This window comes from Grimontia marina (assembly GCF_900060185.1).
Taxonomy (GTDB): Bacteria; Pseudomonadota; Gammaproteobacteria; order Enterobacterales; family Vibrionaceae; genus Enterovibrio; species Enterovibrio marinus.
Genome location: NZ_FIZY01000034.1, coordinates 1 through 57671, shown reverse-complemented (window position 1 = coordinate 57671; position 57671 = coordinate 1). Strand labels below are relative to the sequence as shown.

Genomic DNA, 57671 nt, shown 5'->3' with positions numbered 1-57671 from the left:
GCTTCGACAGAATCATTCACACCGCGGAGAAGCACACCTTGGTTTAAGAGAGTAACACCTGCTTGTTTTAGTTTAGCCATCGATGCATGGAGTTCGTCGTCAATCTCGTTAGCATGGTTGATATGCGTAACCAGCACCACACTAAGCCTTGATGACTCAAGCATGTGAGTAAGTGCTAACGTCACTCGGGATGGAATAACGACAGGTAAACGTGTGTGGATACGAAGACGTTTAATATGCGGTGCAGACTCTATGGCTTCAATCAGCCATTTCAGTTCGTGATCTTTTGCCATCAGTGGGTCGCCACCTGAAAGGATGACTTCATCCACTTCGGGATGCTGCTGTAAGTAAGTGATCGCTTCGCGCCAGACGTCTTTCCCACCTCTGTTGTCTTCATACGGGAAATGGCGACGGAAACAATAGCGGCAATTAATTGCGCAGCCACCCTTAACAATCATCAGTACGCGGTTTTTGTATTTGTGCAACAGGCCTGGAACCGTATTGTCCTGCTCTTCAAGTGGATCTGTGGTGAAACCACTGACTTCTTCGAACTCTTCAATCACTGGCAACACTTGACGCAGCAGAGGGTCGTGTGGGTTACCTTTTTCCATGCGATTGATGAAGCTTTGTGGCACGCGCTGGGAAAATAGTTCACGCGCGCTGAAGCCAGACATCCATGCGGAAGGCTCTATATCAAGCTGTTGCAAAAGCTTTTGAGGATCTGAGACAGCATTTGCCATTTCTTTGAGCCAGTTTTGCTCAACAGAAGGCGCATTTCGGGTTATTATGTCCGGCATTTATGACAACTTCGAAGATGTTAAGAGGATAGACATGGCGTCTTTTAGCACCAATGAATTCCGCGGCGGAATGAAAATTATGCTCGATAACGAGCCTTGTGTCATTATCGAAAACGAGTTCGTTAAGCCAGGTAAAGGCCAAGCGTTCAACCGCGTGAAAATCCGCAAATTGCTTTCTGGCAAAGTGCTGGAGAAGACTTTCAAGTCTGGCGACTCTGTTGAAGCTGCTGACGTTATCGATATGGAACTAGACTACCTGTACACTGACGGTGAGTTCTGGCATTTCATGAACGCAGAATCATTTGAGCAAATCGCGGCTGACGAGAAAGCAGTAAGCGAAAACATCAAATGGCTGAAAGAGAACGATCGTTGTACCCTGACTCTATGGAACGGCAACCCAATCGCAGTGACTCCACCAAACTTTGTTGAGCTGGAAGTGACTGAAACTGACCCAGGCCTGAAAGGCGATACTCAGGGTACCGGTGGTAAACCAGCAACTCTGATCACTGGCGCAGTTGTGCGTGTACCTCTGTTCATCCAAATCGGCGAAGTGATCAAAGTTGACACTCGCTCAGGTGAATACGTAAGCCGCGTGAAGTAATTCATTACTTCAATGCTGAAAAGCGTCCTTCGGGGCGCTTTTTGCGTATCAGAGCCACGTAAATTCCAAGTTATCTTCGCAAACCCCTCCTATCATTCCCTGCTGTTATGTTTCGTTAAAAACGAATAAATACGGTTAATGTTTCGAATATTCCTGTTATGAGTTTTTTGTTACATTTATTCCCGCTGGTGATGAGTAGTTATTCACTTTGGCCTAAAAGCCATACCGCTTTATTCATCAAGCAGCAAATAAGAAGGAAAAGGATATGGACACTAAAAATCTAGGACAGGATTTAAAAATGGAAGAAAGACGTCAGTTGGCTAGAACAGGTATCAAAGCAGCGATTATTGGTATACCGCTGCTCGGGTTGGGGCTGACAATTAATAGCTCAGTATTGATGACAGATGCAGGCTACACTTATGTTCACCAGAACAATATGACAGGTGAGCTGGATGTATTTACTGAGCCTGGTATTCACTTTCGGATGCCGTTTCTGTCGAAGATCACACAGTACGATCAAGTGATCACTGTGTCATTCGGTAACAATGCAGGTGAAGATTTCTACCAGCGTCTGGATCCGGTGCAGGTGCGTTTTGCGGATACTTACATTGGTCAAATTCCGGTGACTTACCACTTCAAGTTGAGCAACGATCCGGAAGCTGTGAAGAAAATGCACCGAGAATTTCGTAACAACAGCAACCTGATTGATGCTTTGTTGGTGAAAAACGCACGAAACGTCACGGTGATCACGGCAACCCAGTACACGGGAGAGGAGTTCTTCCAGGGCGGACTGAACCAATTCAAATCTAAGCTTGGCGATCAGCTTCGAGAGGGGATCTATTTAACCGAACGTCGTCAGGTCGAAGTGGAAGAGTTGGATTTGGCACCTGTTGGTTTGAATCAATCTGATGCCAATAAACTGCAACGCACCCAACAATTGGTCTGGAAAACCGTGCCGGTACGTGATGCAAGTGGTCAGCCAATCCGACAGGATAACCCGCTGCAGCAATATGGTATTCATGTCACTCAGGTTACCATCGGCGATCCGCAGCCGGAGAAGCAGTTAGACCAACTGTTGGCGGACAAGAAGCGATTGGTCGCGGATCGTATCCGTGCGATTCAGGAGCAGGAAACCTCTAAGGCGCAAGCGGAAACCGAGCAGCTTCGCAAAGAAATCCAGCGTACCCGTGAAGTTCAGGATGCGCAGCGTACTAAAGAACTGGCGGTGATTGCCCAACAAAAAGAAGTGGCGGTTGCGCAGCAAATTGCCAAGCGTGAGATTGTTGAGGTAGAAAAAACCAAGCAATTGGCGGAAGTGGAGAAATCTAAAGAACAGGCTAACGCGAAGGCTGCGGAGTTCGAAGCTCTAGCGATTCTGGCTAAAGGTGAAGCGGAGGCGGCCATATTGAAAGCTAAGTATGATGCGTATGGTGCAAACCGCGATGTGTATCTGGCAGAGCTTAACCGTGATATTTCTACGTCGCTTTATCACAACCTGAAAGACTTCAAAGTTGAAGTGCCAAAACATTACTTTGGTGGCGGTGATGGCGGCAAGATGACCACCAACCTTGATGTGATCACCGGGCTTGGCGCATTGGGAATGATGGAAAAAACCGAAGCCATGCAGAAAGTGCAGCAGTAAAGGCCTATCTCAATAGAGCCTGGGTAAACAAAAGGGAGCAAATGCTCCCTTTTTCTCGTTTTACTGGCTGTTAAATCATAAAAATGAAGATAACAGACAGGGCGCTGATCAGAAATGCCGTTGCGTAACAGGCGACTTTGCCTGCGGTGCCAGTGTGGAATTTTAGATCATGCATACCATGGTGCAGGCGGTGCATCGCATGCCACATTGGCAGAGACAGAGTACCGATGGTGAACAGTGCGCCGATGAAGCTGGTGACAAAACTTGTGACGCGCTCATAGCTCAATGCTTCTGCATCCAGCATGCCCATTGGTGCCATGATGCCCAGAACCAGAATGGTCACAGGGGTGATCATGGCAAACCATGAACCACCTGCACCAAACAGCCCCCACCATACCGGTTCGTCAGAACGTTTTGGATTCAAATCGACCACGTTAAATCTCCTCAGATGTCGGGGTTAAACTAGAAACAGAATCACAGCAGAAATCACCGCAACAGCAGCCCACTGCGTCAGGACGATCACTTTCTTATCCAGCAATTTTCCACCGATGCGGATAGGCATCACTTGCGGCATCATGCTGAAGAAAGTCTGTGCGTGGAAAAGGCTACCCGCGAGTGCCACGATGTTGATCGCGATAACGACGGGGTTTGCCATGAATGATAACCAACCATTCCATGCCGCTTCGCCAACGACCAGACTGCCCAAACCGAAAGTCAGGCACAGGGTGAAGAAAATCAGCGGAAGCACAGTGGCTTCACGCACCATGTATATGCGGTAGAAAGGATGGTCTTTCCACCAGGTACGCTTCATTTCACGAACGTAAGGTTTACGGTTAGACATCCTTAAGCCTCCACTTTCTTAGAGCCATCTGGCTTGAGCATTGCAATCACGAAGTCTTGTGACGATGCGATCTTGCCTTGGTTTACCGCGCCTGCCGGGTCAACGTTCTTAGGACATACCTCAGAGCAGTAGCCCACAAAGGTACAACCCCAAGCACCATTTTCACCGTTAATCAGCTTCATACGCTCAGCAGCACCGTTATCACGGCTGTCGAGGTTGTAGCGGTGTGCCAGTGTCAGCGCGGCAGGGCCAATGAACTCAGGGTTCAGACCAAACTGCGGACATGCCGCATAACACAGACCACAGTTGATGCAGCCAGCGAACTGTTTGTAGCGCGCCATTTGCTCAGGCGTCTGGTTGTTCGGGCCATCTTCCGGTGTGCGGTCATTACCAATGATGTAAGGCTTGATGGCTTCAAGACGCTCGGTGAACGGCGTCATGTCGACAATCAAATCTTTCTCGATTGGGAAGTTCGCCAGTGGCTCGATGGTTACGCCGTCTGGGTAATCACGCAGGAAGGCTTTACATGCCAGTTTTGGCACCTTGTTGACCATGATGCCGCAGGAACCACAGATCGCCATGCGGCAAGACCAGCGGTAAGACAGATCTTTGTCCAGGTGATCTTTGATGTAACCCAATGCGTCCAGTACAGAGATGGTTTCATCAAATGGCACGTCGAAGGTTTGCAGACGTGGTTCGTCATCTTTCGATGGGTCGTAGCGAAGAATGCTGACTTTCTGAATGCGGTTTGCTGACATTATGCCTGCTCCTTCTCTGCTTTTTCAGCCTTCTTCGCTGCTGCTTCAGCTTCTTCTGCAGCGGCGCCGTAAAGACGTGCTTTTGGCTGAGACTTGGTGATTTTCACGTCACTGTATTTAATCGTTGGTGCACCTTCTGGGTTATAGAATGCCAGCGAGTGCTTCAGGAAGTTCTGGTCATCACGTTCGGTGCAACCGTCGTCCAGACGTTGGTGCGCACCTCGGGATTCGCGGCGAAGCACGGCGGAGTGTGCCATGGCTTCAGCAACTTCCAGACCGTAGCCCACTTCAATCGCATACAGCAGGTCGGTGTTGAATACTTTGCCCTTGTCTTTGATGCTGATGCGCTTGTAGCGTTCTTTCAGCTCAGCCAGCTTGTTGATGGTCTCTTGCATCAGATCTTCGCGGCGGTAGATACCACAGCCCGCTTCCATGGTATGACCCATTTCAGTGCGGATTTCCGCCCAGTTCTCATCGCCTTCTTGCGACATCAGCACATCGATGCGAGCTTTCACTGCTTCCATCTGATTTGCGATTTCAGCTTCGTTCCAGCCTTTGAATTCAGCAGCACGGTCAGCGGCACCTTCACCGGCTACGCGGCCAAAGACCACCAGTTCTGCCAGTGAGTTTGAGCCCAAACGGTTCGCACCGTGCAAGCCGACAGAAGAACACTCACCCACCGCAAACAGACCTTTAATGCTGGTTTCAGTGCGGGAATCGGTTTCGATACCACCCATGGTGTAATGCACGGTTGGACGGATTGGGATTGGCTCTTTCGCTGGGTCGACATTCACGTATGCTTTTGCCAGTTCACAGATAAACGGCAGGCGTTCCTTGAGGTACTCTTCACCCAGATGGCGAAGGTCAAGGTGAACCACATCACCCAGTGGGTGTTTGATGGTGTTACCTTTTTGCTGCTCGTGCCAGAACGCTTGAGACACTTTGTCACGCGGGCCCAGCTCCATGTATTTGTTCTTTGGCTGGCCAACCGGCGTTTCCGGGCCCATGCCGTAATCTTGCAAGTAACGGTAGCCGTTCTTATTGACGATGATGCCGCCTTCACCGCGACAGCCTTCTGTCATCAGAATGCCGGTGCCTGGCAGGCTTGTTGGGTGATATTGAACGAACTCCATGTCGCGCAGTGCCACACCGTGACGGAAAGCCATCGCCATGCCGTCGCCAGTCACGATACCGCCGTTGGTGTTGCAGTTGTAAACACGGCCCGCACCACCAGTTGCCAGTACGACAGACTTTGCTTTAATGCAGACCAGTTCGCCTTCCGCCATGTGAATGGCAATAAGGCCTTGTACTTCATTGTCGACAACCAGCAGATCAACGACGAAATACTCGTCGAGACGTTTGATTTGTGGGTATTTGATCGATGTCTGGAACAGGGTGTGCAGCATGTGGAAGCCGGTTTTATCAGCGGCAAACCAGGTACGCTCAACCTTCATACCACCGAAGCGACGTACGTTTACGTCACCGTTTCCCTTGCGGCTCCATGGGCAACCCCATTGCTCCAACTGAACCATTTCGCGAGTCGCGTTTTCTACGAAATATTCAACAACGTCCTGTTCACATAGCCAGTCACCACCGCCAACGGTATCGTTGAAGTGGTTGTCGAGACTATCCTCATCCTTGATGACAGCGGCGGAGCCACCTTCTGCGGCCACCGTGTGGGAACGCATTGGGTAAACTTTGGAAACCAAAGCGATTTCCAGCTCTGGGTTTGCTTCTGCAGCAGCAATTGCAGTACGAAGACCTGCACCGCCCGCGCCAATAACAGCGATATCTGTGGTAATGGTTTTCACAGCTATCCTCCGGAGGATTGTTAAAAATTTAAAGATGCTAACCGTGCATCTAACTCAAAAACTTTCCCCATCTTATTAAAGTTAAATCCCGTAAATTTTGACCTGAAAGGGTATTTGTTCCGAGTTTCTGCCTTCTAAAAAGCCAGAGCAGTAGATTTGTGATCCAGGTCGTTAGACAGGAAGAAATCACCTTGTTAAACAGAGGTTGCGCGTCATTTTCTCTTGTTTCTGACACGTAAAATCTGTCATCGATGAATGCAATTTAACCCTCTCTTTTAAAAAGGAAAAATGGTGAAAATGAGAATGGTTATCGAAAGGAGTTGTGCGCTTTTATTGCGCTAATTCAGTCGCTTGAATGAAAGGGCAGAAAAGGCATTAATGATGTCAATGAAGCGGCGGGTTTCTATCATGGCTTTCGAAAGCTAAAATGCCGCCAGTCATAATGAGATTGAGTGATAGTAATGACCCTTGAATGGCGTCCCACCGCAGAAATTGAAACCCTGAAAGCCAGAGCCAAACTGGTGAACGATATTCGCGGCTTTTTTGCCGAGCGTGATGTACTGGAAGTTGACACGCCAGCCATGAGTCAGGCGACGGTGACGGATTTTCATCTGCATACCTTCAAGACGGAATTTGTCGGCCCAGGTTTCGCTAAGGGTATCCCGCTTTACATGATGACCAGCCCTGAGTTCCACATGAAACGCCTGCTGGCGGCGGGGAGTGGTGCTATCTACCAAATCAACAAAGCGTTTCGTAACGAAGAAGCGGGACGAAACCACAACCCTGAATTCACCATGCTGGAATGGTACCGTCCAGGTTTTGACCATCATGCATTGATGGATGAAATGGATGCCTTGCTGCAACTGATTCTAGGCGTTGACGGTGCAGAGCGAATGACTTATCAGGAAGCGTTCATCAAGGTGCTCGGTGTCTGCCCGTTGGAAGGCTCGATGGACGAGTTGAAGGCTGTAGCTGCACCACTTGGATTGTCTGATATCGCCGAGCCGGAAGAAGACCGCGATACCTTGCTGCAACTCTTATTCAGCGTTGGTGTTGAAGAGAAAATTGGCCAAACTGTTCCGGCTTTCGTTTACAACTTCCCGGCATCACAGGCGGCACTGGCGCGAGTGTGTGAAGACGATAATCGTGTGGCGGCGCGCTTTGAGGTCTACTTTAAAGGTATTGAGCTTGCGAACGGTTTCTATGAGCTGGACAACGCTGACGAGCAACTGGCCCGTTTTGAAGAAGATAACCGCAAGCGTGAAAAGATGGGGCTGAAAGCTCAGCCTATCGATCATCATTTGATTGAAGCGATTCGTTATGGCTTGCCGGATTGCGCAGGTGTTGCGTTGGGTATCGATCGTCTGATCATGCTGGCTTTAGGCAAAACCCACATCGATGAGGTGATTGCTTTTCCGGTCGGGCGAGCCTAATCCCGAGCCAATAAAAACGCCGCATCATGCGGCGTTTTTATTGGGAATCCTATCAGCTACTGGTAACGATAAGACCTGCGCCAATAACAGCGAGCGCCGCACCTAACCAAGCGCTTGGTGCAGGGCGCACGCGGGTAAATAGCCAAATCAATGGCAGGATCATTACCGGTGTCGTGGAAGACAGTAGCGCGACCATGCCTACTTCTCCCCATTTCAGCGCGTACATAATCAGGGTCATACCGACTGCCATTGCCAAAAAGCCGTTCACGACAAGCATACCGAAGATACGCCAGTTGATCGGGTTAACAGGTTGCGCGACACGTATCTGGAGGAAAATCAGTGTGCCGTGGGCAAGGAAAGCCGCGATCATCCGGATAGCGGAAGCGGCAATCGGATCGACACCTTGGGTTAAAACAGGCTTGGCAATGACCCCACCCAACGACTGACAAAGCGCTGCGGTCAAACCCAGCCCGACAGCCACCCAGATATTGCCTTTAGTTTCTTCCCATTGGTGCGCATTACCGCTTTGGCGGAAGAAGACCGCAATCATCACTCCGGAGAACACCAGAATGGCACCGAGCAGACGTATCCCTTCTAGTGTTTCACCAAACAACCAGATACCTAGCAGGGCAGAAAAGACCGCATGACAGGAATACAAGAGGCCAGAGCGTCGGGGTCCTATTCGGTTCATACAGCCAAACAGGGCGGTATCGCCAATAAATATTCCGATAAGACCAGACAGTGCCATTGGCCAGAGAATATCGGATGAGACGGTTGCCCAGCCACCTGTAAGCAAGGCCAGTATCGTCAGCATCACTGACACACATGCCATCCGCCAGCGGCTATAGGCAAAGCTGCCCAAGTGACGCGCAGGCGTGACCGAAATCAGGCTAGAAATACCCCATAGGAAGGCAGCGCCGAGCGCGAGCCATTCGTAACTCAAGATGACACCTTTAACATAAAAAACCGGAGGGAGCGCGAGTTTAGCTGCTGGAGCTTGGCGGTAAAAGTGGGTGTTTCACTTCCCCGCAATTAGATGTGATCAGTTTAGGACAAGTAGAGCGGCGTAGACAATCACAAGGCCAACCAGACCCAAGATAGTGCCGACTTTCGCTATATCTTTACTTTCAATGAGCCCTGTAGAGTAAGCCAGACTGTTTGGCGGTGTTGATAAAGGAAGTATCATCCCGAGAGATGCCGAGAAGGCAACGACGACAAGAAGCCCCTGAATGTTGCCGACAGAAACAAGGCTGTCCATCGACATTGCAACCGCTGCGGCAATTGGCATCAGGAGGTTTGCGGTGACAGTGTTGGACATGAAATTCGCCATTAGCCAGCAAATCATAGAGAGCGTTCGCACCACGGCGAGTGGTGATAAGGCATCGTAATCCACGGCATGAGACAGCGCAGCGTCAGCCCGGTCTTATCGATCGCCAAACCAATCGCGATACCGCCCGCTACCAGCCAAAGCACATCCCAGTTGATGAGTTTCAGCTCTTCCTTGCCCATGATGCCGCTCAGTACGAGCTAAAGGATACGTAGTGGCAGAGAAAATACTCTGTGTCTGGATAAACTTTGGGCACAAAAAAGGGCATAGCTGCCCTTTTCGTTACAAATCACAGCTTGTGTTACCAGTATGCTTATTCGGCGGTTTGCGCTTCGTTGCCTTCTGTCTGAGCCGATGCTTCAACACTGTTCCGGCGTGCGTAAACCTCACCCATGCGGGTTGATTTGCCAGGAATGACGGCGTCATCAAAGGTGATGGCGTCTTTCGGGAACAGGTTGATCACGGTTGAACCCAGCTTGAAGCGACCCATCTCTTCGCCTTTTTTCAGCGTGATGGCTTGCTCGCCTTCTGCTGGGTAATCCCAGCGGCGGATGCTTTGACCAGTAGGAGGTGTAACTGTGCCTGACCAAACCGTTTCAATGCTGCCGACAATGGTCGCGCCAACCAGAATGTGCGCCATTGGACCGAAAGCGGTATCGAAGATACATACCACGCGCTCATTACGTGCGAACAGGTTAGGGACATTTTCTGCGGTCAGCGGGTTGACGGAGAACAGGTCGCCCGGAACGTAAATCATCTGGCGCAGTGTGCCGTTACATGGCATGTGAACACGATGGTAATCACGTGGTGACAGGTACAGCGTAGCGAAGTCGCCATCAGCAAATTCTTCTGCCAGCTTGGCGTCGCCGCCCAGCAGCTCACAGGCATCAAAGGTATGGCCTTTCGCCTGAATCAGACGGCCTTTTTCAATTGGGCCAGCTTGGCTCACACATGCATCGGCAGGGTGGGCAATCACGTTTGCTTCGTCATTCAGAGGGCGTGCGCCGTCTTTTAATTCACGGACGAAGAAGTCATTAAAGGTTGGATAGCTTTTCGGATCTGAGTTCTTAGCTTCGTTCATTTCCACCTTGTACTGGCGGATAAACCACTTGATCACAGCCGTTGTCAGAAAGCCGGCTTTAGCTGCTGCCAGTTTGCCAACAAGTCGGGTCAGCAGGTGTTTTGGCATGCAGTACTGCAGGCCAATTTTTAAATCGTTAGACACGGTTATATTCCTAACTCGTATGCGCCCGAGAACGGGCCTGGAATTTAAAAAGCGGCCTAGTTTACAAAATTAACAGGCCGCTAACCAGTTGATGTGTAGTTGAGCGAAACGGATCAGTTTTCTTTGTTGCGTGAAAACTGACGGTTTGCCTTCATCTCAGACATGCTGTCGATGATTTTATGGTAGCTCTCGAAACGCTCTACACTGACTTTGCCATCTTCTACTGCTTCTCGCAGCAAGCAGCCTGGATCATCTTTGTGTTTGCAGTCGCGGAACTTACAGCCACCGAGGAATTTGCGGAATTCTTTAAAGCCTTGTGTCACCTGTTGAGGCTCTAAATGCCAAAGACCGAACTCTCGCACCCCTGGGCTATCAATCAGATCTCCACCATCAGGGAAGTGGTACAAACGCGCTGTCGTTGTGGTGTGTTGGCCAAGCCCTGAGTTTTCAGAAACTTCACCGATGTCGGCATTTACTTCAGGAAGCAGGGCATTCACTAGGCTGGATTTGCCTACGCCAGATTGACCCACGAAAATACTGGTGCCATCAGCTAAACGTGCCTTTAGCTCGTCAACGCCTTCACCGTTCTTCTGGCTAACCATCAACACTTCGTAGCCAATTTCGGCATATAAAGCGAGGATATTCTTAACCATTTCAAGGTCTTCATCGTCCAACAAATCAATCTTGTTGATCACGATAAGGGGTTTGAAACCAACCTGTTCGGTAGCGATAAGGTAACGGTCTATAATGTTCGTAGACAATTCGGGTAATATCGCGGAAACGATCACCACCTGATCAATATTAGCCGCGACTGGTTTGACGCCGTCATAGTAATCAGGACGGGTAAGCACTGAGTGGCGTTCATGAGCAGCTTCCACAACGCCAGCGATACCTTGCAGTGTTTCCACACCTGGACGCCAGATGACTTTGTCCCCGGTCACCAAGCTTTCGATAGAGCGGCGAAGGTTGCAACGGTGGATGATGCCAGTTTGAGTATCTTCGATGTCAGCGTGCTGACCGAAACGGGTGATCACCACCCCTTCACGGGCAGACTCAAGCAGAGATTCGTCCCATTGGACCTCTTCTTGCTGGCGATCGATGCGTTTTTTTTGATTTGTCCGTACTCGGCGTAACTGGCCTTTTGTGAGCTTTTTCTTTTTTGCCACGAGAATGTCGCTAGTTTAGTTGGCTTTCATGTCAGGCTAAGTATGATACATGGTTTACTTGCAAAATAGGCAATTTGGATGTCTTTCAGCGATAAGAATTTAATCTGGATTGATCTGGAAATGACAGGGCTTGACCCAGAAGTACATAAAGTCATTGAGATCGCTACCGTTGTAACAGATGCTGAGCTTAATGTATTAGCTGAAGGGCCTGTGCTCGCCATTCACCAGTCTGATGAAGAACTGGCGAAAATGGACGAGTGGTGCACCAATACTCACACTGGCAGCGGGCTGGTGGATCGTGTGAAAGCAAGCACCGTGAGTGAAACTGACGCGATCAAACAAACGATCGCTTTCCTGCAAGACTGGGTGCCTGCTGGTGTGTCGCCGATTTGTGGCAACAGTGTTGGTCAGGATCGCCGCTTCCTCTATAAGCATATGCCTGAACTGGAACGCTTTTTCCATTACCGTACCGTCGACGTCAGCACGATCAAAGAGTTGGTTCGTCGCTGGGAACCTGAAGTTCTGTCAGGAATCAAAAAACAAGGGACTCATTTGGCACTGGATGACATTCGGGAGTCAATTGAGGAACTTCGTTACTACCGGAGCAAGATCTTTACGATCTGACGGCAAAATAACCAATGCGAAGAAAAATCAAAAATTCTGGATTCAGAGTATTGCATCCGCGATTTTTCTTCGTATAATTCGCAGCCCTGACATAGACAAATGTCTTTGATAAAGCGACACTAGCTCAGCTGGTAGAGCGCAACCTTGCCAAGGTTGAGGTCACGAGTTCGAACCTCGTGTGTCGCTCCAAAAATTTGAATGATCCGATTGATCGTCGGATGATCTATGCGACACTAGCTCAGCTGGTAGAGCGCAACCTTGCCAAGGTTGAGGTCACGAGTTCGAACCTCGTGTGTCGCTCCAAAATTTGAAATGATTCCGATTGATTGTCGGATGAACGATGCGACACTAGCTCAGCTGGTAGAGCGCAACCTTGCCAAGGTTGAGGTCACGCCTAAGCCTTGAAGATCGGGAACCTCGTGTGCTGCTCCAAATTTTGATTTCCTTCGGGAAGCGCAGAACAGGCTAAGCCTAACCTGCTAAAAACAAAAAATAATCCAACACTGTTGGAACAAAAAGCGACACTAGCTCAGCTGGTAGAGCGCAACCTTGCCAAGGTTGAGGTCACGAGTTCGAACCTCGTGTGTCGCTCCAAACTTCCATTTGGAAGTGCGCTACAGCAGGTATCAAGCCAAGGTTGAGGTCACGTCTTTTACCTTGAGAGCCGGAACCTCATGTATCACTCCAAATTTCTTACAGAACATCATCTGTAAGCACCAACATTCCGCATTATATGTATCAGTTACTTATAGGATACGGCGGGTCGTTGTCTTTAATGCTGTGAAGCATTATCTCCGGGCAAGGTCTAGCCCAAATACAATCTGAATATGTTTTTAAAGTTAATGTGCCTGCACTGTGCTTTATGCAGCTTTTTATCGTATTTCTTAACAGAGTTATCCACAATGTTTAGCTTGTGGGTAAAGCCGTTGATGAATATCAGAAGATGTGATGCCACTCAGAGTTATTTGTGCGGATGTTGATCGGTGGAAAACTGATTCCTGTGAATTATTTTCATTATAAGGTTATGTTTTTAATAGCTTTAAGTTTTCGGTTTACACTGTTTTCAAACGATTATCCCCAGCTTCATCACCTTTCGTGATTTTCATCTGAGATTATTCACAGAGTGTGTTTAACTTTATAAGTGTGCACTGTTTTATAGCGTACTGAAAAGGTTTTCCACATTTCGCAGAAGAAGTGAATCTGTGTCTTGTTTTTGCATTAATTTTGAGCAGATAGGTGACTTTCCACTACAGTGTGATTGCGCTTAGGCATCTCTTGGTAAACCTTTCTGAACGATTCTGACCAGCCTCTTGGTTGAGGAAGGCAGAACGTCAATAAAATGTCCACTCCGGCGTTTCATCTGTTGTTCCAGCGCCCAATTAAGGTGCTGATCAAGCATAGCAGAGAATCCTCTGGCTGATTCCAAAAGTTCAATTATCTCTGGATCGTAAGGGGCATTCCCCATTGCCACAGAGAGGTTGCGGCGCCATTTTTCGTGACCTATACGGCGAATGGCAGAGCCTTCAGTTTCTTTCAAAAATGTCGCTTCATCCCAACTGAACAATGTTTTAAGAGGCTGTTGAATCAAGCTTTCCCGTCCATAAAAATCAGACTCATTGGTTAGGTCAGCTTCGCGGTTGTATGGGCAGACCAACTGGCAGTCATCACAGCCGTAGATACGGTTACCCATTGCTTCGCGAAACTCTTCCGGTATTTCACCATCGAGCTCAATCGTCAGGTAAGAGATGCAGCGCCTGGCGTCGACAATAGTGTCACCAACAATAGCCTCTGTTGGGCAAGAGGTGATACAGGCAACGCACTTGCCGCATTGATTTTCTGACGGTTCATCTACTGGCAATGGGAGATCGATAAGTAACTCCCCCAGGAAAAACCACGATCCTGTGTCTTTACTGAGTAGAAGAGAGTGCTTTCCTGTCCAGCCGAGGCCAGCTTTTTCGGCCAACGGGCGCTCTAAAACAGGGGCAGAATCGACAAAAGGACGATAGCCGAATTTTCCAACTTCTTCTTCAATGCACTGACCCAATTTTTTCAGTCGGTTGCGGATGAGTTTGTGATAGTCACGCCCAAGCGCATAACGACTGATATAGGCGAGGGAGGGGGTTTCCAATGTTTTGGCAAACCCAGCATCAGGTGGTAGGTAATTCATTCTGGCACTGATTACACGGACTGTTCCTTCAACGAGTTCCTGTGGACGGGCACGCATCATGCCGTGGCGCGCCATCCAATCCATTTCGCCGTGATAGCCGTTATCGAGCCAACGCTGCAGTTGTTCTTCATGCTGACGGAGATCAACATCAGTGATCCCTATATGCTGAAATCCTAGTTCGTGTCCCCATTGCCTGATATTTTCAGCAAGTTGGGTAAAATTGATCGACGATGAAGATCGGGATTCAGACATAAGATCAGCAAGGAAAAACAAAGATGAGCGCAAGTCTACCACACTCACTTTACCGATCGGATCAGGTCAGAGATGGAGAGCACAAGATTGCAGCAGATCTTGGCGTAGAAATGTACAGCTTGATGGAGCGTGCAGGCCTTGCTGTCTTTGAGACGGTGAAAGATCGTTGGCCTGATACAGAGTCGATCCTTGTATGCTGCGGCAATGGCAATAACGGCGGCGACGGCTATGTCATTGCAAGGCTGGCCCTTGAAGCCAATATGTCTGTGACGCTCTGGTCGGTAGCCGACCCCTCTAGTGTTAGCGGCGATGCATTGAAAGCACAACAGAAGTTTGTGGCTGCTGGTGGTTTGATTGTGCAAGGCACGTTTCCTGATGGTAAGTATGATCTGGTGGTTGATGCGGTTTTTGGCACCGGGCTCAGTCGTGATTTATCGGGTTTCTATCTTTCGGCTGTACAAGCGATTAATTCGCTCGATTGTCCAAAGATCGCTGTCGATCTACCGAGTGGCTTAGATGCAGATACTGGAAATGTCTGGGGTGAGGCAGTCATTGCTGATTGTACACTGAGCTTTGTGGGGTTAAAGCAAGGTCTCTTCACTGGCAAGGCGCGTGATTATTGTGGTGACATTCTCTATGACGGCTTGGGTATTGGTGAAGAGTTTGCAGCGAATGTTCCTGCTTCGTCTACACTGCTGATGCTTTACGAAGCAGCTAAGCTGGAACCCAAACGTAAAAGCAGCACACATAAGGGTCATGCAGGGCGTGTGATGTGCGTGGGTGGTCAGAAAGGGATGGGTGGTGCCATTATTCTGAGTGGTCAGGCAACACTTCGAAGCGGTGCTGGGCTCGTCGCGGTGCTCACCGATGAAAGTCATGTTCCCGCATTGTTGGCCCGTCAACCAGAGTTGATGGCACGATGGTGGCACGAAAATGAAAGTAATGAAGTGCTGAATAACATCTTCGCGTGGGCAAATGTTATTGCCATTGGTCCTGGTCTTGGAAAGAGTATGTGGGCGAGAAAGTTGTTTGAAGCAGCAGTTGCATGTGAGTGCCCCATGGTGGTTGATGCTGATGCACTCAACCTGCTGGCGGAGTCACCGAAATACAGGGATAACTGGATTTTGACGCCGCATCCTGGAGAAGCCGCAAATTTATTAAGAACCAGCACAATAGAAATTGAACGGGATCGTTTTTCTGCCGTCAAAGAGTTACATAAACGCTATGGTGGCGTAGTGGTGCTTAAAGGCGCAGGCACAATCGTTTATGATGGCAGCACTTTGAGCATCATCGATGCAGGCAACCCCGGAATGGCCAGTGGCGGCATGGGGGATGTTCTGACCGGTGTGATTGCCGGATGCGTAGCACAGATGTCTTCTCTGTCGAAATCAGCCAATTTTGGTGCCTACTTACATAGCTATGCAGCAGATATTGCTGCACAAGACGGTGAGCGTGGCCTGATCGCCAGTGATTTGCTCCCGCTTCTTGGCAACAACATAAAAACAGAATTGCGATAGGGTAGCGCCTTATCGTAGAAAAGCAGTGAGAAACATGACACAGACTTTTATGACTGAGCTTGCCGATGAGCAAGCAACAGTGGCATTTGGTGCAGCTGTCGCAGCCGCTTGCGTGCAGCAAACAACGATTTATCTTCACGGCGATCTTGGCGCAGGGAAAACCACCTTTTCCCGCGGTTTTATCCAGTCTCTTGGCCATTGTGGCAATGTAAAAAGCCCTACATATACTCTTGTAGAGCCTTATCAATTGGATAGCTGGCAGGTTTATCATTTTGATCTTTACAGGCTGGCTGATCCGGAAGAGCTTGAGTTCATGGGGATCAGGGATTACTTCACACCTGATGCACTTTGTCTGGTGGAATGGCCAGAAAAAGGTGAAGGTTTGTTGCCGCAACCGGATCTTGATATCACACTGAAATATAAAGACGAACAACGTTCAGTGCAGGTAATAGCCAACACGCCTGTTGGTGAAGCGTTATTGGCAAAACTGGAGTGGAAATAACGATATGCTTTGGCGGGGCGTGTTACTGGGATTGATCTGTTGGCTGGGAGCGCTTTCTCCTGCGCTGGCAAATTCATTAGAAAATGTGCGTGTCTGGCCAGCGCCGGATGAAACGCGCGTAGTGATGGATTTGGCTGGAGAGCCATCCTATAGCTATTTTACTCTGACAAAGCCAGACCGTCTTGTGGTGGACTTGAAGGACACTACTTTGGGTATGAAGCTGCCAAAAAACATCAGTGACAGTAAGATCCTTTCCAAAATCCGTAAAAGTAACCCACCGAGCAAGGGTACTTACCGTCTGGTTTTCGAACTGAAAGGCAAAAGCGTGCCCCGCCTATTTCCGCTAGCGCCTAGCGGTGAGTATGGCCACCGTTTGGTTATTGATATACCACACGGAAAGCCAACTGTTGTGGCGAAACCAGCCAAGCCAACTGCGCCAGCGGAAACCCAGACTGCGTTACCGTTTGGTACAGACGACATTATTATCGCCATTGACCCGGGTCATGGCGGCAACGATCCAGGTGCTGTAGGACCGAGGCGTAAATATGAAAAGCATGTGACGCTCTCTATTTCACGTCAGGTGGCTGCCAAAATTAATGCAGTGCCTGGGATGAAAGCGGTATTGACGCGCAATGGTGACTACTTCGTCGATCTTAACAAGCGCTCTGATATTGCGCGTCGTAAAGGCGCACATCTGCTGGTTTCAATCCATGCTGATGGTTTCCATAAACCTCAGCCTCGTGGAGCGTCAGTGTGGGTCTTATCCCGCCGCCGTGCCAACAGTGAAATCGGTCGTTGGATTGAGAAGCATGAAGAGCAGTCCAACCTCCTAGGTGGTGGCGCATTGCTTGATGATAACCAGGATGAATACCTTAGCCGTGCGGTATTGGACTTGCAGTTCAGTAACTCACAAAAAGAAGGTTATGACGTTGCAATTCGTGTTTTGAATGAAATGGGTAAGGTGACAAAGCTTCACAAATCCAGTCCAGAACACGCGAGTCTTGCAGTACTGAAATCGCCTGATATTCCATCACTTTTGGTCGAAGCTGGTTTTATCACTAATCCCCAGGAAGAAAAACTGCTGCACACTGAGAGTCACCAAAAGAAAATAGCCAACGCCGTTTATCGTGGCATCCTCACCTACTTTGAAGAGTTCCCGCCAGACGGAACCTTGATGGCGGCGCGTAAGAACGGCATCAAACACAAAGTCACTTCCGGCCAGTCTTTGTCTGTGATTGCGAAAAAATATGGCAGTTCGATATCGGCAATTAAAGCGGCAAATGGCTTGAAGTCTAACAGTTTAAGAGTGGGGCAAGTACTTACTGTTCCTGACGTCAATGTTGGTGCACTGGCGTCAGTTTCCAAGCCCTCGGTTAACCATTCAAAACCTACTGTCTCATCAGGTAAAACCCTGACTCACACTGTCAAGCGCGGTGAGTTTCTCGGTAAAATTGCGCAGGAATATGACGTGAGCGTTGCCAGTATTCGCAGTGCTAACCGCCTGCGCTCAGATGAATTGGCTATCGGGCAGAAACTGAAAATTGTAGGCATAAAGCCCAAGGATAAACAGCATAAAGTGAAACGTGGGGAGTATCTGGGTAAAATCGCCAGCAATTACGGAGTGACGGTCGACAGTATCCGTCGCGCTAATAAATTGCGTTCTGACGAGCTGGCCATTGGCCAGACTTTGATTATTCCCGGGAGCTAAGCATGGCAATTCAAATCCTACCTGCACGTCTGGCGAACCAGATAGCGGCAGGCGAAGTGGTTGAAAGGCCAGCTTCTGTCGTCAAAGAACTCGTCGAAAACAGTATTGATGCGGGCGCGACTCGTATCGATATCGATGTTGAAAAAGGCGGTAGCAAGCTTATCCGTATCCGTGATAATGGCTCAGGCATTGCCAAAGAAGAACTGGAATTGGCCCTCAGCCGTCACGCGACATCCAAAATCTCCTGCCTCGATGATCTTGAAGCCATAATCAGCCTCGGATTTCGTGGCGAGGCACTGGCGAGTATTAGCTCGGTATCCCGGCTATCCTTGACATCCCGAACTATCACCCAATCAGAAGCCTGGTCCGCTTATGCAGAAGGGCGGGATATGGCGGTACAGGTAAAACCTGCTGCTCACCCGGTTGGGACGACGGTTGAAGTGGTGGATTTATTCTTTAATACACCGGCCCGTCGCAAATTTCTCCGTACTGACAAAACTGAATTCGGTCACATTGATGAGCTGCTGAAACGCATTGCGCTGAGCCGCTTTGATGTTGCGATCACACTGCGCCACAACGGCGCTGTCATTCGCCAGTACCGCACGGCTTCGAATGATGTGCAGCGTGAAAAGCGACTAGCTGCGATTTGTGGCTCGCAATTTGTGAAAAGCTCAGTGGAAGTAAGCTTGGAACATCAGGGCTTAACCCTTCATGGCTGGATTTGTGCGCCAGAAGGTGCGCGTGCACAGAATGACATTCAACATTGCTTTGTGAACCTTCGAATGATGAAAGACAAACTCATCAATCACGCGATTCGACAGGGCTATGAAACATCATTGCGTCCCGATCAATTCGCCGCTTACGTTCTTTATATTGACATCGACCCGCACCAGGTGGATGTGAATGTTCATCCAGCCAAGCATGAAGTCCGTTTCCATCAGGCGCGTCTGGTACATGATTTTATTTATCAGGCCGTGGCAGATGCGTTGATGCAAGTCGCGGCGGAGCACGCTCCTGCGCTAGAGTTTGGACAGCCGTCGGTTAGTGACGTCAGCAATGGGCAAAATACTATCCTGCCTGAAGCTATTCCAGAGGTATCAGAACCTGAAACCCCCAATTCGGTAGAAGGTCAGGACTCTGTTGGTACTGCCTACTCTAATTACCCTGGCCAGGCTGAATACGCGGAATGGCGACCTCAGTCTTCAGGGCAGAGCCCACGTGCATCAGGTTTTAGCCAATCATCTTCGGGAGCTTTGTCTGGCAGCGGTGTACGCCCCGAGCAATATGGCGAAAGTACGCCTTCCAAGCGTGAGCAAAAAGTGTATGAAGCGCTAATGACAACGCCCGTCGTCCCATCGTCGGATACGCAGGTAGCCGAGGCTGCGCCAGTGTTTATCCCATCAACGGTGGCACAAACACCGGTTTCTGTTGGACATGCAGGAAAGGGCTTGGGTAAGGCGCTAGCTATAGTGTCTTCCAAATATTTAATGCTTCAACGTGAGGAGGGTATTGTACTGCTCGATTTAGATGCAGCAGCTTACCTGGTGATGCTTGGCCAGTTTCAGGCTGCGGCTGAGGGCGAAGGCTTGAAAGCGCAACCGCTATTGATCCCGCAGGCACTGCCTGTATCAGAGGAAGAATTAGCGTTGATTGCGAAACATGAAAGTCTACTTCAGCAATTTGGTATGCTTCTTCGTCAAAAGTCGTCAACTCAGTTGATGGTGATGGCGGTTTGCCAGCCGTTACGGAATTACAATCTACAGCAGTTTGTCCCTGCGTTGATGGCATTTATTGCCAGTGAGTCGGATGCTTTGTCTTCTGAATCACTGGCACATTGGTTGGCCGTACAGGCGACGCAAAAAACGGATGTTTACGGTCTATCACAAGCCGTTACACTGATCGCTGATTTAGAAAACTGCTGGCAGGAAAGGCTGGCAATGCATTTTTCAACGTTGTTGCGTCCGGTTGATGTGACAGCGGCAATAGAAGCTTTTAAACATGACTAAGCCATTGCCGAAGGCAATTTTTTTAATGGGGCCTACCGCATCAGGTAAAACTGATCTGGCCATTGGTCTGAGAAAACGGTTTCCTGTAGAGATCATCAGTGTCGACAGTGCATTGGTCTATCAAGAAATGGATATAGGCACTGCCAAGCCAACGGCAGAAGAGTTGGTATTGGCACCCCATCGATTGATCGACATCCTTGATCCGTCAGAAGCCTATTCGGCTGCGGACTTCCGTGCAGACGCATTGCGTGAAATGGAAGATATTGTCGCAAAAGGGAGAATTCCCCTTTTGGTTGGTGGTACCATGCTTTACTTCAAAGCATTATTGGACGGTCTGTCTCCTTTACCATCAGCGGATCCTGTGATCCGCGCTAAAATTGAACAGGAAGCGAAGGAAATGGGCTGGCAGGCACTGCATGACGAGTTGTGTAATATTGACCCTGTCGCAGGTGCGAGGATCCATCCGAATGATCCTCAACGATTGTCGAGAGCGCTGGAAGTTTTTCGTATTTCGGGTAAAACTCTCACTGAGTTGACCGAAACCAAAGGTGAACCATTGCCATATGAGGTTCACCAATTTGCTATAGCCCCTAAGGAAAGGGGAGAGCTGCATCGCCGTATAGAGCTGCGCTTCCAAAAAATGCTGGAAGCCGGTTTCGAAGCGGAGGTACGCAAACTTTATGATCGTGGCGATCTGAACTCGGATATGCCGTCGATTCGATGTGTTGGGTATCGACAGATGTGGGATTATTTGGCGGGTAGCTGTTCGCTTGACGATGCAGTTTATCGTGGTGTGTGTGCAACCCGTCAGTTAGCCAAACGTCAGATAACCTGGCTTCGCAGCTGGGAAGATTTGACATGGCTTGATAGCGACGATGCCGGGCTATCGTTACAAACAGTCACAAAGTGTCTGACCTGATCTGGGAAGAGACAGGTATACTTTGGGTTGTTGTTAAGCGGCGTTGTTGATTTTATTTGTTGCTAATACAACTACAAACCAATAAGGAAAATTAAAAATGGCTAAGGGGCAATCTCTACAAGACCCATTTCTGAACGCACTGCGTCGTGAACGTGTACCTGTTTCAATCTACTTGGTAAATGGTATTAAGCTTCAGGGCCAGATTGAATCTTTTGACCAGTTCGTGATCCTGCTGAAAAACACTGTAAACCAAATGGTTTACAAGCACGCGATTTCTACCGTGGTTCCAGCTCGCCCAGTGAACCACCATCACAACAACTCTGAGCGTTCGCCAAATGAACGTCCGCAAGAGAAGACTGAGGAGTAACAATCCTTTGGTAAGGAGTTGATCGCTTGTTTGACCGTTATGAAGCTGGTGAACAGGCTATTTTAGTTCATATCAACTTCACCCAAGAAGGCGAATGGGAAGATCTCAGCGAGTTTGAAATGCTGGTATCGTCAGCGGGGGTTAGTCGACTGCAAACCATTACGGGCAGTCGCCAGTCCCCGCATTCCAAATACTTCGTTGGTGAAGGTAAAGCCCTCGAGATCGCCGATGCTGTTCGATGGACAGGGGCCGACATTGTTATTTTCAACCATGCACTTTCTCCTGCTCAGGAACGAAACCTCGAGCGTCTGGTCAAATGCCGAGTGCTTGACCGCACCGGTCTGATCCTAGATATCTTTGCACAGCGTGCCCGCACTCACGAAGGTAAGTTGCAGGTAGAGCTGGCGCAGCTTCGCCACCTTTCCACCCGACTCGTACGGGGCTGGACGCACTTGGAGCGTCAGAAAGGGGGGATCGGTCTGCGTGGTCCTGGTGAAACCCAGCTCGAGACAGACCGCCGATTGCTGCGTGATCGCGTTAAGGCGATCCTGCGTAGACTTGAGAAAGTGTCTAAACAGCGCGAACAGGGCCGACGTGCCCGAAGCCGTGCTGAAGTACCAACCGTTTCGCTGGTGGGATACACCAACGCCGGCAAATCCACCCTCTTTAACCGCATCACCGAAGCGGGGGTCTACGCCGCGGATCAGCTTTTCGCAACGCTAGATCCGACGCTGCGTAAAATCGAGGTGGAAGATGTTGGCGATGTGATCCTGGCGGACACTGTCGGCTTTATCCGTCACCTGCCACATGATCTGGTAGCAGCGTTTAAAGCAACCTTGCAGGAAACACAGGAAGCAGCTTTGCTTCTGCATGTTATCGACGCCAGTGATGATCGCTTCCGCGAGAACATCGAAGCGGTTGACGTAGTACTTGAAGAAATCGATGCTCATGAAATCCCAACACTGTTGGTGATGAACAAAATTGACAACATGGAAGAGGCCTTGCCGCGCATTGAGCGTGATGAAGAAGGTTTACCCCGCGTTGTCTATGTATCTGCACTGGCAGATCAGGGCATAGATCTTCTTTTTGAGGCGCTGACCGATAGGCTGGCGGGGACTATGGTAAGCTATCGCTTACGTATTCCACCGGCAGCTATCGGCAGAATGCACAGTAAATTCTGTCAGTTGCGCTGTATTACGCATGAAGAATACGAGCAGGACGGACATTTGCTGGTCGATGTGCGGTTGCCTCAAACAGACTGGTTGAGGTTGAAAAAAAGGGAAGGCAGTGAGTTAGGCGACTTTATCGTCCACTGACAGCCTGTTACAGTATAAAAACTATCGTCATATCATACTGATGGAGTGTTCTAATGGCGTGGAATGAGCCAGGAAATAATGGCGGTCAGGACAAAGATCCGTGGGGGAACCGCGGTGGTCGTGACCAAGGGCCGCCTGACCTCGATGAGGTATTTGGCAAGTTAAGCCGCAAACTGAGTGGCTTGTTTGGCGGCAAAGGGCCGTCTTTTGGTGGCAGTAGTGCTGCTGGATTGGGCGTAATTGCCGTTGTGGGTGCAGTCATCTGGGGTGTCTCAGGCTTTTACACTATCGGTGAAGCAGAGCGTGGTGTTGTACTACGTTTCGGCGAATACGATCGCATCGTTCAGCCTGGTCTTAACTGGAAACCAACGTTTATCGATGAAGTAGAAACGGTAAACGTACAGGCTATCCGGTCTCTACGCGGGTCTGGTCAAATGTTAACCAAAGATGAAAACATGGTTAACGTTGATATGGACGTTCAATACCGTGTTGCTGATCCTGAGAAATACCTCTTCTCAGTGACAAATGCAGACGACAGTCTTCGCCAAGCGACAGACTCGGCGCTACGTGCAGTGATTGGTGATGCGGAAATGGACCAGATCCTGACTACGGGTCGCCAGCAAATCCGTGAGCGTACCGAGGTCGAAATCAACCGAATTATTGATCGCTACAACATGGGTATTCTTGTTGTGGACGTTAACTTGCAAGGTGCTCGTGCACCTGAGCAAGTGCAGGAAGCATTTGATGATGCGATCAAAGCTAGGGAAGACGAAGAGCGCTTCATCAAAGAAGCAGAGGCTTACCGCAATGACATTTTGCCAAAAGCAACAGGTCGTGCGGAGCGTCTGAAGAAAGAAGCGTTGGGTTACAAAGAGAAAACCGTTAATGAAGCGCAGGGTGACGTTGCACAGTTTGAAAAGCTGTTGCCTGAATATCAGGCGGCGCCTGAAGTGACACGTAACCGCTTGTATCTTGAGACCATGGAGAACGTGTTCGGTAATACCAGTAAGGTATTAATCGACTCTAAAGCAGGTAGCGGCAACTTGTTGTACTTACCATTAGATAAACTGATGAATCAGACTCCAGCCCAACGTAGCAGTTCTTCTAACGATGATAACGCGGCTGATTATGGTATTGAGCTTGAGCGTTCTTCTCAGTCGGTTGCGCCTAACTCGAATACTCGTCAGTCGACTACACGTGAGGGGAGATACTAATTATGCGTAAGTTATTAATTCCCCTTATTATCGTTTCGATCGTTGTTGGTCTGATGTCAGTCTTCGTCGTGAAAGAAGGCGAGCGTGGTATTGTGATTCGATTTGGACGAGTACTGAAAACCGATGACGATATGGCGCGTATCTACAGCCCTGGTCTTCAGTTCAAATTTCCGTTGTTTGATCGGGTTCAGTTACTTGATGCGCGTATTCAAACTATGGATGACCAGTCAGATCGCTTCGTGACGTCTGAGAAAAAAGACGTGATTATCGACTCTTACGTCAAGTGGCGAATCAAAGACTTTGGCCAATACTACCTGTCTACCGGTGGTGGTAACCGTCTGACCGCTGAAGCCCTACTTCAACGTAAAGTCGCGGATGGGTTGCGTGCGGAAATTGGTTCCAAAACCATCAAAGAGATTGTCTCTGAGAAGCGTGAGCAGGTGATGGAAGACGTACTGACTGAAGTTCAGGAAAGTGCGAATGATATCGGCATTGAAGTCATTGATATGCGTATCAAGAAGATCAACCTTCCAGAGAAGATCAGTGATTCGATATACGAGCGTATGCGTGCAGAGCGTGAAACCGTAGCTCGTCGTCACCGTTCACAAGGTCGTGAGAAAGCGGAAGTTATTCGTGCTCAGGCTGAATTGGAAGTAGCAACCGTGCTAGCAGAGGCTGAGAAAACGGCGCGAGTTACACGCGGTGAAGCTGATGCAGAAGTAGCAAATATCTACGCGAATACGTTCAACAAAGAGCCGGAGTTTTATAACTTCTTACGCTCGCTGCAAGCCTATGAGAAGAGCTTTAACAACAAGGGTGACATCATGGTTGTGGACCCTAACAGTGAGTTCTTCCAGTACATGAAAGAGCCAAACTTTAAGGCAAACTAATCGTTGCCAAACAGCAACACAGAAAAGACAAGGCGCCGCGCCTTGTCTTTTTTTTATCCAAATAGAAGAGAGTGAAAAATGGGGTCTGAGTTGTGGCTCGCAATGGGCTTAGTGCTGGTAGTTGAAGGGCTGGGGCCGATGTTGGTACCGAAAAAGTGGCGTCAAATGGTCAGTGAAATGAGTCTGTTACCTGATGCTAAGCTACGGCGTATTGGTGGCTGTTTAGTCGTTGCAGGAGCGGTGATCGCATATATGATGTGGCCGTCTAAGTAAATCGAAAGAGCAAAAAACTGTGACACCCAAATGACCATAAGCAGGACGGCGCTCAAAAAATGACTGCATCCTTTATACGATGGTGCTAGAATCCCGTTTTAATCATCAACTGACTGGAAAAGATGAGCAATAACGTAGTCGTTCTCGGCACCCAATGGGGTGACGAAGGTAAGGGTAAAATCGTTGATCTGTTGACTGAAGACGCTCAGTACGTCGTTCGCTATCAAGGCGGCCACAACGCAGGTCACACTCTTGTCATTGACGGTGAAAAAACCGTTCTTCACTTGATTCCTTCTGGCATTCTTCGCAATAACGTAAAATGCATCATCGGTAATGGTGTTGTGCTTTCTCCTGACGCCCTGATGAAAGAGATGAGCGGTTTGGAAGAGCGTGGCATTCCAGTTCGTGAGCGTCTTTTCTTGTCAGAAGCTTGTCCGCTAATTCTTCCTTATCACATCGCTCTTGATATGGCGCGTGAGAAAGCACGAGGTGCGAAAGCAATCGGTACTACCGGTCGCGGTATCGGTCCTGCTTACGAAGACAAAGTTGCACGTCGCGGTCTGCGTGTAGGCGACTTGTTCGATAAAGAAGCGTTTGCCGAGAAGCTTAAGGAAGTGATGGAACTGCACAACTTCCAGTTGGAGCATTTCTACAAAGCTGAGCCAGTAAGCTATGAAGAAACTCTCGCGAAGGTCATGGAGCAAGCTGACATACTGACCAGTATGGTTATCGACGTCACCCAAGAGCTGGACGACGCACGTCAGCGCGGCGACAAGATCATGTTCGAAGGCGCGCAAGGTACACTGCTGGATATCGACCACGGTACTTATCCATACGTGACTTCTTCTAACACAACCGCTGGTGGTGTTGCTGCAGGTTCTGGTTTTGGCCCGCGTCACCTAGGTTACATTCTGGGTATCGCGAAAGCATACTGCACGCGTGTAGGCTCTGGTCCTTTTCCGACTGAACTGTACGATGGCCAGGAGAAACAAGATCCAATCGGCAAGCATCTGGGTACTGTTGGCCATGAGTTTGGTGCGACTACCGGTCGTCTGCGCCGCACTGGTTGGTTTGACGCTGTAGCTATGCGTCGTGCAATCCAGATCAACTCTATCTCAGGCTTCTGTCTGACCAAGATGGATGTTCTGGATGGCTTGGAAGAAATTAAAATCTGTACGGGTTACCAGAAAGCTGACGGCACTGTGCTGAACGTTTCTCCTATGGCTGCTGACGAGTACGAAAACATCACACCGATTTACGAAACTGTTCCAGGTTGGAGCGAGAAGACCTTCGGTGCTAAGTCTATTGAAGAGCTGCCACAAGCGGCACTGGACTATATTAAACGTATCGAAGAGTTGACAGGTGTGCCTGTAGACATCATTTCTACTGGCCCAGACCGTAACGAGACCATCATCAAGGTTCATCCTTTCGCGTCTTAATCGGCTTCCGGTTACAAGAAAACCAGCCTCCATGGCTGGTTTTTTTTTGCCCGGTCAGTTCTATACTGTTGATATCAATGAGCGGAACTTTTTCGCCGTAAAAAGGGTAAAGTTCGGCAAATCCTTGCCGATATAAGTTAGGCAAGACACATCGTATCCATTACCAAAGAGCGGATGATTCGCCTGTTTGGTAGAACAGCACCTGTATAGTGGGAAGGCATGAAACTGCGTACCTTATTTATATCCATGATGTTAGCCAGCCCTTTCGCAAAAGCGGAAGTCGGCCCGGCTCTTCCTGTGTATGAAGAGTCGCAATTGATTCGTCTGTTTGAGTCGAACATGCACCTCAAGAAGGTGAAAGAAGACGATTGTCAGCTCCTGCAAGATATCGAAGCCCGTGCTATCCGGGTTGAATCTCCGGCTTACCAGTTTCTATATGGTGATATGTTGGCTTGGGGCGTCTGTGTAGACAGAGATGTCGAAACTGGCGTTTACTATATGCAGGTAGCAGCGCAGCAAGGCCTACCGGCGGCGCTTGAGCAACTTGGCCGTTACTACTCCAAAGGCACCCTGGTGCAGCAGGACAAAGAACGCGCGATTCCCTACCTCCGTGAAGCAGCATCTCTGGGGAATACCCGTGCAAGACTGCAATTGGCTGAGCTTCTGGTAGCTGATTATGGTAGCCCGTTGGATTACGAGGATGCCTATCGATGGCTTTACCACACCATCACGGCGGATACATCCACACACAACCGTATTGCCATGCTAAGACGCGCATTGGAAGACAAGATGCCACGCAACGTCATCGCCCGCGCGAAACGTCGTGATACCTATTGGTAATAACCAAAAAGAATTAAAAATGCCCGCAGTTGAAGTTGCGGGCATTTTGCTTTTAGGAGAGCCTTTAAATCACCCTATGTGGGCCAAAGCATTCGTAGAAAATACGGTCTTTGTTAATCCCTGCATCAACAAGTTGTGACGCGACAGCCTGCATAAAACCAACTGGACCACAGAGGTAGAAGTCACGGTTTGTATCTTCGGTTAATCCTTCGACTTTACTGATATCTATCAAGCCTTGGTGATCGAATTGCCCACCTGTCAAATCCGCTTTCGAGGGTTCACGAAACCATACATCTTGTCTGGCGTTATGGTGTTGCCCTAGTAAGTTGTTAATATGATTACCAAAGGCAAGGTGTGCACCATTTTCAGCTGCGTGCAGCCAGTGGATGGCTGCATCATGTTTGCCACTGAGTAACTCCAGCATCGACAACATAGGTGTGAGTCCGACACCGCCTGAAATCAAAGCTACCGGGGCGTTATTGTCTGAATGGAAGAAGAAGTCGCCGGTTGGTGGCGCCAGCTCAACTGTATCTCCGACTTTCAGGTGATCATGCAGGTAGTTAGATACCATTCCTTGCGTCTCACGTTTCACAGAGATACGGTAAATCTCACCATTCGGTGCCCCAGATAAGCTGTATTGGCGGATTTCCTGATTGGTAAACTGCTCAGGGGAAAGGTAAATACCGATGTATTGTCCCGGTACATAGTCCGCCACAGGCTGACCGTCGACAGGGGCGAAAATGAAACTGGTAATCACTTCACTTTCAGTTTTTTTGCTAACCAGCCTGAAAGTGCGTGTTCCACGCCAACCGCCGTTAGACATTTCGTTTTGCTGGTAGATTTCTTCTTCGCGGTTAATAAAAACCTGAGCCAGAACCTCATAGGCTTCAGCCCAGGCATCCAACACTTCCTGGCCTGGAGAGAAAAGCTCGTCAATAGTTGCCAACAGGTTTTCACCGACAATGGCGTACATTTCTGGCGTTATATTTAAACTTGCGTGTTTTTGCGCAATCTTTTCAACCACTGGCAGTAGGGCTGGCAGATTATCGATATTCGCTGCATAGCCATACACTGCGTTGAAGAGTGCTTCGCGTTGGGCACCCGTAGATTGGTTGCTCATGTTAAAAATATCATTGAGCTCTGGATGTCGGCTGAACATGCGATCGTAAAAATGCGCTGTCAGCTTTGGACCGGTTTCAGCAAGTAGTGGGGCTGTGGACTTAACAATTTCAATGGTTTTCTCGTTGAGCATGGAGGGCCTTTTTATTTTTAAAGTTTCATCTTAAATGCACCTTTAAAGTTGTATCTAAAATAAATGTTTAAATCAACAAAAATTGAGATAAAAGGTAAAGTGATTTCAAGTCGACCAGTTTGGTTGCTGAGAAGTAAAGAAAATCAGAGAGTGCGCGCTTTTTACTTTCCAAGTACACTGTGCGCAAGGAGAGTTGATAACGTGCAATTAACCAGTTTTACCGACTACGGCCTAAGGGCGCTAATTTATCTGGCTACGCTCCCGGAAGGTGAGTTGACCAGTATTACTGTCGTCACCGAAAAATACGGAGTGTCCCGTAATCATATGGTCAAAATCGTTCACCGTATGAGTAAGATAGGGCTTGTTGAAGCAGTTCGGGGTAAGAATGGTGGGATTCGTTTGGGTAAATCCGCAGACCGTATTGTTATCGGCGACGTGATCCGTGCTCTCGAGCCCTTGCAACTTGTCAATTGCGAGCAACAAAACTGCCATATTACGTCAGCTTGTCGTATAAAAGGTGCCCTAGCGAGAGCTTTGGATGCTTTTCTTGACGAGATGGATCGTTACACACTTCATGACATGGTGTCAGGCAATGATGACCTGCAGCACCTTCTTATCCCCACTCGCCCGCTCTGATTCTCATCGTTTGAGACGAACTGCCAGTTTTTGTCGGTAATTCTTGCGGGTGCCCAATTTCTTTTATTCAAAGCGATATACTGAGTAACACATGTCGCTAATGGGAATTTTATATGTCTCAGGACAAACACCTACACAGCAACGATCCTTTCCTGGGTCGTGAAGCAGAAAAATACGACAATCCTGTGCCAAGCCGTGAGCACCTTCTCGAGGTAATTAAAGGCTTTACCACACCGGTAAACCGCGACCAGTTGTTTGAGGTGCTGGGCCTGCGTAGCGACGAAGAATACGAAGGTTTGCGCCGACGCCTCCGAGCCATGGAGCGTGATGGCCAACTGATTTTTACACGTCGTCAGTGCTATGCATTGCCTGAGCGTCTGGACTTGGTTAAAGGTACCGTGATCGGGCACCGCGACGGTTTCGGCTTCCTACGTCCGGAGGGCAAAGGCAACCGCGAAGACTGGCTGTTGCCACATCACCAGATGAAACAGGTGATGCATGGTGATTTCATCCTTGTACAACCAGCAGGCACTGATAAGCGTGGTCGTAAAGAAGCCCGCGTGGTGCGTGTTTTGGAAGAACGAAAAGGCCAGATTGTTGGCCGCTACTTCGTCGAAAACGGTATGGGCTTTGTGGTGCCGGACGACTCCCGCCTCAGTCAGGACATCGTGATCCCACAGGATGAGCGTAAAGGTGCACGCATGGGTAACGTTGTGGTGGTGGAAATCTTCCAGCGACCAACCCGTCAACACAACCCGGTGGGTCGTGTGGTTGAAGTGCTGGGTGAGAACATGGCACCGGGTATGGAAATCGAAATTGCCGTCCGTACCCATGACATTCCTCATGAGTGGCCACAAGACGTCGAAAAACAAATCAAGAGTTTCACTGAGCAAGTGCCGGAAGAGGCGAAAAAGGGCCGCGTTGATCTACGTGACTTGCCTCTGGTCACCATTGACGGTGAAGATGCACGCGACTTCGATGACGCCGTATTCTGTGAAAAGAAAAAGTCAGGTGGCTGGCGCCTTTGGGTCGCGATTGCGGACGTGAGCTACTATGTCCGTCCGGACTCTGCGTTGGACAAAGAAGCGGTGAACCGCGGTAACTCAGTCTACTTCCCGTCTCAGGTTATTCCTATGCTGCCGGAAGTGCTATCCAATGGTCTTTGTTCACTGAACCCTCAGGTCGACCGCCTTTGCATGGTGTGCGAAATGACGATTTCGGAAGCCGGTAAGCTTTCCGGTTTTAAACATTACGAAGCGGTGATGAACTCCCACGCGCGCCTGACTTATACCAAAGTCGCTGCGATGTTGGACGGTGATCAAGAGCTCCGCGAGCGCTATGCGCCGCTGGTTCCACATCTCGAAGAGTTGAACTGCATGTACAAGGCGCTGAAAGCGTCACGTGAACAGCGTGGTGCAATTGAATTTGAAACCGTCGAAACCAAGTTTATTTTCAACGCTATGCGCAAGATTGAGCGCATAGTGCCGGTTGAGCGTAACGACGCCCACAAGATCATCGAAGAATGTATGATTTTGGCGAACATCGCGTCAGCGCGTTTTGTTGAGAAAGCCAAAGAGCCTGCACTTTATCGCGTGCACGAAGCGCCGGGTGAAGAGCGCCTGACGGGCTTTAAAGACTTCCTGAGCGAAATGGGTCTCACACTTGAAGGGGGCTTAGAGCCGTCTCCAACCGATTACGCCAAACTGGCACATTTAATTGCTGGCCGCCCTGATCAGGAACTCATCCAAACCATGCTGCTGCGCTCAATGAAGCAGGCGGTGTATCAGGCTGATAATTCAGGCCACTTTGGTCTGGCGTTGAAGCAGTACGCGCACTTTACCTCGCCAATCCGTCGTTATCCGGATTTGCTGCTGCACCGCGCGATCAAATACCTGATTGCCAAAGAAGAAGGGCGCAACACTGATCGCTGGACACCAACCGGTGGCTATCACTACTCCTTTGATGATATGGATGTGATGGGCGAACAATGCTCGATGACTGAGCGCCGTGCAGATGATGCGACGCGGGATGTCTCTGACTGGCTCAAGTGTGAATACATGCAAGATCACGTTGGAGAAGTGATGGAAGGCACCATTGCCAATGTCACTGGTTTCGGTTTCTTTGTCCGTTTAAAAGAGCTCCATATTGACGGCTTGGTGCATATCTCGAATCTTGACAACGATTACTACAACTACGACATGGTAGGCCAAAAACTGGTCGGCGAGAGCTCTGGTCGTATTTTCCGACTTGGCGATCAGGTCACGGTCAAAGTATTATCCGTCAACCTTGATGAAAGGATGATCGATTTCGAGCTGGACGGAACAACCCGTAAAGCCCGCGGTGCCGGTAAAACTGCTCGTAATAAAGCCAAGAAAGGCCGCGCAGTGTCAGGGAAAGATCCTGAAGCACGCCAAGAACGTATGTCTGTTCGCCAGCAACTGAAGCGCGGCGCGATTCCAAAAGGTGAGGGTGATAAAGCCCCGGCCGGAAAGCGTGGCGAAAAAGCGACTGCTGGCAAACGAGGCGGCAAAGGCGAAAACCCGGCGAAGAAGAAAACCAAGGCTGAGAAGGTGCGCAAGAAAAAAGCGCAGAAAGGCAAACCAGCCAGAGCAGGCAAGAATAAGAAGTAATCCATGAGCAATGAAATGATTTACGGCATCCATGCCGTTAAAGCCGTACTAGAATCTGATCCGTCCCGCTTCATCGAAGTCTTCGTGCTGAAAGGCCGTCAAGACGATCGTGTATTGCCTGTATTGAATGAGTTGACCCGTCTGGGTATCACTCTGCAGGAAATGGGTCGAAAAGCACTGGACGACAAAGCCAAAGGTGCGTCGCATCAGGGCTTGATTGCTCGTGTGAAGCCAGGTCGACAGTACAATGAAAACGACCTCGACATCATTCTGGATGGCAAAGAAAACCCACTGCTGCTGGTACTTGATGGTGTGACCGACCCACACAATCTGGGCGCGTGTCTGCGTAATGCGGATGCTGCCGGCGTATGTGCGGTCATCGTGCCGAAAGACAAATCGGCACAGCTGAACGCAACGGCTCGCAAGGTCGCAGTAGGCGCTGCAGAAGTAGTGCCACTGGTGCGCGTAACCAACCTAGCGCGTACTATGCGTGCGTTGCAGGAAAAAGGCGTGTGGTTTGTCGGCACGGCCGGTGAAGCGACGCACGATGTATACGATGCGAAACTGACAGGTCCACTGGCGATTGTGATGGGCGCAGAAGGTGACGGTATGCGCCGCCTGACCCGAGAGACCTGTGATGATCTCATCAGCATTCCTATGGCGGGCAGCGTATCAAGCCTGAACGTGTCGGTAGCGACCGGTATCTGTCTGTTTGAAGCTGTGCGTCAGCGCCGCGGGTAACCGCAAGAAAGCAGACTGTTTTCAGACAAAGCAACGCCCGGTGATTTATTTCTCCGGGCGTTGTGCTTTTTGTTGCTATTAGCGGTGCAATTCTGTACTATCCTGCCTCCAAATTCCCGGTCTTTTACTTTCGTTCCTTGCTTCCGCTGGACGACCGGGCCAAGCGTGGAAGCTGAATAATCCGTAAGGAGCAACCAATGCGTCATTACGAAATCGTATTCATGGTGCACCCTGATCAAAGCGAGCAAGTTGCTGGCATGATCGAGCGTTACACTGGTTCTATCAAAGAGTCAGGTGGTCAAATCCACCGTCTAGAAGACTGGGGCCGTCGTCAACTGGCTTACCCAATCAACAAGCTGCACAAAGCACACTACGTTCTGATGAACGTTGAAGCAGAGCAAGCTGTGATTGATGAGCTGGAAACTGCGTTCCGCTTCAATGACGCTGTGATCCGTAACATGATCATGCGTACCAAAGGCGCTATCACTGAGCCATCTGTAATGATGAAGGCTAAAGAAGAGCGCGCACCACGTCGCGAAGAGCGTGCTGAAGCACAATCTGAAGACGAAGCAGCAGCTGAGTAATTTGATTTGATGACCAATCGGATTGAGCTAGCAGGTGCTATCACCCAAGGCCCGATTCGAAAACAGAGTCCTGCCGGCGTGCCCCATTGTCACTTTGTGATTGAGCATCGTTCGGATCAACGGGAAGCTGGATTGCCAAGGCAAGTCTACTGTCGTTTACCGGTCGTAGTGAGCGGGCAAGGGTCGCAAAACAAAACACAGCACTTAGCTTTAGGCAGTAACATCAAGGTAGGCGGTTTTCTCGCTTATCAGACCGGCCGAAATGGCGTAGGCAAATTGGTGTTGCATGCTGATGAAATTATAGACATTTAAGATCAGGAGATAGCCCCATGGCACGTTTCTTCCGTCGTCGTAAATTCTGCCGTTTCACTGCAGAAGGCGTACAAGAGATCGATTACAAAGACGTAGCGACTCTGAAAAACTACATCACCGAAGCTGGTAAAATCGTACCTAGCCGTATCACTGGTACCCGTGCTAAGTACCAGCGTCAGCTGGCACGCGCTATCAAGCGTTCACGTTACCTGGCTCTGCTGCCATACACTGACAAGCATCAGTAATCGGCACTGTCCAAGTTAATAGAGGAATAGATAATGCAAGTTATTCTGCTTGATAAAATCGCTAACCTGGGTGGTCTGGGTGATCAGGTAACTGTTAAGTCTGGTTACGCACGTAACTTCCTTATCCCACAAGGTAAGGCAGTAATGGCTACTAAATCTAACGTTGAGCATTTCGAAGCTCGTCGTGCAGATCTGGAAGCTAAAGTTGCTGAAGCTCTGGCAGCTGCTCAAGCACGCGCTGAGCAAGTTGAAGCGCTGGAAGCGGTTGAAATCGCTTCTAAAGCTGGTGACGAAGGTAAACTGTTCGGTTCTATCGGTACTCGTGACATCGCTGACGCTGTAACTGCAGCTGGCGTTGCTGTAGCGAAGAGCGAAGTTCGCCTGCCAGAAGGTGCACTGCGTAACACTGGTGAGTACGAAGTCAGTCTGCAACTGCACTCTGAAGTATTCGCTACTGTTAAGCTGAACGTTGTTGCTGAGTAATTCAGACACATCGTCGCTTTGAAAAGACCGGCCTTTGGGCCGGTTTTTTTGTGTTCAGAATTTATAAAGCATATTCACGGTAAAAATCGAATCGAGGTTTTTCAATCCCGGCGGTACTTCACTGATGTATTTTTGTGTGGTGGAAAGCTTAATCGCCAGATCGTCAATCAGGCTGGTGGAAACCGATGCCCGCGCTTCAAAACTGGTGTTACTTGGCCCGCAGATGGCAGTAATGCGACCTTCAAACAGCGCGGCCTTTGTCATTTTCCAGGAAAGCTCGGCCTGACCACGCAAAATCGCTTCTTCCACGTCATATGGCAAAATAAGGTCGTCATCATCCAACTCGTCCAGGTTTGGTGACTGATAACGGTAACCGGGACCGACTTCTAGCAGCAATGATAAATCTTCCTGCCAAATGGCCTGATAACCCATTCCTGCTGCGACAGTAAGGTCTTTAAAATAAGGGCCGTATTTATCGTCAAGAAAGCTCACGTTTCCCCACACATAATGCTTGGGGTCAAACTTATAGTTGGCCTGACTTTCGAACTCGCTTTTACGTTTATCTTCTTCGCCGTCTTTTTCAACCAGCAGGAATTTGGCTTCTGAAGTGTGTCGATAGGGTCCCTCGGTGAAGTTGACCCCTAGACGACTGTTGATCGTTAGGGAGTCTGAGTTGCCGGAAAGCGCCTGAAACCCAAGTTCCACTTCTGATTGCCATGGTTCAGGTGTGCTTGCTTTTGCACAAAGAGGGAGTGCCACCAGACAAAACAGAGACGGTTTCAGTAGCGACGACGCCATTTAGGTTACCATTACAACATCAGGAGCCACATTCTATATGAATCCTCCTGCATTTCGTCAGCAACACGTTAAATTGGCAGGCAAAAAAGTCGTGGTCGCTCCAAAGCGCCTACCGATAGTTATTCGTCAGAGGTTCTGGGTATAATGTCGGCCGAATCGACAAGGTAATAAGTAATATGGCAGAGCAACGCAGCAAGCAATTTAATTCCAACAAACCTAAAGACCGTCAGGTTGATGCCCTGAAGGTGCCGCCGCATTCTCTGGAAGCCGAGCAGTCTGTGCTGGGTGGTCTGATGCTCGATAACGAGCGTTGGGACAGTGTGGCAGAAAAAGTGGTTGCTGCTGACTTCTACAGCCGTCCTCATCGGCTGATTTTTGAAAGCACCAAGCAGCTGCTTGATGCAGGTATGCCGCTGGATCTTATTACTCTCTCTGAAAACCTCGAAAAGCATAGCCAACTGGAAGATGTCGGCGGTTTTGCCTATCTCGCAGAGTTGGCAAAAAACACCCCAAGTGCGGCGAACATTGTCGCCTATGCGGATATCGTCCGCGAACGTGCCATGGTGCGTAACCTTATCAGCGTCGCGAATGAAATTGCTGATGCAGGTTATGACCCAGAAGGGCGCACGTCAGAAGACCTGCTCGACATGGCAGAGAGCAAGGTTTTCGCCATTGCAGAATCGCGTACCACGGAAAACGAAGGCCCACAGAACATCGACAATGTTCTGTCGAAAACCCTTGAGCGCATCGAAATCCTGTTCAAATCGCCGCAAGACGGTGTGACCGGTGTGTCGACTGGCTTTACCGATTTGAACAAGAAAACCGCAGGCCTACAGGGTTCGGATCTCATCATCGTGGCGGCACGTCCATCCATGGGTAAAACCACGTTTGCGATGAACCTGTGTGAAAACGCCGCCATGGATCAGGAAAAGCCAGTACTGATCTTCTCACTCGAGATGCCTGCTGAACAGCTGATGATGCGTATGCTCGCGTCGCTTTCCCGTGTTGATCAGACCAAAATCCGTACCGGTCAGTTGGATGATGAGGACTGGGCGCGTATCTCATCGACCATGGGTATTCTGATGCAGAAGAAGAATATGTATATCGATGACAGCTCAGGCCTGACGCCAACAGAAGTGCGCTCCCGAGCCCGCCGTGTGGCGCGTGAACATGGCGGTCTGTCGATGATTATGGTCGACTACCTTCAGTTGATGCGTGTTCCTGGCCTTCAGGATAACCGTACCCTTGAGATTGCTGAGATCAGCCGCTCGCTCAAGGCGTTGGCAAAAGAACTAAATGTGCCTGTTGTGGCCCTGTCGCAGCTTAACCGCTCGCTGGAACAACGTGCAGACAAACGCCCTGTAAACTCCGACTTGCGTGAATCGGGCGCGATCGAGCAGGATGCGGACCTTATCATGTTCATTTACCGTGATGAGGTGTACAACCCGGAAAGCCCGCTGAAAGGCATTGCAGAAATCATCCTCGGTAAGCAGCGTAACGGTCCAATCGGTAGCGTGCGTTTGACCTTCCAAGGTCAGTTCTCCCGCTTTGATAACTACGCAGGTCCTGCGTTTGATGAAGAATAAAACAGAGTTTGTTGAGTATTAACCGCGAGGTGTTATGAAAGCGGCAACAGCAATCATCCATACCGCTGCCCTGAACCACAATATCGACATTATCCGCGCCATGGCGCCGAACAGTCGAACTTGGGCGGCGATTAAAGCTAATGGATACGGACATGGCCTTCTGCCCGTGGCAAAGGCACTTTCTTCTCAGGCCGATGGCTTCGGCGTTGCACGCCTTGAAGAGGCAGTGAGTCTTCGTGCTGGCGGGATTGTGAAACCTATCCTGCTGCTTGAAGGTTTTTATTCTTCTGCGGATTTGCCAACGCTCGAAGCACAGAATCTGCAAACGGCGGTTCATTGTATTGAGCAACTGGAAGCGTTGGAAAAAGCCAACCTAGAACACCCACTCCATGTTTGGCTGAAAATCGATACCGGCATGCATCGCTTGGGCGTGCGCCCGGAATATGTTGCCGAATTTATTGAGCGGCTGAAGGCTTGTCCGAACGTCGCGAAACCTCTTAACTTTATGAGCCATTTCGGCTGTGCGGATGAACCGGAAAAGCCTGTCACGGAGCAACAAATTGCGCTGTTTGAAGAATTGACTGCTGGTCAGCTGGGTTACAAATCGTTGGCAGCATCTTCCGGCAGTTTAATTTGGCCAACCAGCCATTTTGATTATGTTCGCCCTGGAATCAGTCTTTACGGCATTTCTCCGATGGTAGAGCGCTGTGGTAAGGATTTCGGCCTCAAGCCAGCTATGACGTTGACTTCAAGCCTTATCGCTGTGCGTGAAGCCAAGAAAGGTGAAACGGTGGGCTATGGCGGACGCTGGATGACAGATCGTGACACAAAAATCGGTGTGGTGGCAATTGGCTATGGCGACGGATACCCGCGCGCAGCGCCAGATGGCACTCCGGTAGTGATCAATGGTCGACGCGTGTCTTTGGCTGGGCGTGTTTCTATGGACATGATTACCATTGATTTGGGGCCAGATGCGACCGACCGCGTGGGCGATGAAGTGATCCTGTGGGGCGAGGAACTAGCGGTAGAAGAAATTGCCCGTCATGTAGGCACCATAGGCTATGAGCTTGTCACCAACCTCACATCCCGTGTTGACCTGATTTATACTAAAGGCCAATAGGCCCTAGCGTAAGTTGTAAAACGTTTTGAATCTGAATTTTTCTAAAGCCGTAACCCAAGTTACGGCTTTCTTATCTTTGCCATTTTTGCTTTTTCCAAATGGCGCTCTGGCATCGAGTCATCCAGAGTCGGAATCGCTGGATATTGAAGTGGTTCCATTTGTCTTCTCCACTGAAACCTTGGGCTTCTCTGCTGGAATGGCCGGGCTTTGGAAAGGTGCGGGACAGCCTCAAGCCTCGTTGTTTGCAGCAGGGCTTGGCACATCAAAAAGCACTTGGATGGGCTTTGTTGCCGCCAATAATTACATGCTTTCTGCAGATAGTCGCTGGCTGCTGAGTGGGCAGTTTTATGAAGGTGACTTCAAACAGTTTGACTACTATCTGGGTGATGCTGCGTCCAACAACTCTGTCTATGACGATCGTCTGACCGCAGACAGTCGTGATGCCCAGCATCATCTTTCCTTCCGTTATATCCTGCCTTTGGGGGAAGCACTAGACAGTCCGGTTCGTGCTGCGCTTTCCCCTGAGCGAGGCGATGAGGGAAATGCGCCGTGGAACAGCGGCGTCTCTTCAATTGATTTCCGCCCTTTCTACAATGCCCGGACGTTAGACGGTGAGGGCGTTCATGCGCCGAGCGACTTTTCGGATGCAACCGAAGTGTGGGGACTTGAAACCCACTTGAAATGGGATAACCGCGACAGCAGTAACAATCCAACAAAAGGCAGTCTCAGCGAGGTTATTGTTACAGTCGATCCAGGTGCTGATAACAGGGCGAGTTGGTGGAAGTGGGAGTTAAGTCAGAGCTGGTATTGGGATCTCGGCGGTTGGGATGACCTGGCCAATGAGCAAGTTGTGGCATTCAACCTCTATACCTCAGATACGCCAAGCTGGAACGACAAGTCAGAGATAAATGGTGAGTTGGTTTATCGCAGGCCTCCGGAATTCGCCGCAGCCCGTTTAGGTGGTTTGTATCGTCTGAGAAGCTTTCAGTCCGGCCGTTATGCCGACCGATCAGCGCTGAGTTACAGTGCGGAATACCGAGTCATCCCGGAATGGCAGCCTCTGGGCCAGTTACCCGTTTTCAATTGGTATGACGTGCCATGGTGGCAGTGGGTTTTATTTACTGATGTTGGCCGGGTGGCGGATGAGTATGATTTTGGAGTACTACATCAGGATATGAAATGGAGTGCTGGAGGCGCGATGCGTTTTCAGGTAGAGGGAATTGTCGTGCGTTCAGAGTTGGCTACGGGCTCGGAGGAAAGTATCTTCAGAGTTATGATTAACCAGCCTTTCTAATTACTATACAACGCCCCAGATCCGCTCTGGAGCAATATTTGTCGCCCGCTATCAACGGCTACAGCAGTTTTTACTTTTCTGCTTTGCTCGGTACATGGCTTCATCTGCATGCCGGATCAGGGAAGTGGTATCTTCAGCATCGTCGGGACACACAGCAATTCCAAGACTCAAGGTCACTGGGATGGTCGTGCTAACTAATTTAAGGCCGGTTTCGATGGAAACGACCAACTTTTTTGCGATCTCCATGGCTTCATCTGCTTCTTGAATATTGGTGAATAGCAGTACAAATTCATCGCCACCAATCCGGGCAACAAAATCACCATCGCGTAACGCTTCCTGAAAAATACGGGCAGCCGCCTTTAGAACCTCATCACCAATATGATGACCCAGCGTATCATTAACTGTTTTAAAGTTATCGAGATCAGCGAACATAACCGCGAACGGGAAATGCTCTTTGTTGTAACTTTTTGTCATGTCTTGCAGGCGATCTGTAATGAGCTGTCGGGTAGGAAGGCCTGTTAACATGTCATGGTGTGCCATGTAAGTCAGTTCTTTTTGCAGCTTATCTTTTTCGATGGCGTTGGTTTTAAATATCTCTAGTGCTTGGGCCATATGACCGACTTCGTCTTTACGCTCTGATACAGAGATATTGATGTCCAATTCATTGTTAGCAAGGCGGTTCATCATTGATGACATAGCAGCGATTGGCTTTGCTATATCTAAGGCAAGAAAATAACCCATGACAAAAATAACAACCGTTCCTACTAGCACAGATAAGGCTAGCGCACTGACAAAAACGCGAAGAGGGCTCAATATTTCGTCACGTTCTATCTCTGCAATGATAGCCCAATGTAGCGACATAAAATTAAATGGTGCAAAGGCACTGAGTACCTCCACGCCTCTGTTATCTTGCTCAAACTGGATGCCAGAAATACCACTTAGTGCTTTGGCTGCAGTCTTGGAATGAACAGAGGCTTCCAGAATTTTCTCTCCATGAAACCGGGAATTGCTTCGCATTAATTCATCAGGACCAATCAGGACTGTCTCACCAGTTTCCCCCATACCCGCGCTAACTTGCATGACACTATTAATGTATTTGATGGGCATTTGGAAGATTAGAGCGCCTATATACTCCTCACCGTTTCTGTGGATAGGGGTGGCAAAGAAGGCTTCGGGTTGATTAAAGCTTGGCTCATATTTTTCGAAATCAGTAAGGTATGCGTTATCCACAGAGGGGTTTTTGTTCACCATGGTGAATGCCCGGGCCAAATGAGTGTCTTGCCATTTTCCATTGAGAAGATTGGTGGCAAAGTCATCTTCTTTTTTGACCGAATAGAGAATATTGCCCTCTCTATCGACGAGGAAAATGTCATAGTAGCCATGCTCTGCGGCTAGATTGCGGAAGAAAGAGTGATATTTCTTATGGGCTTTGCTATACGCAGAACCGTCTTCAGCGTATAGCAGTGCTTCCTTCTGGCCCACGTCGAACAGGTTATCGGTGATATAGAGAGATTGAAGGGTTGATTGCTGGTTTTCCCCAATGTCTTCCCATGCCTCAGTGATTTCAATCACCGCATCTCTTGTCTGAGGTGAACGGGCGTGAATAAAGAGATCGCGTTTTACCGTATCAAAGTACAGCAGTAGCGACTCTTTCCTTGAGTCGAGCAGTGCAACTAGCTTTGACTCGGCAGAGAGGATGAGTTGTTCTGCTGCGAACTTATAGCTCATTATTCCAGTAATAATTGAAGATAAAAGCGCGAAAGAAATAATAACCAGTGGCAGCTTTCTTGTGATTTTGACGTTTTCTAACATTTGACCCCCGCAAGCCCTTTAGAAATTATAGGAAGCGCATATTCAAATGTGAGAAAATTTATGAATGCCAATTCATATTTTAAGATGATATCACTTTCGCCTTGTTTGAGTTTCTTGGGTTTTAAATACCTTGTAACGTAGCAATTATTCGTCGTATCCCACCGTGGTCACGATGTTCGCCAAAATAAATACCCTGCCAAGTCCCGAGCGCTAATTTTCCATTGCTAATTGGGATCATTATACTTGCTCCCAGCAACGAGGCCTTGATGTGTGCGGGCATATCGTCGTCGCCCTCGTAGGTGTGCTGGTAATACGGTGCGCGCTCCGGCACGAACTGATTAAAGTGTGCCTCCATGTCGCTTCTCACTGTTGGGTCGGCGTTCTCATTGAGTGTCAGACTGGCCGAAGTGTGTTGAATAAACAGGTTTACCAAGCCGACTTCCAAGCTACGAATTTCCGGTAATTGCTTTACCACTTCGTCGGTGATCAGGTGGAAGCCCCTTGCACGGGGACGTAGGCTAATTGTTTTTTGTGTCCACATTTAAAACAACCTGCTTTAAAAAATTTGGGTAGAGTGCGTGACGCTGCGAGTCCAAGTTGGTTAATCGGTCGTCACTGACCTAGCGCAACATTGCAGCAATTTTTTCGTGGCAAACTGTCACGCCCTTTGTGCCTGTAATCTAGTGGCGATATTTTGATATGGCTAAAAGTATACAGGACTTAGAGTTGATGTCGGTGACATCTTGTACTCAGGAACCCTGAAACCTACACCTTCAGGAAGTTTGGGTATACCATTATGCGATTCTGGAGGCTGCCCCGAAACAAGGCGGCCTGCTTCTGTACCGTGGGAAGGCAGTGCCCGCGATAACAGGCTATGTCTACAAAGGAACAATAATTATGTTGAAGTCCATCAATCCGACGCAAACCGCAGCATGGAAAGCGCTGACGGCTCACTTTGAAGATGCGCAGGATTTGACCCTCACCTCGCTTTTCGCCAACGATCCGAACCGTTTCGATAAGTTCTCCGTGCAATTCGGCAACGATATCTTGCTGGACTACTCAAAGAACCTGATTAGCGAGCAAACGCTGGACAAACTGTTCGCATTGGCTGATGAAACGGAAGTAAAAGGCGCTATTGAAGCGATGTTTCTTGGTGACAAGATCAACCATACTGAAGGTCGTTCCGTGCTGCACGTCGCCCTGCGTAACCGCAGCAACACGCCAGTGATGGTAGATGGTGAAGATGTGATGCCAGCAGTTAACGCTGTGCTGGAGAAAATGAAAGGTTTCTCCGAACGTCTTATCAATGGTGAGTGGAAAGGTTACACCGGTAAAGAAATCACCGACATCGTGAACATCGGTATCGGTGGTTCGGATCTGGGTCCTTATATGGTGAGCGAAGCACTGGCAGCCTACAAAACGCGCCTGAACCTGCATTTTGTTTCAAACGTTGACGGAACCCACGTGGCGGAAACCCTGAAAGATCTGAATCCAGAAACAACCCTGTTCCTGATTGCATCAAAAACTTTCACGACGCAAGAAACCATGACCAATGCCTTGTCTGCGCGCGATTGGTTCCTGGCGTCAGCAGAAGATCAGGCGCATGTAGCGAAACACTTTGCTGCGCTGTCTACAAACGCTCAAGCCGTTGCTGAGTTTGGTATCGATACCGAAAACATGTTCGAGTTCTGGGACTGGGTTGGTGGCCGCTACTCACTGTGGTCAGCGATTGGTCTGTCTATCTGTCTGGCAATTGGCTACGACAACTTTGTTGAGTTGCTGGCCGGTGCACACGACATGGATAAACACTTCCAAAGCTCGCCGTTCACCGAAAACCTGCCAGTGCTGCTGGCACTGATTGGTCTGTGGTACAACAACTTCCACGGTGCGGAATCAGAAGCGATTTTGCCTTATGACCAATACCTGCATCGCTTTGCGGCATACTTCCAGCAAGGCAACATGGAGTCAAACGGTAAGTATGTTGACCGCGACGGCAAATCTGTTGATTACCAGACTGGCCCAATCATCTGGGGTGAGCCTGGCACCAATGGTCAGCATGCGTTCTACCAGCTTATCCACCAGGGCACCAAGCTAATCCCATGCGACTTCATTGCGCCTGTTATCAGCCACAACCCGCTGAGCGATCACCATCCTAAACTGATGGCGAACTTCTTCGCGCAAACTGAAGCACTGGCATTCGGTAAAAACCGTGAGCAGGTAGAGGCGGAATTTGCAGAGGCAGGTAAGTCGGCTGAGGAAGTGGCGGATCTGGTACCGTTCAAAGTATTTGAAGGTAACCGCCCAACCAACTCAATCTTGGTGAAGCAAATTACCCCTCGCAGCTTGGGTGCGTTGATTGCGATGTACGAGCACAAAATCTTCGTGCAGGGCGTGATTTGGAACATTTACAGCTTTGACCAGTGGGGCGTAGAGCTGGGCAAACAGCTGGCGAACCAAATTCTGCCCGAACTGGCAGATCAGGATGAAGTGACCAGCCATGACAGTTCTACTAATGGTCTGATAAACGCGTTCAAACAATGGCGTGCATAAACACTAAACTCTGAACGTAAGAAAACAAAAAACGCCGCATCGATGATGCGGCGTTCTTATTGGATTTGTTAGCTTAATCGAAGCAAATTTCGATATAAGCGCGGCCATGCTCACATTCGAATGGCATGATAATTATTTGGCCTTCGCTCTTATGGGTGATGGTGTGCTCTCGGCCAGACACCACAACCGGAGTCGCCATGTCAAAATCAAAGCCTTTTTCTGCCAGCAAGCGTTTGGCACCTCCCGTCACCATATTGGTGATTTCACCGACCATGTCGGTGACATCCGCATTGATTGAGCTTGGGCGCTCACCTAGCATGCGGCTCATGATTTCCAGTGCCAGCTTTTCTTCAAACGTAACAGAGAAAGAGCCTTTGGTTTTTGGGCCCACCATACCAATCAGTCCTGAAACATCGCCTTTGGCGATTTCAGATGTTTTGAGCTGAGGTTTTTTCGGCGTGATTTCCAACTGCGCCATGGTAGTCAGCACGTTAACCAACGAAGATAAAAAAGGGTTTACAAATTCAGCGCGCATAATTGTTATTTACCGTCCTACTGCATTTTATGTGTCGCCACCTGGCAGGCGTGACAGGTTCCATGTGTTTCAACAACGTGATGACTCACCGCAAAGCCAACCTGATGGGCCTTTTGCTTCAGTGCTGTCGACAGGGTATCGGCGTGACACTCTTCGACAGCTCCACACGAGTCACAAATCAATAGCTGTGAACAATGTTGCTCATGTCCAGGGAGGCAGCAAGCAATAAAGCTATTTGTTGACTCCACTTTGTGCACAAAGCCCTGAGACAGCAAAAAATCGAGCGCGCGGTAAACCGTTGGTGGTTTGGCTTGCGGCTCTGTTTCCCGCAATACGTCCAGCAAATCGTAGGCGCTGATAGCCCTTTTACTCTGAACGATAATCTCATATACCCGCTCACGTTGTGTCGTAAGTCGAACACCTCGTTGCTCGCAAAGTGACTGAGCCCGGGCAATTAAATGTGAAAGATTGGCCATAAGACCTCAAAAATCAGGCTGAGGGCTACATTCTATCACAGCAAACAAATCACGCATCCGCCAAGCCGTGACCGTGGTATGCCTTTAGATAATTGTAGATTATAGACAAGCATCCGATTAGTGAGACACGCCTCGTTTTAGGTAGTTCATTACAAGTCAGCAAACTCTCTCACTTAATAGTGTGCTCACGGCACAGTAACTCTCCACCTTCCAAGTCCAAGGTTTCTTTGGTTAATTTGCAGAAGAATACACCATCAGAGACGGGCTGATGAAACTTACAGGTTTTGCAAACCCCAAAACTAGCGCTGTTGGTGGCTTTTTGCATGCTTCGCAGTAAGGTTTCGAGTTGTTCGCGCAACGCCTCACTGTCGTTGCCCAATTGCTCCAATCCATTTATCAAAACAACGGGGGGAATAGCCTTACTCGCGACCTCTTTTCCTTTTTCTGTTAACACCAAATGGGTGACACGGCGATCATCAGGGTCTTTTTCCTTGTTCAGGAAGCCTTTCGACGCCAGCAGGGTGATGGATTGAGATGTGGTGCCTTTTGTGGTCCCTAGAAATTCAGTGACAGCAGCAGGTGTGTCACTGAATTTATTGCAACGGGAAAGGTAATAAAGCACCTCAAGGTGCACTGGATGAAGGCCATATTCCACACCCACAAGACGCACTTCATTTCGGTGCAGAGTGACAATGCGTTCCAGGATGTCAGTTAATGGATTGATGGTGCTCATGTATCGTCTCTGTTTGCCGACAGTTTTTATTCGAAACTACAACTCTTAGTTGACAATTCTAGCAGGATACGTATTTTGAATATAGTTTCGATACAGAACTATATTGCAGAGGGATCTCATAATTGAAAATTAGGCATGACTATGAGTAGTAGTCTGAAGCCCTAGTATTCCATTTAAATCAATAGGTTATTTCACTATTATTCCTAAAGGGTTGTTTTTCAACCGATCTGCGTGACTGTTTTTAAAGCGATTAACAAGGAGATAGAAATGGCAATACATGTGTACGACACTTATGCGACGGCATCTTCCGGCAAAATTATGCACTTTGATGTATTACTGAGAGAGAAAAACGACGAATTGGCAGTGAAATATGCCAAGGCTTGGCTCGTTGAGATTGGTGAGGCGGATGCCACAGTAAAATCTGGCAACTGTGCGTTTTGCCATACCACTGCTGACTTGCCCGAATTTGATGGTGAGATCAACGAAAAAGGATATGCGATATACAAGCTGGAAGGATGCCCTGTGTGAAGATGGGGAAATCCTTGAGAAATAAAGGGTATAGCATTGAGCTATGCCCTTTTTGTTTCTGACGGCAGGTGGGATGTTGGTGTGCCGCACCTTCACAACTTGGGCAAATGCAAGAGTTAAGGTAGAATCCGCACACTTTTTTATCAGGTACTGCAATCGGACGGTGCTTTCGCATGACCAAATTCAATGAGGTTTATCCATGCTGAACGAAACAACTGACATCCAAAACTCATCATCAGGCTTTCTGTCTGAGAGTGTGTCCAACCCGTCAGCTCGTTTCAGTGTGGCGCCGATGCTGGATTGGACTGATATGTTAATTTAATCATTGTTTTATAATTTTTAGGGGAGACTATAGTAGATCCCTTTGAGTAAAGTCCCCCTCAGTTCCCCTGACTTAGTTCCCCTCACCTGATACTGCCATAGCGTTCAAACTGAAACGTTTTGTTAGCACGAATGCTTGTCCTTTGTATTTGAGCCGAGGATAAGAGCACTCCAAGATGGTTACCTTTTGGCAAGCACTGTACTCGTGTTTCCATTGCTTTGGGTTCATGCGAATCAAGCGGATACTTTCATCCACTCGGCAAAACCCTTTCTCGCTGTCTCAGCCGAACTAAACCAATTTAGCCTGTTTTTTTATTGATATTTCCCTTGCCTGATTATTCAGTTTTAAGGGATCAAATTTTATCCAGTATGAAACGTCATTTCGGTTGGCTTACTTCGTCAAACTGCTTTTGGTTATCTGCAGTTGGCGAAGATTGAAGTGAATTAGGTCATAAAGTGCTTATTTTTTAATTGTCTGTTTTAAATGGAATATCACTTATATTTGAAAAAACATGAGAACAGATACTTAGACATTTTGATGTGAATCAGTTCCTGATTTGTAGTCATGTGTATTAACCCATCGCTGCACTATTCTATTCAGCAGGCAGATACCGCTGAGTTATTTCATAACTAGAGTAAGGATTGTTCTATGGGTAAACACAGACAATGTTGGCCATTTATTGCTTCACTGATGGCAATATGTGCTTCGGGACTTCACGCCGAGATGATCGCTTCAGACCAAACCGGAGAAGCGTTGCTAGAGCTACTTCAGCGTGATTACAAACCACAAAAGACGCTCAACTATGGCAACGCACGTGAAAAAATGTTTTCAGAAATTGATAACGAAAACGGGCAGGTAAAGCTTGTATATACCGGTGTGTATTTTCCGACCACGACTATCCCCAACCATAACATCGTCAATACTGAGCACACATGGCCTCAATCAAAATTCAAAGGTTCCCGAGACAGATCTATGATGAAATCAGATCTGCATCATCTCTACCCAACCTTCAGCAAGGTCAATGCAGAGCGCGGCAGTAAACCTTTCGCAGAAATCCCCGACAATCAAACCAAAAAGTGGTGGGTGAATGATAATGGCGTGAGTGCTATCCCAACTCAAAACATCGACTTCTACAGTGAATCAACAACCGGAAAATTTGAGCCTCGGGAAGATCATAAAGGCAACGTCGCCCGAGCGATGGCATACCTCTATACCGTTTACGACCTTCCTCCTGGCAGTGAACGCTGGTTTGAAAATCAACTCGATACCCTTTACAAGTGGCATCAACTGGATCCCGTAGACGATAAAGAGCTCAAACGAACAATGGCGATTGCTGATATCCAGGGAACAGTTAACCCATATGTCGTCGATGAAACATTGTTTGGCCGTGCTTTAATGGGAGCAATGTCTGCTAATGGGATTCAGCCCAATACCGACATGACACCACTGGTGCCCCTAAATGAAACATTTGGTGTATGGAGTGGAGAAGTCAAATTAAAAATCACCACTTGGAACCTTGAACATATGATGAGCCGTGAACGTTTTCAGGAATGGGCAACGTTCTGTGGCAGAGATGACGTAAACTGGGACGATAACGTTGCCAAGAGTAAAGGTAAGCCCCGTCATTTAACTTACTGCAACGCCCACAGTGGTTTAAATTGGCCAGCAAATACCAAACAACAATCATTGCCACTAAGAACGATAGAAGCATTTGAACAGAAAGTCGCTGCACTACAAGAGCGTGCCATCGAACTGGATTCTGATGTATACGCTTTTCAAGAGGTCAGTGACGCTGAGGCTATCGAAAGCATCTTACCTAAAAACGAGTATGTAGTGATGTTTGAAGCTGTCGATGGGGTGCCTATGCAGGTGGGTTATGCAGTACGCAAATCGTTGGCAAAAAACGCCTCATATTCATTGGTGGAAAGTGTATCGGTTTGCAGGAAGGAAGATAGGGTCATTCTCGAAAACCCTGCCAGTTGTAAACCTTCCGCCTATCGAACTCGCCCAGGACTTGAGTTGACCTTGGGTGTGAATGGCGAAATGGTGAAAATACTTAATGTACATCTCAAATCTAGTTGCCGGTCAGACCCCGTTAGCCAGCCAAGAACCGGAGCTTCTGAACGAAACATTGAGGGATGTCAGATGCTACGTGACCAGATACCAGCATTAGAGGCATGGATTGACCAACGTGCAACCAATGGAGAGATGTTTATTTTGCTGGGAGATTTCAACAGAGACTTTGTAAAAGAGTTCCGCAACAAAATGACAGCGCGATTGGATGGTTCAAAACCGTCAGATCCTATATTGCCAAACACTCAAATTGGCTCAGTGTTTCATGAGCTTAATGATAATTCTCCTGAAGGTGCCAAGCTTCATTTGGAATGGCAGAAGATAGATGGTGAGTACAAATATGACTGTCCGTCTAAAGAGGGGTATGTTGAAAAAGTCTATTCGTGTCATCGCGGTATCGACCATATCATTGTCGGAGATAGTCTCTTTACTTCGTTAACGGATTCACCGGAGAAGATTTATGCCAAAGGTGCTGACTACGGAAGAGGTGCGTATTGCGGTGACCAAGCAAGGCCATCTGATCATTGTCCTGTAACCGTCGAGTTGTCGATGCCAAATGCGGCGAAGTGAAGCAATAAGTGGCTGGGCTCTCATATTGAGAGCCCATATTTTCACAAGCCCAATTTTTTGCAGCTGACTCAGATTTGGACAATTTCGAGTTAGGTGTTGCGTTCGCCACAGTCCAATTCGGATAACTAAAACTATGGCGGCGCTCGCCTGTCAATCAGTGACCGGCGGGCATCCTCTCTGTACTCATCCGAGCAATTTACTTAATAAAGGACGGGCTTGTTCAACACCCAAATAAAGTGTCGGCTACGCGACACTTATTCTTATTTGTTATGTTACGTATCGTTACACATCTTCAATTGTTACTGCACCGAAAACGCCGGAGAGTTGCTCTAGAAAATAACCAAGAAAACTAAAGTAATCCCCAGAGCGATGGCAATACAACCCTTTACTAACAATTCTGATTTCAAACATCATTTTTCAGCCTTCAAACTCTGAAACTGTCCAAAGATCCTTTTCAAATTGAAGCCTTACTGTTTTATTAAGATTATTAATAAATGATTGAATTTCTTCTGTGCTTTGATATTCAAATTCGAATGTTTGAGCTAAGCCCACAATCTCTCCTCAGTAACATAACGCCCGGTTCACCGCGCAAATTTTGTTGGCGGCTTTTTTGGAACAAAAAAGGTGACAAAAAAATTGTCCGGTGGAGCCGTTTGTTATAGCCAATTTCAGGCTACCGCCTTATTTATTTGCTTAACGATATTATCGCGGGCATTTTGCTTTTTAAAGATTGTTGGAATATGCAACAGAAAGCTTGCCCACTTAAACTTTTCGGTTTTTCTTTCATTGGATGCAATGTAATCACGGAGGTCCACTGCGGACTCGCGATTAAAGGCCCAAAGCACTTCACCTTTGTAGCTGAATGAATAATAAGCATCCTGAGGCCATTGAAGAATATATGGTTTTCTTGTTTGGCAATGGCTACAAGAAAATGCTCCAAGATCGAGGCCATGATTTCTGGTTAAGTACTTAGAGTGAGACCAATTTTCGGGGGAATAACCGTCAGGTAAGTCAGTGATAGCGTTAATCGAGCCACCATGCAAGTTAGCGAAATAGATAGCGCCGTGCCATTTATGCCCACAACCATCTTTAAAAATTGAGTATTCAAAGATGTCACTTTGCTTGAAAAATGGGACATCTTTTTTCAGTGAAATTTTGACGACCTCAGCAAACTCGAAGATACAATGACCACCACAAGCAGGGCATTTAATCTCTACTTTGTGAGGCATGGGATTCCAATCGTATGTGCCGGTCATCTCAGTTCCTTTAAGCTATAAACGTTCGAATAACGGGCGTTTACTAACTTTAAAATCGGCATTTGGAGAAACACCCCAAAACGGCTTGCTACGGTATTATGCGACATCTTTGATTAAACTGTTTGTATTAACAGTGAAAATTCTACTCAGGTGACAGAAGCGGTTGCCTATCTGCACCGTTTTCCTTTCGGTAGCTCCGTCGAGCGTGAAGACGTCACCGCAAAGCAGGTGCTAGGGGTGTTTCTCAAAGGAAAATACTATGTGGTGTTGGATAGGGGGAAGGTGGTGAAGGCATGAATAAAAGTCCCCCCCCCTCAACTCAGTTGTGTCTAACGCTTAACTAGATGGCTGACGGCTACCACGAGCATAAACGGACCGTCGCAAACACAGAGCAAACATTAAAGAAAATTCGCCAAGAACGGCCAGTCCATATTAATCACTTTTCGATGTTAATTAATTGCTTGAATCATAGAGTGATTTCAAGATAGGAAGCGCATCACTCTCTTGATATTCAATCAAAGTTGTTTCAGCACTTCCGATTACCGTTGTCAAAGCACCATTAGGAATAGGTATAAAGGTTTCCAGATTCCCCGTCCATTCCGCGTAATACGTTTTTCCAGATTCAAAGTTGCCTTTCAATATCGCTGGTTCAAACCAGTCAGTAGAGTTTACTTTTGGCATTTTCAAGGTATGTTCCCCTGGAGAAAGTTCCACCCTCAAAAAACCGCCGTTTTGCAAGCAACCAACGTTAATATCGTCTAGCAAAACAGGTCTACAGATTATGGCTCCTACGAAAGAACTTTGCCTCATCAAGTAAATCGAGCTGGTTCCTTCATCAGTGAATGCTGGAGCAACAAACTTTGCACCCTTAGACGCACATCCACTTAAGGTGAGCAAAGTTAGGGCAAAAATAGTAGATGTATATATTTTTCTCATATGCATTAGATATAAAATTGTCATAAGAATTAGCATTGTATACAAATAACCAACATCGGTCTAACGTCGCAATAACAGGCGCTTACCAAAACTGCTTAATCCCTTGTATTCACAACACTTTGAAAAGCCGCCGCAGTGACAAAGCGCCCCGTTCATTGCCTGGTTGAAAATTTATATTAATCAGATAGATAGAGTAAGAATGAGTCTACATTATGTTGAATTCTATCTTTTGAGTCTTCAAACGCTGGGCATAATTCAGGCGCCAAATGACACTCTTCCCACATCCTTTTCACCTTTAGCAAGTCTTCATCTGTAAAACTAAACTTTTGCTCATTCAGAATATTATGAGCACTCCATTTACATTCGTAATTCGAATAAAATAATATTCTAAAAACATCTAAAAATTTTGAGCTGCAGTCATGGGTTTCAAGGGCATATGCGAGTGTTGCACAACATTTAGGATCAACTGGATTTAAAACGCCTTCAATGAGAGGGTCAACTGCTCGTTTATCGCCAATATCTCTGAGAGCCAAAGCTGCTCCATTTCTAACATCAGCATTTACGGAATCAAGACACTCGATAAAGAACAGAGATACCGCATCACCCCCAATATCTACTAATTTATCTGATGTCTTCAAGAGCGAGTCCCAGTCGGAACAAAGAAACTGGTCTTTGAGTGCTTCAACTTCCGTATCTACTGCGTCCATTGTTGAAATCCCCCGTTCGCGTCGAGTTTTTTATAACAGTGTATTCAACCCCAAAATGGGCGATTAAACACCCCTAAACGGCTTGCTTCGGTATTATGCGACACCTTTGCATTTACTGTGTGTATCAACAGTGGAAAAGCATGTTTCGGATTATAAAAAGTAGGGTGAATAGGAGACTTTTCAACACCTCATCAAAAATGATGCTGGCTCACTTTGGGGCAGAAACGAGTTAGTGAAGACACATAAAGACGCCGGTAATGTTGTTAGCTTTCATCTCTTCCTCATCGCTCCATCGAGCAGCCTGCTACGTGCATTTGGAAATGTATTATAGGCTTTGCTTAGAGTGCGATGGAGTGAGCAAATCTTTGTAATAGTGACATTACTCATAAGGTCATTGATGTGGACACTTCGAGTTGTTCAGGTGGAAATCTCGACAATATCAAATGCTCTTTTTACTGTGGGTACGGCTCATTTGAATTTTCTATCCAACACTAGATTGAATGAGCTTGCTAACCTTTTGTTTTGTAACTTCGTTACAACTGCAGTCCAGTTCAACCTCGCTTACTATTTTTCCGATACTAAGCGGGGTATTTTTTGTCCCGACTTTACATGTCGTTGCCCTGAGCATCATGCCGTCCGTTTTGAAATTCTTCTGTCATAACAAAATTGCGGTGGTGCCAGTACTGATGCGGGCTGGCCGCTTTTATTGCTGATCGTCGCTTTGATCGTCCGATCCTTTAATTTGACCACGTAAAATGCACACTCTGTTTTTTATCAATGACTTAGGTTTATCGCCGTCGCTTTCGGTGATCCTTGAAACTGAAAAACACTGAAAAAAAGCGCATTTTTCGAAATTCCTTATCGTCAGCGAAACCCCAACAGCCGTGCGGGTTGGCGGTATGTTTTTGCACAAATCAAAACTGAAAAAAAATTCAGATCCTGAACCTCGCGGGAGGGGAGGAGGAGTGCGTTTTACGTAGCAGAACAGTTCACGTCAGCGCTTTACGTGATGATTGTTTGGAGGGGTGTAACATGCTGACTATTTGTTTGGTGTGGCGGGGTAAAATAATTTAGCGCCTCTTTATGAGGCGTCTAGTCATTTTGTTTTACGTAGGTGTTTTTCCGCTTGGCTATCTGGCATTTACCAGCGTTGGATTATGGTGCGTATCCTGTAGTTGAGTTGCCATTTTATCAAACCAGCCCAGTTTACTATTAGCTATTATGTTGTTTGGTATGGAATTGGCTGTGTTTGTAAGTGCGCTCAGCGCGGGTTGGTCGCGGTGGACTTACCTTTCCAGGCAAGTCCGCAGCTCTTCATTCAGCTGGCTCATTTTCTCCCAGGTTTCGTTTTTTACCAGGATGTGCCCTTCGAGGGTCACGCCAAGCGGCGGTAGGAAGTAGGAGAGGGATCTTTGCGTAAGTTCGGCAAAGTCATAGATAAGGTCAACTTTGGGTACCGTCTTTGCGCTTTCAAAGTCCAGATAAGTTTGTCTGGCTATACCCATCCTACGAGCGCACTCGGCTTGTGTGAGTTTGTTGGCCATGCGGGCTTCCTTCACCACATGACGAAGATGTGCTTTGAGTGTTTCTTCGTTTCGGCGTTCCATTACTACTTCGCTAACACCAATAAGGGAGGCGCATTTTATCACTGGTTTAGCTTATTAAATATGTGATCAGTTCTTTATTGGGGTGAGTTCAATGTTTGGATCTAATATAAAAAAATACTTATTCTCTCTAACTAGTAGCGAATGTATGGCTCTTTTGAATAATTTTTTTGTGATTATCTATAGTAATATCATGGGAATTAAACTTGAATTATTAGTCTTGGTTATGGTTAATGAACTAAATAGATGATATTTTTATTGGTTAATTTTTAGTCAATCAATAATTTGTGCGATGCATATCTAGTTTACTGTTCTTATATTTATGATATTTTTAATGAAGGCTATTCCAATTTGTCTCATTTTGAGAGTAAATTTGGTTTCGTAGTTAATTTCAGCTAATTAGTTTGTTGGTAGTTTAATGAATAAAGTTATTGAATTCTCGGATGATTTTAAAGTTGAAGTAGAGGTTAATGAGGATGAGGTTTTTGAAATTTCAAGTGGAGTTATTGTAGAAAACTCAATTGATAAAATTTCAGAATTAATTACTAGGACAGTTTCTCCTGTATATGACGCTTATAAAAAAATAGAAGAAAAATGTATCGTAGATTCTACAAAGATAACTGTAGGAGTAAAGTTTGGTGCTTCTGGGAATGTGTTTGTTGCTAAAAGTAGTGCTGAGGCAAATATTAGTGTAGAAATTAATATAAGGCCAAAGAATGAATAATTCAGTTTTAAAGGTTTCATGTACTGGTAATAATGCTTTTGGAACATGTTTTGCCATATCAAACACAAAAAATAGTACTTTATTCCTGACATGCGGTCATGTCATTAACGATTGCAATAGTGGCGATATATTGGTAGATAATCGTCGTGCAGTGGTTGTTGAAAACTTGTATGCCGAAGGTCTAGATCTGGCTTTACTTAAAGTTGATGACTTTATCATTGAACCGCTCAGTTTTTGTGGAGCAGATGATGATCAATGTCACGAAGTTGTTGGCTTTACTAACTTAGGAAGTGATATAAAAAAAGAAAAGATCAGCAAGCTAAGAATAAAAAACGATATAGAAATAATAAAAAAAACCCTTGATGTTAAAGTTAATGCTATAAAAATATATGCAGATGAGGAAATTTCTAAGGGATATAGTGGCTCTCCTATAATCAATACTAATAGTGGAAAAGTAGTAGGTGTTATTTCATTAAAAGTTGGTACGTCTACTAACTTTGGTATAGCTAATAGTCATATTAATGATCTTCATGAAATAGAAATATATGAAACAAGTAGAGTTAATAATAAAAAATTGAACTCTGAACTCTCTACTGAGGAAATATATTATATTGAAAAAATTTTAGATAATGAATTTCAAGAGGGATTAAACTGCTTTTCATCTAAAAACCCTGTGTGGAATAAACCTAAATTACATTCTTTTGATGAGATTGATGTAAAAGGTAGTGTTAAAGGTTCTTCTATTGAAGTAGACGAAATAATTAAAGAGCCAAGATCTATTGTAATTAATTCTTATCAGCAGCATGGTTTGTCATCATTAGCAAAATATATTACGAAAAAAGCATGGGAAAGTGATGTTAGAAGTTTTTGGTTATATCTGGATGTCAATGATCTAAAACCTCATAATAAAGACATATTAAAGGTGGTAAATAGGAGGCTAAATAAACTAAAACTTAAAAGAGAAGATGTGTCTTGTGTAATTATTGATGAAGTTTCTACTTCAGTAAAAGAAATACAAAAAATCTTATCAATTATAAATGATATATTTATAGATCTTCCATTATTGATCATGATGTCAAAAGTAGATAATGACCTTATTAACGAGGAAATAGACTATGATAAGATAAGATACTTTGAAAATAAATATTTATGGTCACTGAATAGAAGTGAAATAAGGAATATTGTAACATGCTATAATAGTGATAAAAAATATATAGATGAAGATGAAATAGTTATATCTAAATTAATATCTGACCTACAAGTTTTAAATATACCAAGAACTCCCCTCAATTGTCTTACTTTTTTAAAGATATATGAGTATGACTTTGATGAAACTCCCATAAATAGAACAGAGATGATTGGGAAAATATTATATTTGCTATTTAATGTAGATCTAATTCCTAAGTATAAGTCTCGTCCTGATTTAAAAGATGTAGAGTTTGTTCTTGGCTATTTATGCGAGAAATTTATACGCGATCATTTATTTGAGTTCACGCGAGATTACTTTGTGAGTGAGATTAGTAACTTTTGCTATGATTCTGATATAGATATTGAAACTGATGTTATATTTGACGTTCTTTACTCTAATGGAATTATTATTCATCGTCGTGATCGATTTTGTTTTAAGTTTTCATATTGGGTTTTATATTTTGCTGCTCATAGAATGCATCAAAATCATGATTTTGAAAATTTTGTTTTATCTGATATGAACTATACATCTTATCCGGAAATTATCGAATACTATGCTGGTATACGGCGTAATAGTAGTAAGGTTTTAGAAGTTCTATATGAAGATATTAGCAAGACTAGAAGTAACGTAGAAAACAAATGTAATATGCCAGATGACTTTGATATTTATTCAGAGCTACTCTGGAGCCCAACAGATGAATCGCTAAGTAGTGTTAAGAATATGTTGGAGGCAGGAGCTAAAGGTTCTAGACTTCCAAATGAGATAAAAGATCATTATGCAGATAAGTCATATGATTCTACAAAGCCGTTGAGTCAAACTATACATAAAATTCTAGAAGACTATTCATTCTTAAGATTAATGAGGGGAATTCATTCTGCTTCTAAAGCTTTACGTAATAGTGATTATGCTGATTCACGTCTACGTCATAAATTGATGTCTGAAATTGTTTATAGTTGGGAGCTTATTATTAAGTTTCAAGTGTTATTATCACCAATTATATGTAGAGATAAATATGTGACTGTTGATGGTGCAAGATTTGGTCTAAAGGATTGCTTTAGTGATGATTCTACAGAAGCAATGATGGAACTCATTCCTGTTATACCAACTAATGTTATTAGATGGTTTCAAGATGATATTTTCTCAAAGAAGATGGGTTCTTTTTTCTATAAGAATTTTAAAAAGCATGATCGTGCCTTAGCTTTACACACAATAGCTTTGCTTGTTGTTGCAAAACGTCCTATTGATTGGGATATATTTATTGATACTTATATAAGAGGATTGGATAAAAACTCTTACTATTTAAGTAGTATTTGTGAGGAGCTATATGAACAGTATCAGTTTAGTTTCGCTTCATCTAAGGAGCTTAGTAGTATTGAAAAGTTAATTAAGCTGTCTATTGCGAAGCATGATGGCGTGAGAAGGTTAAATGCTAAGTCCATCAATAAGGTTGAGATAGGTGTCTCGCCTCAGCGTGTAGAGTAACTTCAGTATATTATACATAGTTTATGGATGATCCTAGTTTCCCAAAATATTCAGCTTATGTGTGACCAGATAGAATCCTACAAACCTGCGATCGGCTATAGCCGGTCGCTTCTGCGATTTCTCTCAGGCTAAGGCCTTTTTCTCTATAGTTTTTCACTTTCTGGTGCCGTTCGGTATCGGCTCGTTTGCCTTTGTACTTGCCATTAGCTTTGGCGGCTTCTATGCCCTGGCGTTGTCGCTCTCTTCGGGTTTCGTAGTCTTTTCTGGCCATGGCGGCCATCAGCTCTATTAGCATGTTGTTAATGGCATCCAGCACAGCTTTGATGATGGGGTCATTGTGGGTGAGGGCGTTGTTGTCGAGTGCCTGCCAGCTGGTCGGTACGTCCATGCTGACAATGCGTATGCCTTTTTCCTCAATCATGCGCTTGAGCTGTTTCCAGTCGTGGTCGTTAAGGCGGGTGAGGCGGTCGATTTGTTCAACGAGCAGTATGTCGTTTGCCTGTGTGTCGGTCAGCAGGCGGTTTAGCTCTGGGCGGTCAAGTTGGGTCCCGCTGATGTTTTCGGTGTAGTAACTGGCAATGCGTTGGGCATGCTCTTGGGTGAACTGGTCGAGGGCGCTTTTTGCCCGTTCGGCATTTTGTTCATCGGTCGAGGCGCGAAGGTAAGCGCGAATAAACATGGTTTGTCTCCCTGAAGTTGGCCAACGTCGCATTTAGGTGGTCGCAATAGGTAGTGTCGCATTTAAGTGGTCACATTGCCAGTTTTTGTATCAGGGTAGGGTGGTCGCGTTGGGGTATGCTCTAAAAAGTAGGTGTAGTATAGTTGACAACTAAGCAGTGTATACAGATAATATACACC

Annotated in this window: 55 protein-coding genes, 4 tRNA genes and 1 pseudogene (1 of these 60 running past the window's edge); 37 read left to right on the top strand and 23 right to left on the bottom strand. The window is 47.2% G+C overall.

From position 1 onward, the window contains the following. Positions 1-797, bottom strand: the 5' portion of a protein-coding gene (gene epmB / locus GMA8713_RS16795; RefSeq protein WP_062712423.1) for an EF-P beta-lysylation protein EpmB. The gene continues 226 nt to the left of window position 1, outside the view; the window shows 797 of its 1023 coding nt (coding positions 1-797); the start codon lies at positions 795-797; its stop codon lies off the left edge, out of view. Positions 798-831: 34 nt separating this feature from the next. On the opposite strand from epmB, the gene efp reads away from it, so the two are divergent. Together efp and GMA8713_RS16785 are read left to right on the top strand one after the other, a co-directional pair. Then, positions 832-1398 (top strand): elongation factor P, encoded by a 567-nt coding sequence (gene efp / locus GMA8713_RS16790; RefSeq protein WP_002535616.1) that lies wholly within the window; start codon positions 832-834, stop codon positions 1396-1398. Between the two features lie 265 nt (positions 1399-1663). Beyond that, complete coding sequence (locus GMA8713_RS16785) at positions 1664-3040, top strand: SPFH domain-containing protein (protein WP_062712420.1); 1377 nt, start codon at positions 1664-1666, stop codon at positions 3038-3040. Positions 3041-3110: 70 nt separating this feature from the next. Here GMA8713_RS16785 and frdD read toward each other — a convergent pair whose 3' ends face one another. The 4 genes from frdD to frdA are packed head-to-tail and all read right to left on the bottom strand — an operon-like array spanning position 3111 to position 6450. Beyond that, positions 3111-3473 carry a fumarate reductase subunit FrdD gene (gene frdD, locus GMA8713_RS16780; protein WP_002535614.1) on the bottom strand — a complete coding sequence of 121 codons (363 nt, stop codon included), beginning with the start codon at positions 3471-3473 and terminating at the stop codon, positions 3111-3113. Positions 3474-3497: 24 nt separating this feature from the next. Continuing rightward, positions 3498-3881: a fumarate reductase subunit FrdC gene (gene frdC / locus GMA8713_RS16775; RefSeq protein ID WP_062712415.1), complete on the bottom strand. Its 384-nt coding sequence runs from the start codon at positions 3879-3881 to the stop codon at positions 3498-3500. Positions 3882-3883: 2 nt separating this feature from the next. Continuing rightward, the gene (locus tag GMA8713_RS16770) at positions 3884-4639 is read right to left on the bottom strand and encodes a succinate dehydrogenase/fumarate reductase iron-sulfur subunit (RefSeq protein WP_062712412.1); all 756 of its coding nucleotides are present in this window, start codon (positions 4637-4639) and stop codon (positions 3884-3886) included. Then, a complete protein-coding gene (frdA, locus tag GMA8713_RS16765; protein WP_062712408.1) occupies positions 4639-6450 on the bottom strand; it encodes a fumarate reductase (quinol) flavoprotein subunit in 1812 nt (603 codons plus the stop codon). The genes GMA8713_RS16770 and frdA overlap by 1 nt, the downstream gene beginning before the upstream one ends. A gap of 461 nt (positions 6451-6911) precedes the next feature. Here frdA and epmA point away from each other — a divergent pair, with 461 nt between their 5' ends. Then, the gene (gene epmA, locus GMA8713_RS16760; RefSeq protein ID WP_062712405.1) at positions 6912-7883 is read left to right on the top strand and encodes an elongation factor P--(R)-beta-lysine ligase; all 972 of its coding nucleotides are present in this window, start codon (positions 6912-6914) and stop codon (positions 7881-7883) included. 52 nt (positions 7884-7935) lie between these two features. Here epmA and GMA8713_RS16755 read toward each other — a convergent pair whose 3' ends face one another. From GMA8713_RS16755 to rsgA, 4 genes and pseudogenes are all read right to left on the bottom strand, one after another. Continuing rightward, positions 7936-8826 (bottom strand): DMT family transporter, encoded by an 891-nt coding sequence (locus tag GMA8713_RS16755; protein ID WP_062712402.1) that lies wholly within the window; start codon positions 8824-8826, stop codon positions 7936-7938. 99 nt (positions 8827-8925) lie between these two features. Beyond that, a pseudogene (locus tag GMA8713_RS16750) lies at positions 8926-9404 on the bottom strand (SLC13 family permease); the annotation flags it as partial. Positions 9405-9523: 119 nt separating this feature from the next. Next, positions 9524-10435: an archaetidylserine decarboxylase gene (gene asd / locus GMA8713_RS16745; protein ID WP_062712399.1), complete on the bottom strand. Its 912-nt coding sequence runs from the start codon at positions 10433-10435 to the stop codon at positions 9524-9526. Positions 10436-10548: 113 nt separating this feature from the next. Continuing rightward, complete coding sequence (gene rsgA, locus GMA8713_RS16740) at positions 10549-11601, bottom strand: small ribosomal subunit biogenesis GTPase RsgA (RefSeq protein ID WP_062712396.1); 1053 nt, start codon at positions 11599-11601, stop codon at positions 10549-10551. Positions 11602-11679: 78 nt separating this feature from the next. Between rsgA and orn the strand changes: the two genes are divergently transcribed. The 5 genes from orn to GMA8713_RS16715 all read left to right on the top strand — a co-directional run bounded on the left by orn (position 11680) and on the right by GMA8713_RS16715 (position 12819). Next, on the top strand, positions 11680-12225 hold the full coding sequence (gene orn / locus GMA8713_RS16735) for an oligoribonuclease (protein ID WP_002535604.1): 546 nt from the start codon (positions 11680-11682) through the stop codon (positions 12223-12225). 113 nt (positions 12226-12338) lie between these two features. Next, positions 12339-12414 (top strand) — tRNA-Gly (locus GMA8713_RS16730). 38 nt (positions 12415-12452) lie between these two features. After that, a tRNA-Gly gene (locus tag GMA8713_RS16725) sits at positions 12453-12528 on the top strand. Positions 12529-12567: 39 nt separating this feature from the next. After that, a tRNA-Gly gene (locus GMA8713_RS16720) sits at positions 12568-12657 on the top strand. An 86-nt stretch (positions 12658-12743) separates the two neighbouring features. After that, a tRNA-Gly gene (locus GMA8713_RS16715) sits at positions 12744-12819 on the top strand. Positions 12820-13489: 670 nt separating this feature from the next. On the opposite strand, the gene queG is transcribed toward GMA8713_RS16715, so the two are convergent. Beyond that, entirely contained in the window at positions 13490-14617 is a 1128-nt protein-coding gene (gene queG / locus GMA8713_RS16710) for a tRNA epoxyqueuosine(34) reductase QueG (RefSeq protein ID WP_198159531.1), read from the bottom strand. A 50-nt stretch (positions 14618-14667) separates the two neighbouring features. On the opposite strand from queG, the gene GMA8713_RS16705 reads away from it, so the two are divergent. The 12 genes from GMA8713_RS16705 (at position 14668) to motX (ending at position 27635) form a co-directional block, all read left to right on the top strand. Beyond that, entirely contained in the window at positions 14668-16161 is a 1494-nt protein-coding gene (locus GMA8713_RS16705; RefSeq protein WP_062712392.1) for a bifunctional ADP-dependent NAD(P)H-hydrate dehydratase/NAD(P)H-hydrate epimerase, read from the top strand. Between the two features lie 34 nt (positions 16162-16195). Further along, positions 16196-16663, top strand: coding sequence for a tRNA (adenosine(37)-N6)-threonylcarbamoyltransferase complex ATPase subunit type 1 TsaE (gene tsaE / locus GMA8713_RS16700; RefSeq protein WP_062712389.1), 468 nt, complete (start codon positions 16196-16198; stop codon positions 16661-16663). A gap of 4 nt (positions 16664-16667) precedes the next feature. Then, positions 16668-18371, top strand: a complete 1704-nt coding sequence (locus GMA8713_RS16695; RefSeq protein ID WP_062712386.1) for an N-acetylmuramoyl-L-alanine amidase — start codon at positions 16668-16670, stop codon at positions 18369-18371. 2 nt (positions 18372-18373) lie between these two features. Further along, positions 18374-20377, top strand: a complete 2004-nt coding sequence (gene mutL / locus GMA8713_RS16690; RefSeq protein WP_062712383.1) for a DNA mismatch repair endonuclease MutL — start codon at positions 18374-18376, stop codon at positions 20375-20377. After that, positions 20370-21296 carry a tRNA (adenosine(37)-N6)-dimethylallyltransferase MiaA gene (miaA, locus tag GMA8713_RS16685; RefSeq protein ID WP_062712380.1) on the top strand — a complete coding sequence of 309 codons (927 nt, stop codon included), beginning with the start codon at positions 20370-20372 and terminating at the stop codon, positions 21294-21296. Before mutL ends, miaA begins: the two co-directional genes overlap by 8 nt. 97 nt (positions 21297-21393) lie before the next feature. Continuing rightward, positions 21394-21663, top strand: a complete 270-nt coding sequence (hfq, locus tag GMA8713_RS16680; RefSeq protein WP_062666682.1) for an RNA chaperone Hfq — start codon at positions 21394-21396, stop codon at positions 21661-21663. Between the two features lie 26 nt (positions 21664-21689). After that, entirely contained in the window at positions 21690-22979 is a 1290-nt protein-coding gene (gene hflX, locus GMA8713_RS16675; RefSeq protein ID WP_062712377.1) for a ribosome rescue GTPase HflX, read from the top strand. A gap of 53 nt (positions 22980-23032) precedes the next feature. Next, positions 23033-24193: an FtsH protease activity modulator HflK gene (gene hflK / locus GMA8713_RS16670; protein ID WP_062712374.1), complete on the top strand. Its 1161-nt coding sequence runs from the start codon at positions 23033-23035 to the stop codon at positions 24191-24193. 2 nt (positions 24194-24195) lie between these two features. After that, complete coding sequence (gene hflC / locus GMA8713_RS16665) at positions 24196-25083, top strand: protease modulator HflC (protein ID WP_062712371.1); 888 nt, start codon at positions 24196-24198, stop codon at positions 25081-25083. Positions 25084-25161: 78 nt separating this feature from the next. Then, on the top strand, positions 25162-25356 hold the full coding sequence (locus GMA8713_RS16660; protein ID WP_062712368.1) for a DUF2065 domain-containing protein: 195 nt from the start codon (positions 25162-25164) through the stop codon (positions 25354-25356). A 122-nt stretch (positions 25357-25478) separates the two neighbouring features. Further along, positions 25479-26795, top strand: a complete 1317-nt coding sequence (locus GMA8713_RS16655; RefSeq protein ID WP_062712365.1) for an adenylosuccinate synthase — start codon at positions 25479-25481, stop codon at positions 26793-26795. Between the two features lie 219 nt (positions 26796-27014). After that, a complete protein-coding gene (gene motX / locus GMA8713_RS16650; protein ID WP_062712361.1) occupies positions 27015-27635 on the top strand; it encodes a flagellar protein MotX in 621 nt (206 codons plus the stop codon). Between the two features lie 64 nt (positions 27636-27699). Here the strand turns inward: motX and hmpA are convergent, their stop codons facing one another. Further along, positions 27700-28887, bottom strand: a complete 1188-nt coding sequence (hmpA, locus tag GMA8713_RS16645; RefSeq protein WP_062712358.1) for an NO-inducible flavohemoprotein — start codon at positions 28885-28887, stop codon at positions 27700-27702. Positions 28888-29088: 201 nt separating this feature from the next. On the opposite strand from hmpA, the gene nsrR reads away from it, so the two are divergent. The 7 genes from nsrR to rplI all read left to right on the top strand — a co-directional run bounded on the left by nsrR (position 29089) and on the right by rplI (position 34518). Beyond that, positions 29089-29523: a nitric oxide-sensing transcriptional repressor NsrR gene (nsrR, locus tag GMA8713_RS16640; RefSeq protein ID WP_062712355.1), complete on the top strand. Its 435-nt coding sequence runs from the start codon at positions 29089-29091 to the stop codon at positions 29521-29523. A 113-nt stretch (positions 29524-29636) separates the two neighbouring features. Continuing rightward, positions 29637-32153: a ribonuclease R gene (gene rnr, locus GMA8713_RS16635; RefSeq protein ID WP_062712352.1), complete on the top strand. Its 2517-nt coding sequence runs from the start codon at positions 29637-29639 to the stop codon at positions 32151-32153. 3 nt (positions 32154-32156) lie between these two features. Next, entirely contained in the window at positions 32157-32894 is a 738-nt protein-coding gene (gene rlmB / locus GMA8713_RS16630; protein ID WP_002539410.1) for a 23S rRNA (guanosine(2251)-2'-O)-methyltransferase RlmB, read from the top strand. Positions 32895-33091: 197 nt separating this feature from the next. Next, the gene (rpsF, locus tag GMA8713_RS16625; RefSeq protein WP_002539412.1) at positions 33092-33478 is read left to right on the top strand and encodes a 30S ribosomal protein S6; all 387 of its coding nucleotides are present in this window, start codon (positions 33092-33094) and stop codon (positions 33476-33478) included. A gap of 9 nt (positions 33479-33487) precedes the next feature. Beyond that, a complete protein-coding gene (gene priB, locus GMA8713_RS26880; protein WP_039850121.1) occupies positions 33488-33790 on the top strand; it encodes a primosomal replication protein N in 303 nt (100 codons plus the stop codon). 17 nt (positions 33791-33807) lie between these two features. Next, complete coding sequence (gene rpsR, locus GMA8713_RS16620) at positions 33808-34035, top strand: 30S ribosomal protein S18 (protein ID WP_002539422.1); 228 nt, start codon at positions 33808-33810, stop codon at positions 34033-34035. Between the two features lie 33 nt (positions 34036-34068). Continuing rightward, positions 34069-34518, top strand: coding sequence for a 50S ribosomal protein L9 (gene rplI / locus GMA8713_RS16615; RefSeq protein ID WP_062712349.1), 450 nt, complete (start codon positions 34069-34071; stop codon positions 34516-34518). A gap of 54 nt (positions 34519-34572) precedes the next feature. Here rplI and GMA8713_RS16610 read toward each other — a convergent pair whose 3' ends face one another. Further along, positions 34573-35316, bottom strand: coding sequence for a DUF481 domain-containing protein (locus GMA8713_RS16610; RefSeq protein WP_062712346.1), 744 nt, complete (start codon positions 35314-35316; stop codon positions 34573-34575). Positions 35317-35492: 176 nt separating this feature from the next. Here GMA8713_RS16610 and GMA8713_RS16605 point away from each other — a divergent pair, with 176 nt between their 5' ends. The 3 genes from GMA8713_RS16605 (at position 35493) to GMA8713_RS16595 (ending at position 39316) form a co-directional block, all read left to right on the top strand. After that, positions 35493-36902 (top strand): replicative DNA helicase, encoded by a 1410-nt coding sequence (locus GMA8713_RS16605; protein WP_046302979.1) that lies wholly within the window; start codon positions 35493-35495, stop codon positions 36900-36902. Positions 36903-36936: 34 nt separating this feature from the next. Continuing rightward, positions 36937-38022, top strand: coding sequence for an alanine racemase (alr, locus tag GMA8713_RS16600; RefSeq protein WP_062712341.1), 1086 nt, complete (start codon positions 36937-36939; stop codon positions 38020-38022). Between the two features lie 136 nt (positions 38023-38158). Further along, the gene (locus GMA8713_RS16595; RefSeq protein ID WP_232314465.1) at positions 38159-39316 is read left to right on the top strand and encodes a BamA/TamA family outer membrane protein; all 1158 of its coding nucleotides are present in this window, start codon (positions 38159-38161) and stop codon (positions 39314-39316) included. A gap of 51 nt (positions 39317-39367) precedes the next feature. On the opposite strand, the gene GMA8713_RS16590 is transcribed toward GMA8713_RS16595, so the two are convergent. Then, on the bottom strand, positions 39368-41044 hold the full coding sequence (locus GMA8713_RS16590) for a GGDEF domain-containing protein (protein WP_232314464.1): 1677 nt from the start codon (positions 41042-41044) through the stop codon (positions 39368-39370). Positions 41045-41249: 205 nt separating this feature from the next. Then, entirely contained in the window at positions 41250-41669 is a 420-nt protein-coding gene (locus tag GMA8713_RS16585; RefSeq protein ID WP_062712331.1) for a secondary thiamine-phosphate synthase enzyme YjbQ, read from the bottom strand. 356 nt (positions 41670-42025) lie between these two features. Between GMA8713_RS16585 and pgi the strand changes: the two genes are divergently transcribed. Beyond that, positions 42026-43678 (top strand): glucose-6-phosphate isomerase, encoded by a 1653-nt coding sequence (gene pgi, locus GMA8713_RS16580; protein ID WP_062712329.1) that lies wholly within the window; start codon positions 42026-42028, stop codon positions 43676-43678. A 73-nt stretch (positions 43679-43751) separates the two neighbouring features. Here pgi and GMA8713_RS16575 read toward each other — a convergent pair whose 3' ends face one another. From GMA8713_RS16575 to GMA8713_RS16565, 3 genes are all read right to left on the bottom strand, one after another. Then, positions 43752-44213: a chemotaxis protein CheX gene (locus tag GMA8713_RS16575; RefSeq protein ID WP_062712328.1), complete on the bottom strand. Its 462-nt coding sequence runs from the start codon at positions 44211-44213 to the stop codon at positions 43752-43754. 17 nt (positions 44214-44230) lie between these two features. After that, entirely contained in the window at positions 44231-44689 is a 459-nt protein-coding gene (gene zur, locus GMA8713_RS16570; RefSeq protein WP_062712327.1) for a zinc uptake transcriptional repressor Zur, read from the bottom strand. 169 nt (positions 44690-44858) lie between these two features. Beyond that, positions 44859-45422, bottom strand: a complete 564-nt coding sequence (locus GMA8713_RS16565) for a MarR family winged helix-turn-helix transcriptional regulator (protein WP_062712326.1) — start codon at positions 45420-45422, stop codon at positions 44859-44861. Between the two features lie 267 nt (positions 45423-45689). Here GMA8713_RS16565 and GMA8713_RS16560 point away from each other — a divergent pair, with 267 nt between their 5' ends. The 3 genes from GMA8713_RS16560 to GMA8713_RS16555 all read left to right on the top strand — a co-directional run bounded on the left by GMA8713_RS16560 (position 45690) and on the right by GMA8713_RS16555 (position 48915). Beyond that, a complete protein-coding gene (locus GMA8713_RS16560; RefSeq protein ID WP_062712325.1) occupies positions 45690-45950 on the top strand; it encodes a DUF2024 family protein in 261 nt (86 codons plus the stop codon). Positions 45951-46149: 199 nt separating this feature from the next. Continuing rightward, entirely contained in the window at positions 46150-46272 is a 123-nt protein-coding gene (locus tag GMA8713_RS28455; RefSeq protein ID WP_269747456.1) for a hypothetical protein, read from the top strand. A 648-nt stretch (positions 46273-46920) separates the two neighbouring features. Further along, entirely contained in the window at positions 46921-48915 is a 1995-nt protein-coding gene (locus GMA8713_RS16555) for an endonuclease (RefSeq protein WP_062712324.1), read from the top strand. A gap of 417 nt (positions 48916-49332) precedes the next feature. Here the strand turns inward: GMA8713_RS16555 and GMA8713_RS28450 are convergent, their stop codons facing one another. Beyond that, entirely contained in the window at positions 49333-49467 is a 135-nt protein-coding gene (locus GMA8713_RS28450; RefSeq protein WP_269747455.1) for a hypothetical protein, read from the bottom strand. A gap of 116 nt (positions 49468-49583) precedes the next feature. Beyond that, positions 49584-50171: a hypothetical protein gene (locus GMA8713_RS16550; RefSeq protein ID WP_062712323.1), complete on the bottom strand. Its 588-nt coding sequence runs from the start codon at positions 50169-50171 to the stop codon at positions 49584-49586. A 150-nt stretch (positions 50172-50321) separates the two neighbouring features. Here GMA8713_RS16550 and GMA8713_RS27395 point away from each other — a divergent pair, with 150 nt between their 5' ends. Continuing rightward, a complete protein-coding gene (locus tag GMA8713_RS27395) occupies positions 50322-50468 on the top strand; it encodes a hypothetical protein (RefSeq protein ID WP_157515654.1) in 147 nt (48 codons plus the stop codon). 156 nt (positions 50469-50624) lie between these two features. On the opposite strand, the gene GMA8713_RS26875 is transcribed toward GMA8713_RS27395, so the two are convergent. The 3 genes from GMA8713_RS26875 to GMA8713_RS16535 all read right to left on the bottom strand — a co-directional run bounded on the left by GMA8713_RS26875 (position 50625) and on the right by GMA8713_RS16535 (position 53421). Then, entirely contained in the window at positions 50625-51131 is a 507-nt protein-coding gene (locus GMA8713_RS26875; RefSeq protein WP_198159530.1) for a DUF2846 domain-containing protein, read from the bottom strand. A gap of 152 nt (positions 51132-51283) precedes the next feature. Then, positions 51284-51814, bottom strand: a complete 531-nt coding sequence (locus GMA8713_RS16540; protein ID WP_062712321.1) for a HEAT repeat domain-containing protein — start codon at positions 51812-51814, stop codon at positions 51284-51286. Between the two features lie 1286 nt (positions 51815-53100). Then, positions 53101-53421, bottom strand: a complete 321-nt coding sequence (locus GMA8713_RS16535) for a helix-turn-helix transcriptional regulator (protein ID WP_062712319.1) — start codon at positions 53419-53421, stop codon at positions 53101-53103. A 415-nt stretch (positions 53422-53836) separates the two neighbouring features. Between GMA8713_RS16535 and GMA8713_RS16530 the strand changes: the two genes are divergently transcribed. Continuing rightward, complete coding sequence (locus GMA8713_RS16530; protein ID WP_062712317.1) at positions 53837-54142, top strand: CU044_2847 family protein; 306 nt, start codon at positions 53837-53839, stop codon at positions 54140-54142. Then, complete coding sequence (locus tag GMA8713_RS16525; protein WP_062712316.1) at positions 54135-56813, top strand: S1 family peptidase; 2679 nt, start codon at positions 54135-54137, stop codon at positions 56811-56813. Before GMA8713_RS16530 ends, GMA8713_RS16525 begins: the two co-directional genes overlap by 8 nt. A 55-nt stretch (positions 56814-56868) precedes the next feature. On the opposite strand, the gene GMA8713_RS16520 is transcribed toward GMA8713_RS16525, so the two are convergent. Then, positions 56869-57492 carry a recombinase family protein gene (locus GMA8713_RS16520; protein WP_062712315.1) on the bottom strand — a complete coding sequence of 208 codons (624 nt, stop codon included), beginning with the start codon at positions 57490-57492 and terminating at the stop codon, positions 56869-56871. Between the last annotated feature and the right edge of the window lie 179 nt (positions 57493-57671).

What these genes read in the sequence shown, in the direction of transcription:
- efp (WP_002535616.1), top strand. Translation starts at nt 832, where the DNA reads ATGGCGTCTTTTAGCACCAATGAATTCCGCGGCGGAATGAAAATTATG.
- GMA8713_RS16785 (WP_062712420.1), top strand. Translation starts at nt 1,664, where the DNA reads ATGGACACTAAAAATCTAGGACAGGATTTAAAAATGGAAGAAAGACGT.
- frdC (WP_062712415.1), bottom strand. Translation starts at nt 3,881, where the DNA reads ATGTCTAACCGTAAACCTTACGTTCGTGAAATGAAGCGTACCTGGTGG.
- GMA8713_RS16770 (WP_062712412.1), bottom strand. Translation starts at nt 4,639, where the DNA reads ATGTCAGCAAACCGCATTCAGAAAGTCAGCATTCTTCGCTACGACCCA.
- epmA (WP_062712405.1), top strand. Translation starts at nt 6,912, where the DNA reads ATGACCCTTGAATGGCGTCCCACCGCAGAAATTGAAACCCTGAAAGCC.
- orn (WP_002535604.1), top strand. Translation starts at nt 11,680, where the DNA reads ATGTCTTTCAGCGATAAGAATTTAATCTGGATTGATCTGGAAATGACA.
- GMA8713_RS16705 (WP_062712392.1), top strand. Translation starts at nt 14,668, where the DNA reads ATGAGCGCAAGTCTACCACACTCACTTTACCGATCGGATCAGGTCAGA.
- tsaE (WP_062712389.1), top strand. Translation starts at nt 16,196, where the DNA reads ATGACACAGACTTTTATGACTGAGCTTGCCGATGAGCAAGCAACAGTG.
- GMA8713_RS16695 (WP_062712386.1), top strand. Translation starts at nt 16,668, where the DNA reads ATGCTTTGGCGGGGCGTGTTACTGGGATTGATCTGTTGGCTGGGAGCG.
- mutL (WP_062712383.1), top strand. Translation starts at nt 18,374, where the DNA reads ATGGCAATTCAAATCCTACCTGCACGTCTGGCGAACCAGATAGCGGCA.
- miaA (WP_062712380.1), top strand. Translation starts at nt 20,370, where the DNA reads ATGACTAAGCCATTGCCGAAGGCAATTTTTTTAATGGGGCCTACCGCA.
- hfq (WP_062666682.1), top strand. Translation starts at nt 21,394, where the DNA reads ATGGCTAAGGGGCAATCTCTACAAGACCCATTTCTGAACGCACTGCGT.
- hflK (WP_062712374.1), top strand. Translation starts at nt 23,033, where the DNA reads ATGGCGTGGAATGAGCCAGGAAATAATGGCGGTCAGGACAAAGATCCG.
- hflC (WP_062712371.1), top strand. Translation starts at nt 24,196, where the DNA reads ATGCGTAAGTTATTAATTCCCCTTATTATCGTTTCGATCGTTGTTGGT.
- GMA8713_RS16660 (WP_062712368.1), top strand. Translation starts at nt 25,162, where the DNA reads ATGGGGTCTGAGTTGTGGCTCGCAATGGGCTTAGTGCTGGTAGTTGAA.
- GMA8713_RS16655 (WP_062712365.1), top strand. Translation starts at nt 25,479, where the DNA reads ATGAGCAATAACGTAGTCGTTCTCGGCACCCAATGGGGTGACGAAGGT.
- motX (WP_062712361.1), top strand. Translation starts at nt 27,015, where the DNA reads ATGAAACTGCGTACCTTATTTATATCCATGATGTTAGCCAGCCCTTTC.
- hmpA (WP_062712358.1), bottom strand. Translation starts at nt 28,887, where the DNA reads ATGCTCAACGAGAAAACCATTGAAATTGTTAAGTCCACAGCCCCACTA.
- rnr (WP_062712352.1), top strand. Translation starts at nt 29,637, where the DNA reads ATGTCTCAGGACAAACACCTACACAGCAACGATCCTTTCCTGGGTCGT.
- rlmB (WP_002539410.1), top strand. Translation starts at nt 32,157, where the DNA reads ATGAGCAATGAAATGATTTACGGCATCCATGCCGTTAAAGCCGTACTA.
- rpsF (WP_002539412.1), top strand. Translation starts at nt 33,092, where the DNA reads ATGCGTCATTACGAAATCGTATTCATGGTGCACCCTGATCAAAGCGAG.
- priB (WP_039850121.1), top strand. Translation starts at nt 33,488, where the DNA reads ATGACCAATCGGATTGAGCTAGCAGGTGCTATCACCCAAGGCCCGATT.
- rpsR (WP_002539422.1), top strand. Translation starts at nt 33,808, where the DNA reads ATGGCACGTTTCTTCCGTCGTCGTAAATTCTGCCGTTTCACTGCAGAA.
- rplI (WP_062712349.1), top strand. Translation starts at nt 34,069, where the DNA reads ATGCAAGTTATTCTGCTTGATAAAATCGCTAACCTGGGTGGTCTGGGT.
- GMA8713_RS16610 (WP_062712346.1), bottom strand. Translation starts at nt 35,316, where the DNA reads ATGGCGTCGTCGCTACTGAAACCGTCTCTGTTTTGTCTGGTGGCACTC.
- GMA8713_RS16605 (WP_046302979.1), top strand. Translation starts at nt 35,493, where the DNA reads ATGGCAGAGCAACGCAGCAAGCAATTTAATTCCAACAAACCTAAAGAC.
- alr (WP_062712341.1), top strand. Translation starts at nt 36,937, where the DNA reads ATGAAAGCGGCAACAGCAATCATCCATACCGCTGCCCTGAACCACAAT.
- GMA8713_RS16590 (WP_232314464.1), bottom strand. Translation starts at nt 41,044, where the DNA reads ATGAGCTATAAGTTCGCAGCAGAACAACTCATCCTCTCTGCCGAGTCA.
- GMA8713_RS16585 (WP_062712331.1), bottom strand. Translation starts at nt 41,669, where the DNA reads ATGTGGACACAAAAAACAATTAGCCTACGTCCCCGTGCAAGGGGCTTC.
- pgi (WP_062712329.1), top strand. Translation starts at nt 42,026, where the DNA reads ATGTTGAAGTCCATCAATCCGACGCAAACCGCAGCATGGAAAGCGCTG.
- GMA8713_RS16575 (WP_062712328.1), bottom strand. Translation starts at nt 44,213, where the DNA reads ATGCGCGCTGAATTTGTAAACCCTTTTTTATCTTCGTTGGTTAACGTG.
- zur (WP_062712327.1), bottom strand. Translation starts at nt 44,689, where the DNA reads ATGGCCAATCTTTCACATTTAATTGCCCGGGCTCAGTCACTTTGCGAG.
- GMA8713_RS16565 (WP_062712326.1), bottom strand. Translation starts at nt 45,422, where the DNA reads ATGAGCACCATCAATCCATTAACTGACATCCTGGAACGCATTGTCACT.
- GMA8713_RS16560 (WP_062712325.1), top strand. Translation starts at nt 45,690, where the DNA reads ATGGCAATACATGTGTACGACACTTATGCGACGGCATCTTCCGGCAAA.
- GMA8713_RS28455 (WP_269747456.1), top strand. Translation starts at nt 46,150, where the DNA reads ATGCTGAACGAAACAACTGACATCCAAAACTCATCATCAGGCTTTCTG.
- GMA8713_RS16555 (WP_062712324.1), top strand. Translation starts at nt 46,921, where the DNA reads ATGGGTAAACACAGACAATGTTGGCCATTTATTGCTTCACTGATGGCA.
- GMA8713_RS16550 (WP_062712323.1), bottom strand. Translation starts at nt 50,171, where the DNA reads ATGACCGGCACATACGATTGGAATCCCATGCCTCACAAAGTAGAGATT.
- GMA8713_RS26875 (WP_198159530.1), bottom strand. Translation starts at nt 51,131, where the DNA reads ATGACAATTTTATATCTAATGCATATGAGAAAAATATATACATCTACT.
- GMA8713_RS16540 (WP_062712321.1), bottom strand. Translation starts at nt 51,814, where the DNA reads ATGGACGCAGTAGATACGGAAGTTGAAGCACTCAAAGACCAGTTTCTT.
- GMA8713_RS16535 (WP_062712319.1), bottom strand. Translation starts at nt 53,421, where the DNA reads ATGGAACGCCGAAACGAAGAAACACTCAAAGCACATCTTCGTCATGTG.
- GMA8713_RS16530 (WP_062712317.1), top strand. Translation starts at nt 53,837, where the DNA reads ATGAATAAAGTTATTGAATTCTCGGATGATTTTAAAGTTGAAGTAGAG.
- GMA8713_RS16525 (WP_062712316.1), top strand. Translation starts at nt 54,135, where the DNA reads ATGAATAATTCAGTTTTAAAGGTTTCATGTACTGGTAATAATGCTTTT.
- GMA8713_RS16520 (WP_062712315.1), bottom strand. Translation starts at nt 57,492, where the DNA reads ATGTTTATTCGCGCTTACCTTCGCGCCTCGACCGATGAACAAAATGCC.